This window comes from Parabacteroides distasonis, assembly GCF_004793765.1.
GTDB lineage: Bacteria > Bacteroidota > Bacteroidia > Bacteroidales > Tannerellaceae > Parabacteroides > Parabacteroides distasonis_A.
Genome location: NZ_SRYM01000034.1, coordinates 1 through 43816, shown reverse-complemented (window position 1 = coordinate 43816; position 43816 = coordinate 1). Strand labels below are relative to the sequence as shown.

General features: G+C 46.1%; 44 protein-coding genes and 1 pseudogene. 30 read left to right on the top strand and 15 right to left on the bottom strand.

Going from position 1 to position 43816, the window contains the following annotated elements; all coding sequences use genetic code 11:
- Positions 1-59: 59 nt before the first annotated feature.
- From E5342_RS12075 to E5342_RS12065, 3 genes and pseudogenes are all read right to left on the bottom strand, one after another.
- Positions 60-806: a TIGR02757 family protein gene (locus E5342_RS12075; protein ID WP_005860465.1), complete on the bottom strand. Its 747-nt coding sequence runs from the start codon at positions 804-806 to the stop codon at positions 60-62.
- 1 nt (position 807) lies between these two features.
- Positions 808-1056 (bottom strand): annotated as a pseudogene (locus E5342_RS12070) (DNA alkylation repair protein); the annotation flags it as partial.
- Positions 1056-2015, bottom strand: coding sequence for a 2-hydroxyacid dehydrogenase family protein (locus E5342_RS12065; protein WP_135959460.1), 960 nt, complete (start codon positions 2013-2015; stop codon positions 1056-1058). The gene E5342_RS12065 and the pseudogene E5342_RS12070, both read right to left, overlap by 1 nt.
- Before the next feature lie 84 nt (positions 2016-2099).
- Between E5342_RS12065 and E5342_RS12060 the strand changes: the two genes are divergently transcribed.
- From E5342_RS12060 to E5342_RS12020, 9 genes are all read left to right on the top strand, one after another.
- Positions 2100-3329 carry a nucleoside recognition domain-containing protein gene (locus tag E5342_RS12060; protein WP_121736736.1) on the top strand — a complete coding sequence of 410 codons (1230 nt, stop codon included), beginning with the start codon at positions 2100-2102 and terminating at the stop codon, positions 3327-3329.
- 121 nt (positions 3330-3450) lie between these two features.
- Positions 3451-3900 carry an rRNA maturation RNase YbeY gene (ybeY, locus tag E5342_RS12055; protein WP_121736735.1) on the top strand — a complete coding sequence of 150 codons (450 nt, stop codon included), beginning with the start codon at positions 3451-3453 and terminating at the stop codon, positions 3898-3900.
- 10 nt (positions 3901-3910) lie between these two features.
- Positions 3911-4360 (top strand): DUF6078 family protein, encoded by a 450-nt coding sequence (locus E5342_RS12050; protein ID WP_121736734.1) that lies wholly within the window; start codon positions 3911-3913, stop codon positions 4358-4360.
- A gap of 603 nt (positions 4361-4963) precedes the next feature.
- Positions 4964-5185 (top strand): hypothetical protein, encoded by a 222-nt coding sequence (locus tag E5342_RS12045; RefSeq protein ID WP_121736733.1) that lies wholly within the window; start codon positions 4964-4966, stop codon positions 5183-5185.
- A 139-nt stretch (positions 5186-5324) separates the two neighbouring features.
- Positions 5325-5801 carry a hypothetical protein gene (locus tag E5342_RS12040; RefSeq protein WP_036612097.1) on the top strand — a complete coding sequence of 159 codons (477 nt, stop codon included), beginning with the start codon at positions 5325-5327 and terminating at the stop codon, positions 5799-5801.
- 27 nt (positions 5802-5828) lie between these two features.
- Entirely contained in the window at positions 5829-6290 is a 462-nt protein-coding gene (locus E5342_RS12035; RefSeq protein ID WP_121736732.1) for a lipocalin family protein, read from the top strand.
- A gap of 69 nt (positions 6291-6359) precedes the next feature.
- Positions 6360-6998 carry an outer membrane beta-barrel protein gene (locus tag E5342_RS12030; protein ID WP_236651502.1) on the top strand — a complete coding sequence of 213 codons (639 nt, stop codon included), beginning with the start codon at positions 6360-6362 and terminating at the stop codon, positions 6996-6998.
- Positions 6999-7088: 90 nt separating this feature from the next.
- Positions 7089-7802, top strand: a complete 714-nt coding sequence (locus E5342_RS12025; protein ID WP_121736730.1) for a hypothetical protein — start codon at positions 7089-7091, stop codon at positions 7800-7802.
- 35 nt (positions 7803-7837) lie between these two features.
- Positions 7838-8605: a phosphatase PAP2 family protein gene (locus E5342_RS12020; RefSeq protein ID WP_135959459.1), complete on the top strand. Its 768-nt coding sequence runs from the start codon at positions 7838-7840 to the stop codon at positions 8603-8605.
- A gap of 3 nt (positions 8606-8608) precedes the next feature.
- On the opposite strand, the gene E5342_RS12015 is transcribed toward E5342_RS12020, so the two are convergent.
- Positions 8609-9757, bottom strand: a complete 1149-nt coding sequence (locus E5342_RS12015; RefSeq protein ID WP_121736728.1) for a metallophosphoesterase — start codon at positions 9755-9757, stop codon at positions 8609-8611.
- Positions 9758-9875: 118 nt separating this feature from the next.
- Between E5342_RS12015 and mnmG the strand changes: the two genes are divergently transcribed.
- Genes mnmG through deoC form a run of 6 tightly spaced genes read left to right on the top strand, consistent with a single transcriptional unit; the run spans position 9876 to position 17025 of the window.
- Positions 9876-11753 carry a tRNA uridine-5-carboxymethylaminomethyl(34) synthesis enzyme MnmG gene (gene mnmG, locus E5342_RS12010; RefSeq protein WP_135959458.1) on the top strand — a complete coding sequence of 626 codons (1878 nt, stop codon included), beginning with the start codon at positions 9876-9878 and terminating at the stop codon, positions 11751-11753.
- A gap of 44 nt (positions 11754-11797) precedes the next feature.
- Entirely contained in the window at positions 11798-13435 is a 1638-nt protein-coding gene (ade, locus tag E5342_RS12005; protein WP_135959457.1) for an adenine deaminase, read from the top strand.
- Entirely contained in the window at positions 13432-15267 is a 1836-nt protein-coding gene (gene uvrC / locus E5342_RS12000; RefSeq protein WP_121736725.1) for an excinuclease ABC subunit UvrC, read from the top strand. Before ade ends, uvrC begins: the two co-directional genes overlap by 4 nt.
- A 27-nt stretch (positions 15268-15294) precedes the next feature.
- Positions 15295-15747 carry a D-aminoacyl-tRNA deacylase gene (gene dtd, locus E5342_RS11995; RefSeq protein WP_121736724.1) on the top strand — a complete coding sequence of 151 codons (453 nt, stop codon included), beginning with the start codon at positions 15295-15297 and terminating at the stop codon, positions 15745-15747.
- 2 nt (positions 15748-15749) lie between these two features.
- On the top strand, positions 15750-16082 hold the full coding sequence (locus E5342_RS11990) for a nucleotide pyrophosphohydrolase (RefSeq protein WP_008778912.1): 333 nt from the start codon (positions 15750-15752) through the stop codon (positions 16080-16082).
- 4 nt (positions 16083-16086) lie between these two features.
- A complete protein-coding gene (deoC, locus tag E5342_RS11985; RefSeq protein ID WP_135959456.1) occupies positions 16087-17025 on the top strand; it encodes a deoxyribose-phosphate aldolase in 939 nt (312 codons plus the stop codon).
- 115 nt (positions 17026-17140) lie between these two features.
- On the opposite strand, the gene E5342_RS11980 is transcribed toward deoC, so the two are convergent.
- Together E5342_RS11980 and E5342_RS11975 are read right to left on the bottom strand one after the other, a co-directional pair.
- The gene (locus tag E5342_RS11980; protein ID WP_135959455.1) at positions 17141-17662 is read right to left on the bottom strand and encodes a hypothetical protein; all 522 of its coding nucleotides are present in this window, start codon (positions 17660-17662) and stop codon (positions 17141-17143) included.
- A complete protein-coding gene (locus E5342_RS11975; protein ID WP_135959454.1) occupies positions 17643-18506 on the bottom strand; it encodes a hypothetical protein in 864 nt (287 codons plus the stop codon). Before E5342_RS11975 ends, E5342_RS11980 begins: the two co-directional genes overlap by 20 nt.
- 522 nt (positions 18507-19028) lie before the next feature.
- Here E5342_RS11975 and E5342_RS19755 point away from each other — a divergent pair.
- Together E5342_RS19755 and E5342_RS11970 are read left to right on the top strand one after the other, a co-directional pair.
- A complete protein-coding gene (locus E5342_RS19755) occupies positions 19029-19334 on the top strand; it encodes a hypothetical protein (protein ID WP_236651503.1) in 306 nt (101 codons plus the stop codon).
- Positions 19335-19460: 126 nt separating this feature from the next.
- On the top strand, positions 19461-20627 hold the full coding sequence (locus E5342_RS11970) for a T9SS type A sorting domain-containing protein (protein WP_246867105.1): 1167 nt from the start codon (positions 19461-19463) through the stop codon (positions 20625-20627).
- Positions 20628-20791: 164 nt separating this feature from the next.
- On the opposite strand, the gene E5342_RS11965 is transcribed toward E5342_RS11970, so the two are convergent.
- Positions 20792-21766 carry a polyprenyl synthetase family protein gene (locus E5342_RS11965; protein ID WP_121736750.1) on the bottom strand — a complete coding sequence of 325 codons (975 nt, stop codon included), beginning with the start codon at positions 21764-21766 and terminating at the stop codon, positions 20792-20794.
- 101 nt (positions 21767-21867) lie between these two features.
- Between E5342_RS11965 and polA the strand changes: the two genes are divergently transcribed.
- The 13 genes from polA to E5342_RS11900 all read left to right on the top strand — a co-directional run bounded on the left by polA (position 21868) and on the right by E5342_RS11900 (position 34749).
- On the top strand, positions 21868-24633 hold the full coding sequence (gene polA, locus E5342_RS11960) for a DNA polymerase I (RefSeq protein WP_135959453.1): 2766 nt from the start codon (positions 21868-21870) through the stop codon (positions 24631-24633).
- Between the two features lie 440 nt (positions 24634-25073).
- Positions 25074-25505: a hypothetical protein gene (locus E5342_RS11955; RefSeq protein ID WP_121736720.1), complete on the top strand. Its 432-nt coding sequence runs from the start codon at positions 25074-25076 to the stop codon at positions 25503-25505.
- A 19-nt stretch (positions 25506-25524) separates the two neighbouring features.
- Complete coding sequence (locus E5342_RS19750) at positions 25525-25983, top strand: S1 family peptidase (RefSeq protein WP_236651505.1); 459 nt, start codon at positions 25525-25527, stop codon at positions 25981-25983.
- 212 nt (positions 25984-26195) lie between these two features.
- The gene (locus E5342_RS11945) at positions 26196-27053 is read left to right on the top strand and encodes a T9SS type A sorting domain-containing protein (RefSeq protein WP_246867104.1); all 858 of its coding nucleotides are present in this window, start codon (positions 26196-26198) and stop codon (positions 27051-27053) included.
- Between the two features lie 520 nt (positions 27054-27573).
- Positions 27574-28419 carry a hypothetical protein gene (locus E5342_RS11940; RefSeq protein WP_135959452.1) on the top strand — a complete coding sequence of 282 codons (846 nt, stop codon included), beginning with the start codon at positions 27574-27576 and terminating at the stop codon, positions 28417-28419.
- A 23-nt stretch (positions 28420-28442) separates the two neighbouring features.
- Positions 28443-29048 carry a hypothetical protein gene (locus E5342_RS11935; RefSeq protein ID WP_121736717.1) on the top strand — a complete coding sequence of 202 codons (606 nt, stop codon included), beginning with the start codon at positions 28443-28445 and terminating at the stop codon, positions 29046-29048.
- Positions 29049-29167: 119 nt separating this feature from the next.
- Positions 29168-30271 carry a redox-regulated ATPase YchF gene (ychF, locus tag E5342_RS11930; protein WP_121736716.1) on the top strand — a complete coding sequence of 368 codons (1104 nt, stop codon included), beginning with the start codon at positions 29168-29170 and terminating at the stop codon, positions 30269-30271.
- A gap of 310 nt (positions 30272-30581) precedes the next feature.
- Positions 30582-31493: a TolB family protein gene (locus E5342_RS11925; RefSeq protein WP_135959451.1), complete on the top strand. Its 912-nt coding sequence runs from the start codon at positions 30582-30584 to the stop codon at positions 31491-31493.
- Between the two features lie 53 nt (positions 31494-31546).
- Positions 31547-32791 (top strand): DUF4934 domain-containing protein, encoded by a 1245-nt coding sequence (locus tag E5342_RS11920; protein WP_135959450.1) that lies wholly within the window; start codon positions 31547-31549, stop codon positions 32789-32791.
- Positions 32792-32915: 124 nt separating this feature from the next.
- Entirely contained in the window at positions 32916-33368 is a 453-nt protein-coding gene (locus E5342_RS11915; RefSeq protein ID WP_135959449.1) for a DUF4252 domain-containing protein, read from the top strand.
- Positions 33369-33381: 13 nt separating this feature from the next.
- On the top strand, positions 33382-33888 hold the full coding sequence (locus E5342_RS11910; protein ID WP_135959448.1) for an RNA polymerase sigma factor: 507 nt from the start codon (positions 33382-33384) through the stop codon (positions 33886-33888).
- Complete coding sequence (locus E5342_RS11905; protein ID WP_246867103.1) at positions 33885-34280, top strand: hypothetical protein; 396 nt, start codon at positions 33885-33887, stop codon at positions 34278-34280. Before E5342_RS11910 ends, E5342_RS11905 begins: the two co-directional genes overlap by 4 nt.
- On the top strand, positions 34273-34749 hold the full coding sequence (locus E5342_RS11900; RefSeq protein WP_121736713.1) for a DUF4252 domain-containing protein: 477 nt from the start codon (positions 34273-34275) through the stop codon (positions 34747-34749). The genes E5342_RS11905 and E5342_RS11900 overlap by 8 nt, the downstream gene beginning before the upstream one ends.
- A gap of 117 nt (positions 34750-34866) precedes the next feature.
- Here E5342_RS11900 and mutS read toward each other — a convergent pair whose 3' ends face one another.
- From mutS to E5342_RS11860, 8 genes are all read right to left on the bottom strand, one after another.
- Positions 34867-37452 (bottom strand): DNA mismatch repair protein MutS, encoded by a 2586-nt coding sequence (mutS, locus tag E5342_RS11895; RefSeq protein ID WP_432707221.1) that lies wholly within the window; start codon positions 37450-37452, stop codon positions 34867-34869.
- 85 nt (positions 37453-37537) lie between these two features.
- Positions 37538-38194 (bottom strand): fructose-6-phosphate aldolase, encoded by a 657-nt coding sequence (gene fsa / locus E5342_RS11890; RefSeq protein ID WP_005860406.1) that lies wholly within the window; start codon positions 38192-38194, stop codon positions 37538-37540.
- Positions 38195-38397: 203 nt separating this feature from the next.
- Entirely contained in the window at positions 38398-39549 is a 1152-nt protein-coding gene (locus E5342_RS11885; RefSeq protein WP_009016532.1) for a hypothetical protein, read from the bottom strand.
- Position 39550: 1 nt separating this feature from the next.
- Positions 39551-40828 carry a DNA cytosine methyltransferase gene (locus E5342_RS11880; RefSeq protein ID WP_121737448.1) on the bottom strand — a complete coding sequence of 426 codons (1278 nt, stop codon included), beginning with the start codon at positions 40826-40828 and terminating at the stop codon, positions 39551-39553.
- Between the two features lie 79 nt (positions 40829-40907).
- Positions 40908-41996, bottom strand: coding sequence for a hypothetical protein (locus E5342_RS11875; RefSeq protein WP_121737447.1), 1089 nt, complete (start codon positions 41994-41996; stop codon positions 40908-40910).
- A gap of 336 nt (positions 41997-42332) precedes the next feature.
- The gene (locus tag E5342_RS11870) at positions 42333-42977 is read right to left on the bottom strand and encodes a hypothetical protein (protein ID WP_121737446.1); all 645 of its coding nucleotides are present in this window, start codon (positions 42975-42977) and stop codon (positions 42333-42335) included.
- A gap of 18 nt (positions 42978-42995) precedes the next feature.
- A complete protein-coding gene (locus tag E5342_RS11865) occupies positions 42996-43139 on the bottom strand; it encodes a hypothetical protein (RefSeq protein WP_236651536.1) in 144 nt (47 codons plus the stop codon).
- A gap of 20 nt (positions 43140-43159) precedes the next feature.
- A complete protein-coding gene (locus E5342_RS11860) occupies positions 43160-43531 on the bottom strand; it encodes a DUF3244 domain-containing protein (RefSeq protein WP_135959446.1) in 372 nt (123 codons plus the stop codon).
- Positions 43532-43816 lie beyond the last annotated feature (285 nt).

Genomic DNA, 43816 nt, shown 5'->3' with positions numbered 1-43816 from the left:
CATGAGTATGCTAATTATCGTTAACCGTATTCTGTTTTTATATTATAGTTCATATCTTTTTATTCTTGATTTATATCGTAGCCAAATAAAGCGAAATCCCCCAGACAAGGATCATCGGGGAAGACTTTCGCCAATGCGTCCGTTATCTCACGGGCCGTACGAAGGGTAGCGGTTTTTTGGCCTGTCAAGCCCAAGCGCAAGGAGATCTGGTGCACATGCGTATCCAACGGGATGATTAATTGGCGGGGATGCACGGCTGTTCTCCAGATACCGAGATCGACGATACCATCCGTACGCACCATCCAACGCAAGAACATCGCCAGACGCTTACAAGCGGAAGTCCCGTGCAAGACCGGAATGCCATTGAGATCAGCAAAAAGTTGTTGCAACCGCAAGATAGGATCTTCGCAAGGACCGGCGGCGGCCATAGCGTCTTCCATACAGTCATAGGTATCGTATATATCCTTTAGGCGACAACAAAGGAGATGCAGATCATGATAGGTATAAAAACGGTAAAAGGTATCCCGCCTGCGAACCGGGCGGTTCCGTAGGGGAGCGAAAGAAGTCTCTCCGGTACGGATAAACTCGTAAGGACTTTCGCCCATCAGCCGGTGTAGCTCTTCCGCTTTTTGGAGAATATGCGCCCTGCGACCGTAAGAGATCCACGCCGTCAGGAAAGCCGATATCTCAATATCCCGTTTCTCCGTAAACCGATGGGGGAATCGAACCGGATCATCCTTGATAAACGATTCCGTATTGTACGTTTTCGCCCATTCACGAAGTAAAGAGATGGTCTTTGTATCCATGTTATTTCTTCTTTAGAAAATATTGCCGCTCGGGTTCCGGATAATGCTCGATAGCGTAACGAAGCGCCGTACGAGGAAGACGAGTAGCGTTGCGTTCCAAGAAATCGGTAAGCGTCTGCCGCTCCTTTTTGCCGACCTCACGCAGCATCCACCCAACCGCCTTATGCATCAAATCGTGTTTATGCCCCATCAAACATTCGGATAACTTCAAGGTATCCCAAAAATCATTCCGACGGATAAACGCCGCTGTCATGGCCGGAGTACCCGTGATACGGGACGGTCGCCTTCCAAGAAACCAATCACGTTGTTGCATACCGTGCGAGCCATGATGATACGGGTTTCCATCGTCTGGGTGCCGATATGAGGGGTTAATACCACGTTGTCCATTTCCAATAACTCGGGGAGAGGATAGTCTCCAAACTCGAATACATCCAGACCGGCACCATGAATCGTACCTTCCCGCAAGGCTTTTACCAAGGCATGCTCGTCTACCAACGGACCGCGGGCCGTGTTGATCAAGATAGCGGAAGGTTTCATCTGCTTGAACTCCTCCTCGCCGATGATGTGATAGGTATCGGGAGTATAAGGAGCGTTCAAGGATACGAAATCGGCTTTCGCCAAAAGCTCTTCCTTGGAGACGTAGGTAACATTCAATTTGGTCTCGTCCTCGATGTAAAGTTGACGCCGATTGTGGTAGATCACCTCCATGCCCAAAGCATTCGCCCGCTTCGCCAAGGCCTTGCCGATACGCCCCATACCGATAATCCCCAAGGTCTGTCCGGTTACCGGCATACCGAGATTCTCCAGTACACCAACCTTCATATCCTTACCAAGCGTACGCAGCTTACGATCACATTCCGTGATACGCCGGGCAGTATCCAGCATCAAGCCTAAAGCGATATTAGCGGTAGGGGCCGTGACAGGATCAGGCGTATTCGCCACCGTCAAGCCTTTCTCGAGGGCATAGGCCACATCGATATTATTATAACCTACGGCGTAATTAGCAATCAGCCGCAACTTCGGCGCATGGTCGATCAATTCTTTGTTTACCGGGAAATCGAACATGGAGCAGAGCACGTCGTACTCCGGTATCATCTCGAAAACCTCTTCATACGTAAAATCTCTTCCCTCGGGAAAGGTAACCTCGTACTTACTTTCCAACTCGGCAAATCCCTCGCGGAACATGTCGTATGTCACTAGTATCTTCATCTTGGATCTATTTGTAATTCAAAAAGCAAAAATACAAATCAATTGGCAATTAATTCCTAAATTTGTGACCAATATATATTTATTATGGTACTAAACTATATTTGGATCGCTTTCTTCCTAATCGCTTTCGTCGTGGCCGTAGGTAAACTGGTTATCGGCGGGGATACCACCGTTTTTACCGAGATTATCAATGCTTCTTTCGCTTCGGCTAAGACAGGCTTCGAGATCTCCTTGGGACTTACCGGGATTTTGTCGCTTTGGCTGGGAATTATGAAGATCGGGGAGAAAGGAGGAGTGATCCAAGCGTTCGCACGGCTGGCCGCCCCGGTATTCAGCAAGCTATTCCCGGATATCCCGAAAGACCATCCGGTGACGGGATCGATCTTCATGAACCTTTCGGCGAACTTGCTGGGGCTGGATAACGCCGCCACGCCAATGGGACTGAAGGCTATGCAACAATTGCAGAAGTTGAACCCCAAGAAAGAGTCCGCAAGCAACTCGATGGTCATGTTCCTTTGCATCAACGCCTCGGGACTGACCTTGATCCCAATCACCATCATGATGTACCGAGCACAGATGGGAGCGGCGAATCCGTCGGATATATTCCTACCGATCATGCTGGCTACATTCACGTCCACCTTGGTAGCGATCTTGGCGGTTTGCGTACGACAAAAGATTAATATCTTGCAACGGAACCTCGTGTTGTTTTTCGGAGGATTGGGGTTATTTATCGGAGGATTGGTCTGGTTGTTCAATTCCATGGAGCAGGAGCAGGTTTCCTTGTACTCGACCTTGTTCGCCAATACGCTTCTTTTCACCATCATCTGCGGATTTATCATCAGCGGTACGCGGAAAAAGATCAACGTGTACGACGCTTTTATCGAAGGGGCGAAAGAGGGTTTCCAAACCGCTATAACGATCATTCCTTATCTCGTGGCGATCTTGGTCGGCATCGGTATTTTCCGGGCCTCGGGAGCGATGGATTTCATTATCGAGGGGGTTCGTATGGGAGTAGCGGCGATGGGCTTGAATACGGATTTCGTAGAGGCATTGCCGACGATGCTAATGAAACCGCTGAGCGGAAGCGGGGCTAGGGGCATGATGCTAGACGCGATGAATACCTACGGGGCGGATTCTTTCGTAGGCCGCCTGTCATCCATCGTACAGGGCTCTTGCGATACGACCTTCTATGTAGTCGCTCTTTATTACGGCAGCGTAGGCATCCGTAATACCCGTTATACGGTACAGTGCGCCTTATTAGCGGATCTGGCCGGAGCGATAGCGGCGATAGCGATGGCGTATCTATTCTTTTAACAGCCCGCGTAAATCCATAAAAAACACATTTATACCGGCAAACACGAACCTGTCATTTGTTTTTATCGTACTTTTGCCGCGTAACATAATCACATTTTCAAATTATCAAGAGTAACAATTTATGGCAATAGCATATTACGCCGAGGATATCCAACTCCCGGCAATCAAGAAAAGAGCGGTCAGCGGATGGATCAAGGCGGTGGCCGAGACCTACGGCAAGAAGACAGGCGATATCAGTTATATCTTCTGCTCGGACGAGAAGATTTTGGAGGTAAACCGCCAATACCTCCAACATGATTATTACACGGATATCATCACCTTCGATTATACGGAGGGAAACAAGATCTCGGGCGACCTGTTCATCAGCCTCGATACGGTCCGGACAAATGCGGAGACTTTCCACACGGACTACGACGAGGAGCTACACCGCACCATCATCCACGGCATCCTGCATCTTTGCGGTATCAACGACAAAGGCCCCGGCGAGCGGGAGATCATGGAGGAGAACGAGAACAGGGCGTTAGCGATCTTGCCGGAAGAATGTCGGGCACAAAACATCAATCAACCATAAAAACACAAATATGAAAGCAGAAGACATACCTTACGATTACACGTATTGTTACGCCACGGACGAACAATGTACACAAACCGGCCATTGCTTGCGCAGACATGCAGCCAAGATGAACGAGGAACAACCGGAACCTTACTCCGCCGTCTCTTGCGTCACCCCAACATACGTGGCGAAAGTAACCACTGGAAAACCTTGCAAACATTACCGCTCCGATACACCGTTACGCTATGCCCGGGGTATGAACCACTTATTCGATGACGTACCTCGCTCTCTCTATCCGCAAGTACGACAACGGGTGATGCAAGTGTTCAGTTGCGAACGTATTTTCTATTATGCCCAGAAAGGGGAGTACCTCACATCTCCCGAGGAGCAGAAACGAATCAATGCCATCTTTTCCAAAGCGGGCCTTCCCGATCCATCCTTCGACGAATATGTGACGCAACCTAATTGGAGAGTCTGAGCGATCCCATAACCTACTTTTACTGCAACCCGCCTTGCAGTAGTACTGCACGCCGGTTGCAGTGTCACTGCACGTGGGTTGCAGTAATGCTGCAAGGCTAGTTGCAGTCCTATAAGAACAGTTGTTTTACCAAAGGGAAAGTTACACCGCCTAAACTTTTCCTATAATTTCCCGCATATTTATCCCCCCGGAATCGTTCTTCATTCTTTTTTATTCCTATATTTGTCACAAATTCCTCAGCAGAAAGCCCTAGGGTGGAAGCCGGGGGAAAGGTTTATTTATAAGAAGACGTTTATTGGCGTTTGTCTTTCGTATTTCAAAACTTCGCAACTTTTGACTCCTCGAAATGACTAACAGCAACAAAGACGTCCTCGTGTGGTGTGTCCATACAAACACCGATATGTCCTTTACCAAAAGGGCGTATGGTTTGTTGTACATATCGGCGTGGGCTTTCTGCGTTGCTCGTTCTCGGGGAGTGGGCAATGCGAAGGCCTTGAAGTACGGGACGGGCAAAGGTAAGATTCCCACGCTTTCCTTGTATATAGGCTTCCTTTTTCCAACAATTAACCACCAAAGGGAATCGGGTATCATGAGAAATTAACCATGATCCACATCGGACAGCTGATTGAGCATACGCTCCGCGACCAAGGTCACACGATCACTTGGTTCGCTACGCAATTGTGCTGTACCCGACCGAACGTATATAAGATATTCGACAAAGAAAGCATTGACACTTACTTACTTTGGCGAATTTCTTGCATCTTGCGGCACGATTTCTTCCGAGACCTCTCCGAAGCTGTCAAGACAGATCTGACATCTTACTAACATGGCTAGTGTATCCATATAGGATACAATTATATAAATCATTTGGAATCACCAATTTACCCACTAACTCCTATATTTACCTCTATATTTGTACCGTAAAAACAAATTACAATTAACGATAATATGAGCTTATAAAAAGATGAAAAGACAAATTCTAACCACGGCACTGCTTGCGCTAATATGCACGGGGGCGTATGCTCAAAGAGACAAGGTAAAGATACAAGATACCCAGGCACGCTTGCTAGACGTGACATCCAACGCCTACGTAAAACCGCTAACCGTGGAACTGAAAGTAGATAAAACCAAGGGACGCATCCGGGATGAATGGACTTTGACCAAGGAACAAGCGGAAGGGGAGATGAAAGGAGATATCGTGAATATCCGCAGTTACGCAGTCTATATGTCTTCGCAAAAACATGACGCAGACGTGATCGTTGCCGCCACGTTCAACTTCAGGACAAACGATGAAGGTACGGGATATCTGATTACTGTCGTCGGCTATCCGGCAACCTTCGAGAACTGGAAAACAGCCGATAGCTCCGACTTAGAGTGGATCCGAATGGAAAAGACTCTTACCACCAACGACCGGGAAAAGATCTCGGCCGTAGTGAAATAAATACTGTAATGAAATAAAAGAAGAAGCATGAGAAGAATTTATCTTTTATGGCTGCTAGGCATCATAATGCTTATGCCCATCAGTCTCACGTCTTGTTCCGATGATAACATTGGTTCTTCCAATGACTTGATCGGCACATGGGAAAGTGTGTCTCTTTCCGGTTGGTATAAAGAAAACAAGGAAATTGTCGAACAATGGGAGGACGAACCAGACGATGACTTCAAGATTGTCTTCAACGAAGACGGAACTTTTGAATCGTATGAAAGGTATTATGGCCAGTGGCACGGAGGATTGGAAGGAACATGGACGTACAAAGGAGGTAAGATCTATATGCGTGACTACGAGTACGATGAAGAAGAGGTCGTAACAGTGAAGAAACTGACCTCTTCCCAATTGGTCACCGAGTACCATCATAAACATATGGATATGGAAGAGGGGATCGTCTACGAAGAATATCAGAGCACGGTCTATCGCAAGATCTCGGATTGACCGATCCTGTCTGTAAGCCCATAAACGGCTGGAAAGATAAAGATTACTAACTATAAATTGATTTCAAAGATGAGAAAGAGTTTACTTTTATTTGTAATGACGCTCCTCGTATGTTCCGGCATACAAGCGCAGATCGTATCATCCCGCAGCGTTGGGATTGAATCCACTCCACAACGCCCTTCCGAGACCATGTGGTATTTACGAGGCGGACTGAATATGGCTGGATTCGCCGGTGACGGCACGGAAGGCATGGGGAGAAAAGCGGCTTATAATTTCGCTGTCGGTTTTCAAAAGCCGATCACGAACATCGGCGCTTACTGGGGCATGGATTTCGGATTGGGATCGAGAGGCTGGAAAATAGATGAACTAAAAACCATGACGAACAACCTCCAAGTATCTCCATTCACTTTCGGCTGGAAATATGGGATAACGGATGACTTTTTCATCGACGGCCATATCGGAGGGTTCATCAGCTTTGACTATTTAGGCAAGATGAAATACGATGGCGAGAGCATCAGCATGGGCGACTGGGAAGATGAGTTGGATATAGAATGGAACCGGTTCGACGCAGGCATGAACATCGGATTCGGAATATGGTATGACCGTTTCAACCTTGACTTCACTTTCCAACGTGGATTCGTGGAGGCTGCTACCGATAGCGAGGCTTATACCAGCAATATCATGCTACGTTTAGGCGTTGCATTCTAAAAGTCACCCCAAAAAAGATGTCTATGACTTACCTAACGATAGAAGACAAGTCATAGACGTTTTTGCATGATCTTAAACATTTCAAGATATATGTCACGATTTTTATTCTCAATCACATTCCTATTCCAAATCTCCATGCTGGTAGCTCAGACATTCGTGGAGATCGGGAATACCTATCCGGTAAGTGTGGATGGTAATAAATATGTTGTCAATGGTTTCATCACCTTCGATAAGCTCTCCGATGAGGAGATTTACGCCAACACGTTATTATGGACGGTGGAAAACGTATGTCCGAAACTTCAAGAAGGGATAAACGACCGAAACGATAAAGGCAAGAGCTTTCGCTGCGATTGGATCATCGGGTCGCTGGCCGGCTCCGGATTTGAGAACACGTATTATTGCCGTGTCAATTTCCGTGTAGCGGATCAAAAATTGGTTTACTACATATCGGATGTACTGATCGAATCGCCGGCTTTCGTGATGAAGAAAGTGACCCCTCTCGAAAAGTTGACGCCAGACAAAAAGGCAGCGCATAAACAAACGATGGAAGACTTCACGCAAAGCGAATCGTCTGTGCTAAACAAACTATTCGATTTCATCTCGACCAACCAATTATCCGAGATCACGCATTGGGACGCAATCAGCATCCGTAAGCCCATAAAGGGCATGAACGAGGATGAGTGCAGATTGGCGTTTGGCAAACCTCAATCCATACTAGAAACCAATGGCGAGATACAATGGATGTACAGCAGTTCTTTTTACTTATTTTTCAAGAACGGGCAAGTCCAAACCATCATAAAGTAAACGATATCTTTTTACCCAGTTCATATAGCAAAAAAATGCGAACCAGCGTACTCGGATTGCTTCTTCTCTTAATCCCGAATCTTTTATGGGCAGATGGAAGAGAAGCAACGGATAGTCTTACTTATTCCTGCGAAGACAGGACTACACGATTCAAGATAAAGCAACTTATACTTCCGGCTTCCTTAATAGCGGTTGGATCATGGGGCATAAGCAATGGCTTTCTACGATCTGTCGACAATTCCGTGCGAGACGGCATGACCAACCTCCGGGGAGAACACTACTTCCATGCCGACGATTACATCCAATACCTGCCGGTCATCTCATACGTAGGGTTAGGATTAGTAGGTGTGAAAGCCAAACACTCGTTCAAAGAGCGGCTGATCGTCACAACCACCTCTTATTTGACCATGGGCATATTGGTGAATGGGACAAAGTACTTTGTCGATGAGAAACGACCCGATTCCTCAGCCCAAAACTCTTTCCCCTCGGGACACACCGCCACGGTTTTCATGGGAGCGGAATTGGTACGGTCGGAATATGGGATCGGATATGGAATCGGTGCCTATTTGGTAGCCGGAGGCGTAACTTTTCTACGGCTTTACAACGATCGGCATTGGTTGAACGATGTGGTAGCGGGAGCGGGTTTTGGCATATTGAGCGCACATATCGGTTACTGGCTATTGCCGGTCAACCGAAAATTATTCCGATTAGACAAGAAAAAGAGCGCCACTGTCATTGCGACCTCGCCGTTCTATCAACCGGATAACCATGCGTTCGGAGCGGCCTTGGCCATACGTTTTTAGCAATCAATCGGTGAACAACGGCTCCTGTTTTCCCGAATCATATACGACAAACAGAGAGCCGTCTTTCCCGATCATGACACCACGGCCTCGGCTCTTCTCCTTGTTTTCTTGATTATCGACATTCACGGCAATTACCTTGTAATGGTAGAAAGTCGTGATATCATCGAATATCGTATGCCCTACAAAGATACGGTTCACATTATATTTCTCTAATATTTTCCGCAAATCATCCCGATCTAACGGGTGATACTTATCCGCACTACGTACCATACCCCGATACCAGATCGGTCCATACGTAGCGAACATAAAAGAAAGATCGGAGCCTTTATCTGCATTACGTTCTTTTTTCGTTAAGAAGAGTCCATCGCTCACGATCTCATTCACGGTAGGGATATCGTAATTCCTGTCCAAAAATTCCTTGCTCAACCCGGCATGGACAAACAGGTTATCTCCGACCACTTGTATCGAGTTACGAGTTCTCAACCAGTGTCCCAACTCGCTTTTCTGCCAAAGCTCCGGATAGGTCATTCCTAAAGTATCCGCCAATTGAGTATATTTCTTCTTCACGTATCGCAAATCATTTCCCAAAACCATGGTCTCATGATTTCCGATTAAGAAAGTCACTTTTCCACCGGCATCTTCCGCTTCTCGCTCCAACTTGTAGATCAACCAATAGATAGGGAGTACGTCGACGCCTCGGTCAAAGACATCACCGATTATTACCAATTGGTTAGTCCCGAAAATCCAATTATAGTCCGCATCGATCACTCTTCCCGCCTTTAACAAGGAGGCGAAACAAGACCAGTTCGCATGTGGATCTGAAAGAACAAACGTCTTTTCCGATTGCACATCTTTCCATTCCGGACGGGAAACAGCGTGTATGGTTACCGGAAACAATCTTTCCCCAGCATCGGAAAACACCTCGAAGGAAAAGGAGGTAGGTATACTTTCATAATGCTTATCCAATAACCGGCCTTTCCCATCTACAGATATCGCACGCATACTACCATCATCCGCTTTCAATAGATAGGGACCATCGATCGATAACTTCTCGATCGCTTGACGAGGTTTCTTATCTTTCCCATAAACCGGACTGAAACAAGAGGTCAGTAGAATCAGAAAAACAAGGATACGGCACTGGATAAAATTCATAACAGTTTAAATCTTTAGTTCGTTAAACCTGAAAACAATGTATGTATTTATTATACAAATATAAACGAATTCTTTCACGAACACTCACTATCTTCGCGTAAAATAAAAGGAAATAAAAATGACTTTCAATTACGACGTAATAGTAGTAGGCGCAGGGCATGCCGGCTGTGAAGCCGCCGCTGCGGCGGCGAATCTAGGATCAAAGACGCTTTTGATCACGATGGACATGAACAAGATCGCCCAGATGAGTTGTAACCCGGCAGTCGGGGGAATCGCCAAAGGACAGATCGTACGAGAGATCGATGCGCTAGGTGGATATATGGGAATCGTGACCGACCAGACCGCTATTCAATTCCGTATGTTAAACCGTAGCAAAGGACCGGCCATGTGGAGCCCACGTGCCCAAAGCGACCGTGCCCGTTTTATCGATTGTTGGCGGAGCATACTGGAGAATATGCCGAATCTATCGATCTGGCAGGACATGGTTCAAGAGCTGATTATCGAGCACGGACAAGTCTGCGGTGTCCGTACGGGAATGAATGTCGTATTCCGTGCCGGAGCGGTGGTACTCACGAACGGAACCTTCCTTAACGGCCTGCTTCATATCGGAAGAACCCAAATACGGGGTGGACGTATCGCCGAGCCTGCGGCGACCGGGCTTACCGAGCAACTCATCTCTTTAGGCATCCAAACAGATCGTATGAAAACCGGAACACCGGTTCGTATCGATGGCCGAAGCGTTCACTTCGATGAAATGGAAGAACAACCAGGGGAGAACGATTTCCATAAATTCTCTTACTTAGATACCAGTCACCGTAAATTAAAACAATTGAGTTGCTGGACTACCTTTACGAACAAGGCCTGTCACGATATATTACGGGAAGGTCTCCCCGACTCTCCTCTTTATAATGGACAGATCAAAAGTATCGGTCCCCGTTATTGTCCCAGTATCGAAACGAAAATCGTGACGTTTGCTGACAAGACGCAGCATCAACTATTCCTAGAGCCGGAAGGCGAGACCACGCAGGAATACTACCTAAATGGATTCTCCTCTTCCCTACCCTTGGATATCCAGCTTCGTGCGCTCCAAGCGATCCCCGCTTTCCGTGACGTGCAAATCTATCGTCCCGGATATGCGATTGAATACGATTTCTTCGACCCAACTCAGCTAAGACATAATTTGGAGACCAAACAAATCCGAAATCTTTTTTTCGCCGGACAAATCAACGGGACTACAGGATACGAGGAAGCCGGTGGACAAGGTTTGGTAGCGGGTATCAACGCCCACATCAATTGCCACGGTGGGCAACCTTTTATCCTTGGAAGAGACGAGGCTTATATCGGTGTCCTTATCGACGATTTGGTAACAAAAGGCGTGGACGAGCCTTATCGTATGTTCACCTCTCGTGCGGAGTACCGCATCTTACTGCGCCAAGATGACGCAGATATGCGACTCACCGAGAAATCCTACCAAATGGGATTGGCCAAACAAGACCGCTACGATTTACTGCGAGAGAAAAAAGAGAGCCGTGATGCTATCATCCGTTTTGCGGAGACCTATTCCGTAAAGCCTCAATATATAAACAGCGGCTTGGAGAAACTGGGTACAGCCCCCCTATCCCATGGTTGCAAATTATTCGATGTCGTACTCCGTCCGCAGACAACATTGGAGAACCTAGCGGATCTGGTCCCCGCCCTTCGTGCCGAGCTAGACAAAGTTCCGGCCACCCGAAAGGAAGAGATCATCGAGGCCGCTGAGATACTGATTAAGTATAGCGGCTACATCAAGCGAGAACAAATCATAGCAGACAAGATAAACCGCTTAGAGAATATCCGGATCAAGGGTAAATTCGATTACAACTCGATCCAGTCTTTATCTACGGAAGCCCGCCAGAAATTGACTCGGATAGATCCCGACACGATCGCTCAAGCGAGCCGCATCCCAGGTATTTCCCCTAACGACATCAACATCCTTCTGGTACTACTCGGAAGATAAAACACGAAACGTTCCACGTGAAACACATTAAAGGAGATATTCAAATGAATGAAGCTAAAACACTGGCTATACGAGGAAATCTAGTAGATATAATCAACAGACGCACCTTTGGAGCAGAGATTTCAATTCAAAATGGGCGTATCAAGAAGATAATCCCTACCGGACAAGATGAGGCATCTTACCTCCTCCCCGGCTTTATCGATGCCCATGTCCATATAGAGAGTAGCATGGTAACCCCTGCAGCATTCATTCACGCTGCCGTCCGCCATGGCAGTATCGGTGCCGTGGCAGACCCTCATGAGATAGCGAATGTAATGGGTAGTGAAGGAGTCGAGTATATGCTCGACAACGCAAAAGGGATTCCTTTCTACACATGGCTCGGTGTACCGTCTTGTGTACCGGCCACGACCATGGAAACCTCCGGTGCGATCATAGACGCCGACGAAACCGCCCGTCTGTTGGAACGAGAGGATCTACACTTCTTGGCAGAGATGATGAATTACCCCGGAGTCTTGAATAGCGATCCAGAAGTTATGCGCAAAATAGAATCCGCAAAACAAGCGGATAAACCCATAGACGGACATTATCCCCTAGCGACAGGTTCCAATCTAAAAGCATATATAGAGGCGGGCATTTCCACCGATCATGAAACCATCTCTCTAGAAAAAGGCCGTGAGAAATGCCAGCTCGGAATGCATGTCCTTATCCGGGAAGGAAGTGCGGCGAAGAACTTTGACGCACTTCATCCGCTATTGAAAGAGTATCCAGAACAAATCATGTTCTGTACAGATGATGCGCATCCTTCCTTTTTAAACCAAGGACACATAAATAGGACGGTAAAAAAGTCACTGGATCTAGGATATGACCGATATGATGTATTACGGGCCGCTTCCTACAATCCGGCCATGCACTATAAAATCCCCATAGGTTTCTTACGGGAGGGAGACTCCGCCGATTTTATCCAAGTAAACAATTTAAAGGATCTAACCATACAGGCAACCTATATACAAGGAACCCGTGTATACGATGGAGAGAAATGCACGTTTCCACTCCAAAAGCCTATACATCGCAATAATTTCCACACGAAACCGATCACATTAGAAAAGCTAGCGGTAAAAGCGAAAGGAAAACAGATGCGTGTCATTGTTTGCGAAGACCGCGAATTAATCACGAAAGAAGAACTACATCCCGTACATACATTCGATGGATTTGTGGAATCAGATACGGAACGGGATATTCTGAAACTCGTCATCTTGAATCGTTATCAAACGGCTCCACCCACTATTGCCTTTATAAAAGGAACAGGGCTCAAGCTCGGTGCCATCGCTCAAAGTATCTCCCACGATAGCCATAACATCATCGCTATAGGTGTTACCGATTTCGAGCTTATGCAGGCGATCAATGCGGTCATAAAAGCAAAAGGAGGAATCGCCGTGAGCTGCATGGACGAAGTCACTCTCCTGCCCTTGCCAATAGCGGGATTGATGAATGACGAATCATTGGAAGAGACGAGCCGCCGTTACGAAGAGATTGAGGAAAAGATCAAACGGTTAAAGACCCCGATGGATTCATTACAAATGACACTTTCTTTTATGGGATTGCTGGTGATCCCATCCTTGAAACTTAGCAACAACGGTTTGTTCAATAGCGAGACATTCCAATTTACTTCCTTATTCGTATGATAGCCGATAAAGATGAACATATCAAGACGATCCTATCGGTCATCCCGGCTTCTCCGGGATGCTACCAGTATTTCGATGAAAACGGAACGATTATATACGTCGGCAAGGCGAAAAACCTGAAACGACGGGTTTCCTCTTATTTCAACAAGGTACATGATAGCAATAAGACCCGTGTGTTAGTCAAGCAAATCCGGGATATCAAATATATAGTCGTTGATACGGAAGAAGACGCATTACTACTGGAGAACAACCTCATCAAACAGTATCGTCCCCGCTATAACGTATTATTGAAGGACGACAAAACCTACCCTTCCATCGTGGTAAAGAACGAATACTTTCCCCGGGTTTTCCAAACCCGGAACATTGTTCGAGACGGATCGCAATATTACGGTCCTTATCCCTCTTTGTTCACGGCGAAAGTGATGCTACAGATGCTAAAGGAACTTTACCCTTTACGCACCTGCAAATATCCCCTCACTCCCGAATCCATCGCACAAGGACGCTATAAGGTTTGTCTGGAATACCATATCAAGCGTTGTAAAGGGCCTTGTGAAGGCTTGCAATCACTGGAAGAATACCAGCAAAATATTTCCGAGATCAAAGAGATCTTGCGAGGCAACATCTCGCAAATCAGCAAACACCTCTATGAGGAGATGCAATCGCTCGCTGCCGAGCTCAAGTTCGAGGAAGCACAAAAGATCAAGGAAAAATACGAAGTCATCGAGAACTATCGTTCTAAATCTACGGTCGTAACCCCGATGTTACATAATATAGATGTATTCACGATCATAGAGAATGACCATTCCGCTTATGTGAACTTTATGCATATCGGAAACGGAGCGATCGTACAAGCCTATACATTCGAGTATAAAAAACGACTGGACGAAAGCAAGGAGGAATTGTTAAGCCTAGGCATTATCGAGATGCGGAATCGTTTTAAAAGCACCGCCCGGGAGATTATCGTACCCTTCAAGCTAGACATGCAACTAGAGAATGTCACTTTCACCATTCCCCAAAGAGGGGATAAAAAGAAGCTGCTCGATTTATCCGAGATGAATGTCAAGCAGTTTAAGGTAGACCGCTTAAAGCAAGCGGAAAAGTTGAATCCGGAACAACGGAATACCCGTATCTTGAAAGAGATCCAAGAGGCCTTGCATCTGGAGAAACTGCCCGCTCATATCGAATGCTTCGATAATTCAAACATACAGGGGAGCGACGCAGTAGCGGCTTGCGTGGTATTCAAGATGGGGAAACCATCCAAGCAAGAGTATCGTAAATACAATATAAAAACCGTAGTTGGTCCGGATGATTACGCCTCCATGAAAGAAGTGGTTCGTAGGCGTTACGGGCGGGCAATCGAAGAGCGATCTCCCCTACCCGACTTAATTATAACAGATGGTGGAAAGGGACAAATGGAAGTGGTTCGCTCGGTGGTAGAAGATGAATTAAGCTTGTCCATTCCAATCGCCGGACTAGCGAAAGATGGCAAGCACCGGACCTCTGAATTATTATTCGGGTTCCCACCCGTAACCGTTGGCATGCGTTTGGACAGTCCGCTATTCCATCTGCTTACCCGGATGCAAGACGAGGTACACCGTTTCGCCATCACTTTCCACAAGGATAAGCGGAGTAAAACCCAGACAAAATCCGAATTAGATACCATAAAGGGTATCGGTGAGAAGACAAAAGTATTACTTTTACATCACTTTAAAAGCGTAAAACGAATCAAGGAAGCAAGCTTCGAGGAACTGAAATCCGTGATTGGCGAGGCGAAAGCCAAGACGCTACAAGAGGGACTGGGCGGAAAGCGAACAGAAAGCGAACAGAAATAGAACATAAGCGAACAAAAAGCGAACAAGATGAGAACAGTTACACAACGTGTGCAGCACGCTTCCGTCACGATAGACGGGCAGCTTAAATCCAAGATCGGAAAGGGGCTATTGGTATTAGTCGGTATCGAAGACAAGGATACGCAAGAAGATATTGAATGGTTGGCAAAAAAGATCACCAACCTACGCATATTCGACGATGAAAACGGGGTCATGAATCGCTCGGTTATCGAAGCGGGAGGCGAGATCATGGTTGTCAGCCAATTTACCTTGCACGCCTCTACGAAAAAAGGGAACCGTCCCTCCTACTTAAAAGCGTCTAAACCGGATATCGCCATTCCGATGTATGAGGCTTTTTGCGAAGAGGTAGGGCTTCAACTCGGAAAACCCGTACAAACCGGAACATTTGGAGCGGATATGAAAATTGAACTTTTAAACGACGGGCCGGTTACTATTATGATCGACTCTCAAAATAAAGAATAAGTATGGCAGATATAACCTTACAACAAGCCCAGCAAATGGTAGACGCTTGGATCAAGACCTACGGGGTCCGTTATTTCAACGAGCTTACCAATATGACTATCCTCACCGAGGAAGTGGGCGAGCTGGCACGTATCATGGCACGTACCTACGGCGAGCAGTCTTTCAAGGAAAGTGACAAACACCGGGATTTAGGCGATGAAATGGCAGATGTCTTATGGGTACTGCTTTGCCTCGCCAACCAGACCGGAGTAGACCTTACCGCCGCTTTCGAGAAGAATCTCCAAAAGAAAACAGACCGAGATAAAGAACGACATATAAACAATCAAAAACTATAAGCATATGGCACATCATCACGATTGCGAATGTGGACATGATCATCATCATGAACATGAACACGAATCAAATTCCGTACAGATAGACCGTTATCATGAAGCTTTCAATAAGTTTGAGCCGGCCCTGCCGGATACCCGGACTACCGAGGCTGTAAACGCTCTTTTAGAGAAACATTTCCAAGAGAACTTTACACCGGAAGTATTGAAAACGATTCATGGCTGCATCGACTTGACCTCATTGACCAGTCTAGACACCAAAGAAAGCATCTGGAAGATGGTAGACACGGTAAATGATTTTGAGGGAACTCGTCCGGATGTCCCGAACGTAGCCGCTATCTGCGTCTATCCCCTATTCGTGGAAACGGTTAAGCAGGCACTTACCGCACAAGAGGTCAAGATCGCATCCGTTGCCGGAGGTTTTCCCTCCTCACAGACATTTACGGAAGTCAAGATCGCCGAGACGGCCATGGCAGTCATGCAAGGAGCCGATGAAATCGACATTGTCATGAACCTAGGCTACTTCATGGAAGAGAATTTCGAGGAATTGACGGAGGAATTGCAAGAGATCAAGGAGAGCTGCCGCCACGCCCATCTAAAGGTAATCTTAGAGACCGGAGCTTTAGTCACAGCGGAGAACATCCAAAAGGCATCCATCCTAGCCATGTATTCCGGTGCGGACTTCATCAAGACCTCCACCGGCAAAGGGTATCCGGGAGCGACCTTCGAGGCCGCCTATACCATATGCAAGGCCATCAAGACCTATCATTCCATCACGGGAAATAAAGTAGGCATCAAGATTGCCGGCGGTGTTCGCACGGCCGAGGATGCTGTTCGATATTACACGATCGTCAAGGAAATATTGGGCGACGAATGGCTGAACAAGGATCTGTTCCGCATCGGGGCAAGCAGCCTGGTTGGCGACATCGAGAAGAGATTAAGTGCCTAAACAAACGCTTAAACCAAGTTCGGACACAATACGATCATACCCGATAAAAATGGGATTCCCTTCGGAGGCAGAACCAATCGCTTCCAAAGGGAATCTCGTATTTTAAAGACTATCATCAGAACAGCGAATATGTCAAAGTCAGCACAAAGTTACCTTGCCAACGGGTATAATGGTCTATCACCCCATCCCCTTTATAACAATGGATCAACCGCCCCTCGGCCGCCAAGCGTAGTTGAGGCGAGAAATAATAGTACAGATCCAAAGTAAGTGATGTATTCGTGCTCACATACGATTGAGGCTCTGCCGCCGGATCATCCCATTTAGACTTATCCCATCCTAGCACTTCCTCGATGCCGAGATTAATATTCGTCCGCGAGTTCGGATAATAACCGAAGGCGTAGCGACCGCCCAAACGTGCAGCGTAATCGTCTCGTTTATACTCTAATTCGTTGTACAAATGATCCTTTATTTGCTCATTCCTGCGCGAATAACAGCCAGACAGGTATGCACTGGCCGAGTTTTGCCAATACAAACTCAATGGTTTCTCATAATCGAAGGATATATCGGCCAAAATGGAAGCCTCCTTAAGACGATTCCTGTGGAAGCTTGGATCGGGGCTATCGCTTGCGTCGTACACGAATCCGGGCCTTACCCCCCCCACTGATCTCCGTGCCGGACTTCCGCTTGAAGAGGTCGCCATACATCCAATAGTCGTACAAGGTAGTAAAATAAGAGGCCCCACCGGAAGTCAACGCACCACTGCGAACCAGAAAAGAATCCACCGCCGTAACCTCATCAATCATGCGCAAACGAGCATCGAAGAAACGCTTGTTCTTCACCGTAGATATCAGCCTGGCAAATTCGTCAATCTCCTCATCGGTCAACTTACGGTTCAAGACTTTTCGCTTGGAGAGGTTCTCTAAGATATAGATCGCCTGCCGGGCATCCTCCACCCGCTCGATACGACCCTTTCCCACCCGTAAGGGGATCGATAGAGTCACCTTCTTAAAGGTATTCCTCTCCTCCTCCTCTACTGCGCCGAATATTTTGTCTCCAGCCATGGAAAACGAGGCGGCACCTCCGGTCTCAAAAAACAGTCCCTCGTAATCATCGCCATAGAAACGGCTGCTATTACTATAAAACAACCCGAGCGAATAGTCTCCCCGCTTCTCACCAAAAATAGTCTTATTATAATCGCCGGAAAAAGAAACAGCGGCATTATGCGTACCCCAGAAAGAACGAGCGTTTCGATAGCGATTAAAACTTACCTCAAAGTCTCCGCCAAGGAAGCTGCCAACCCCATCCGTCCCTGTATAATCATTGAAACTCCCCTCCGAATGCAGCGAGAAATCCAGTTCGTTCCTCGTGATGTCGGGCAAGCGGTAAGTGCCAATATCATACACCTTGTACTCCTGCGCCCAAGCGGAAGATACTCCCAAGGCCAGCAAGCCAATTCCTAGATTGATAAATCTTGTTTTCATAACAGATAGGTGTTTGTGTTAATAAATAAAATCGTGCGTAATATAAGGTATTTTTTTATTTTTCAAATTATTTACTTTAGTTTTTCCTTCTCTTTCCTCTATCTTGTTCAAGTCGCACATCTCTTGGTTGACATATGCTGTCATCGCGGCTCTACGTATAATTGTTCGTATCCTCAAGCAATAAACATTCTTTTCGCTATATACAAACCTACTTACCGCTTGATCTATTCTTAAATGATCGCCGTGGGATGTACATCCCACGGCGTGGTCTGTATATTCCATGACGTGATCTTTACAAACCACGACGTGGTTTGTAGAATTATACAGCATGCGAACAAGAATTCATACGCAACCAGACAAGAATTCATATGGGAACGGAGCGTTTTTCACTTAGGGAGAAAAGAAGATACGCTAAAGTAACAAATACTAATTACCAAGAAACTGTTGGGCGACTGATACAAAACTCATATCTTTAGCCGTAATTTAGATTCTTGCAAAAACATACTCTAAAATATTCATTATATGAATCATCTGCGTACTCTATTTACATCGCTTTTGGTCTCCGTCACCTGTTTGTCTGGCTCATTGAAAGCACACGCCCAAATCAATGAAGGAGGTTTACCTCTCAGTTTCAACCTTCCTACTTCCTTAAAGAGTACTCCATCCGTAGTAGAAATCCCCGTAAACTTTAGTGTGGAGGACCTGAAGATCGTGGATGCTTGGCGAGCTAGTCAAGGAGCCCCTTTAGCCGTCGCTAAATTAATACCGACGGAACACGAATCTAGCAATTACACCTACGTGCCAAAGGAGCCATCGCTCTTATCTTAATATTATAGTGATTTCCATATTCCCGATGGTGGCAGATTATTTGTCTATAACGCCGATAAGACCCACGTTCTAGGAGCTTTTACCGGACGGACAAACCCTCCTACCAAAGAATATGCCACCGGATTCGTGGCCGGTGATGACTTAATCCTCGAATACGCAGCCGCCCCTTCCGGGGAAATGCCCCGGCTGAAAATTAGCGGCATCGGATACGGATACAACCATTTATCCGTCGTATCCCCCGGCTCCGACTGGGACTGGAAGGAAGGTTACGAGCCTTCCGGCCCTTGCATGGTCAACATCAATTGCGAGGAAGGAACTCTTTGGCAAAAACAGAAAAAAGGGGTATGCCACATGGTTCAACTGATCGATGGAATGGCCTATATTTGCTCCGGTTCGTTAGTGAACAATACAGCCAAAGACAAGAAGCCCTATATATTGTCTGCCTTTCATTGCTCCCAAACCACAGACGGAAGCGCAACTGCCACAAGTGAGGAACTCAACCAGTGGGTATTCATATTCAATAAGGAACATATCGGTTATAGCAATGATTCTGAAATAGCGGACTACCATTCAACGACGATGGTTGGCTGTACACGAAAAGCGATCACACCGGCCATAGATGGCAAAGGAAATCTCATATCCATGGATGGTGTCAAATGGAAAACCTTACAGGCATCCGATGATCTTGATTTCAACTTTATATTATCCTTCATTGTCTCTTCGGAAGAGGGCGAGTTGCCAGCAGGAAAGCGATCGGCCTCCATCTCGAGCACCATCACGCTAGAACGATCCAGACGCATAGCCTCTGTTCTTCGCTCAGAACTGTCTGTTTCCAATGAGAATAACGTAGGCATACCTCAGGAATTCCCCGAGATAACCGGATACAATGTCTATCGGGATCAAGCGAAACTAGCGGATTTACCATCTTCGCAAACTCAATATACCGATAAAAACGCTATTTCTGACAGTTACCAGTATGCCGTAACCACACAATACAATAAGGAGGAAAGCCGGGCTATCGAAGCTTTCGCCGGAGGTACTGTAGATATCGAGGATGTGGAAGAAAACCCCATAGAGATCTTCCCTATCGTATTCCGTTCACAAATCCACATATCAAATAGTACACGGGTAGACCGATTGGACATTTATTCGGCAAACGGCAAATTGATGAATAGTATTCGCAAGCCCGGCGAGATCGTTGATACGGCTGCTTTACCGCAAGGAATGTATGTATTCTTGCTCTATACGGATAAGGGAGCGCAAACCATACAAGCCATCCGGGACAGCGACTGACATAAAAAACGAGAGGAATCACTCTCACAAGCAATTCCTCCCTAACCAAAACCTTAACTATGAAAAAATTTACGTTTTTCGAATACAAATATACGCCTTATTTTTATACTACCAAACGAAAACGCTTTTTTTTCGAAAAAAATATTTTATCCCCCAAAATGAAATCATTTCGAGCGAGTCATGATATAATCGGCCAGTTGGATCAAGGATGTCTGTGCCTCAGATTCGGGTAATCTCAAAAGAACATCGACCGCTTTATCATGATATTCCTTCATGCGAGCCTCGGCATATTCGATTCCACCATTCGCCTTAGCGAACTCGATCAAGGAATCGACATTCTCCGCCACAAAGTCTTTCCGAAAAATCATATCCAAATAACGGGCGGCCTCCTCTTCCCTACCCTGCCGCAAGGCATATAATAATGGAAGCGTAACCTTACCCTCACGAATGTCATTTCCCGTCGGCTTACCGATATTCGCCTCCTTGAAATAATCAAAGATATCATCCTTGATCTGGAAGCAATACCCCAGATACTCGCCAAACTCACGGCAAAGAGCAATCACCTCCGCAGAGGCGCCCGATGAAATGGCCCCAATCTCCGTGCAAGCGGAAAGCAAGGTAGCCGTCTTCTTCTTGATAACTTGCAGATAACAATTCTCGTCTAAGATACTCTCCTCGGCGGTCTCCAATTGCTTGATCTCACCTTCGGACAAGTCTCTGCCTAAATTAGAGATAATCCCGACAATCCGCAAATCGCCGGTTTGTATGGAACGGATCAAAGCGGTAGAAAGCACATAATCACCTACCAACACGGAAATACGGTTATCGAAGATAGCGTTCAATGAGGGAACGCCACGACGTTGCTTCGTCTCATCGATCACGTCATCGTGAATCAATGTAGCGGTATGCAAAAGCTCCAGCAAAACAGCGGAATTGATCGTGTTATCCGTAACCTGTCCACAGACCTTGGCGGTAAGGAGCACCAATAACGGACGCACATGCTTCCCGGTAGAATTCAGTATAACGTCGATAGCCGATTGTAATCGGGTTGTCTCGCTGCGTAGAGATGCCTCGAAATCCTTATTGAAACGTTCAAATTCAGCGGAAACCGGTTCTTCTATTTTCCTTCTTTCATCCATAATTCCATGCAAAGATTCGCAAAAGTAACAAAAACTATCGAGTAAGCGAGTTTTTTCGTACATTTACCCAGATTTTGTCCCACTAAAACGTGTTAAAAGTAATGAAGTTATTCCTTATAGATGCGTATGCGTTAATTTATCGCTCCTATTACGCCTTCATCAAGAATCCGCGTATCAACTCCAAGGGTGTGAATACCTCCGCCATTTTCGGTTTTATCAACAGCCTGGAGGATGTATTAAAACGTGAGAACCCGACTCATATAGCGGTGGCCTTTGACCCGAAGGGACCGACCTTCCGCCATGAGGCCTTCGAGCAATACAAGGCACAACGGGAAGAGACGCCGGAAGTGATCCGCCAATCCGTCCCTATCATCAAAGAAATCATAGAGGCTTATAATATCCCGATACTGGAAGTACCCCGCTACGAGGCGGACGATGTGATCGGCACCGTATCCAAGCAGGCAGAGAAGGAAGGCTTCGATGTTTTCATGATGACACCGGACAAGGATTACGGGCAGCTGGTATCCGAACATATATTTATGTACCGCCCGAAATTCGGAGGAGACTACGAGATCATGGGCATACCCGAGGTATTAAACAAATATGGTCTTACGAGTACGGAGCAAGTGATCGACTTGCTGGGACTGATGGGCGACGCTTCCGATAATATCCCCGGCTGTTCGGGTGTCGGCGAGAAGACCGCACAAAAGCTATTGACCGAATTCGGAAGCATCGAGAATCTATTAGCGAACACTGATAAGCTGAAAGGCGCACAAAAGAAGAAGGTGGAGGAGAACGCCGAGCAAATCCGTTTCTCCAAATTCTTGGCGACGATCAAGACAGATGTCCCTATCGAGTTCGATGCCGCCCGTTGCGTCCGTGAAAAGCCAAACGAAGAGCGGCTAACTGAGATTTACACAGAATTGGAATTTAGAACATTTATTAACAAACTAAGTTCTGAGCCGGTCAAAGCCGCTCCGAAAGGCCCCGTTCAAGGCGATCTGTTCGCGGTTTTTACGCCCGAGAGTACGGAAGCTTCCAAAAAATCGATTCTCACGGACTTAAAGTCCACCCCTCACAACTATTATTTAACTGATACAGAGGAAAAACAAGCCGATTTAGCCCGCTTTTTATTGGGTCAAGAATTTTTCGCTTTTGACACGGAAACCGATGGCATCGATCCCTTGAAAGCCGGATTGGTCGGAATGTCGTTCGCCGTGAAAGAAAACGAGGCTTGGTATGTTCCTGTTCCCGCCAACTCAGCAGAGGCGGCGAAAGTGGTGGAACGCTTCTCCCCTGCCCTGCAAAATCCGAAATCATTAAAGATCGGGCAAAACATCAAATTCGATATTTTGGTACTCCGTAAATACAACGTGAAGGTAGCCGGCCCTCTGTTCGATACGATGATCGCCCATTACCTGCTGAATCCGGAATTGCGGCACGGAATGGATTACTTAGCGGAGACCTATCTCAAGTACCAAACCGTTCCCATCGAGGAACTGATCGGTCCAAAAGGAAAGAGCCAGCTATCGATGCGAAACGTGCCCGTGGAGCAAATCGCCGAATATGCCGCCGAGGATGCGGACATCACGCTCAAGCTAAAGAATTATTTCGCGCCCGAGTTGAAGAAGGAAGGACTGGAATCCCTCTTCACCACGATCGAGATGCCATTAATATATGTATTAGCGGAAATGGAGGCCACCGGCGTCACGTTGGATACGGTAGCGTTGAAACAATCCTCCGTAGAACTTACCGCCTCCATGAACAAACTGGAGCAGGAGGTTTACGAGCTGGCCGGCACGGAATTCAACATCAACTCCACGAAACAGGTCGGCGAGATCCTTTTCGACCGCTTAAAGCTGGACGAGAAAGCGAAGAAGACCAAAACCGGCGGTTACAGTACCAGCGAGGATGTCTTGGAGAAACTTCGCAACAAGCATCCCATCATCGGCAAACTCCTCGAATACCGCGGACTTAAAAAATTATTAAGTACCTATATCGACGCCCTCCCCGAGTTGATCCATCCGCAGACTGGAAAGATACATACCTCTTTCAATCAAGCGGTGACATCTACCGGTCGCCTCAGCTCTACCAATCCGAACCTGCAAAACATTCCGGTACGGGACGATCTGGGCCGCGAGATCCGTAAGGCGTTTATCCCGGACAACGCGGATTGCCTCTTCTTCTCCGCCGACTACTCCCAGATCGAGCTTCGTATCATGGCCCACCTGAGCGGTGACCCGCATATGATCGAGGCTTTCCAAAGCGGAGCGGATATCCACGCCGCCACAGCCGCCAAGATCTACGGAATCCCAGTAGAGGAAGTAAGCAGCGATATGCGCCGGAAAGCGAAAACCGCCAACTTCGGTATCATCTACGGCATCTCCGTCTTCGGGCTCGCCGAACGTTTGGGCATCCCTCGTTCCGAGTCCAAGGAGTTGATAGACGGTTATTTCAACACCTACCCCCGTATCAAGGAATACATGGAGGAGAGCGTCAAGGTAGCCAAGGAAAAAGAATACGTAGAGACCATTTTCAAGCGCAAGCGTTTCCTGCCGGATATCAACTCACACAACGCTGTCGTACGCGGCTATGCCGAGCGAAACGCAATCAACGCCCCTATCCAAGGAAGCGCCGCCGATATCATCAAACTAGCGATGGTACGCATTTACGAACGCTTTGAGAAAGAGCGATTGAAAAGCAAGATGATCCTCCAAGTACACGATGAGTTAAACTTCAACGTTTACAAAGAGGAAGCCGAGGAGGTAAAGAAAATCGTGCTAGAGGAAATGGAAAACGTCATGAAACTACAAGTCCCCTTGATCGCCGATTGCGGCGAGGGACAGAACTGGCTAGAGGCACATTGACATTCGAAAATAAACCGGGACGCGCTTGCCATTCCGGTTTATTTTCCCTAATATTGTGACGTTATCTCCGCCAAGCACCGGCAAACGACTGCGGCTTTTCTTGTACTTTGCGACAAAAGCGCAACGCTACCCTCTCTGCATCCCCGACTCCAGCGTCACCTACGTAAGCCTGGGATCCGCTAAGATCGAAGAATTGAACTAATACTTAGTATTCACTTTAAATCTCATTGAGTATGGAATAATACAATCTAAAAACACCAAATGCAAGTAAACGACCTTACGAAGTGCTATTCTATTTCCAGCATAGCACATGGAAGCGACAAGAAACTCGATACCGCAATCAAGACATCGCGATATAGCCTCTCAGCTCCCTCGACTATAGCAAGATCCTATAGCCTGGGTACTACGGAATAAAAGAAACCTATCAAATACGTACAATCATGGAAAAAAAGAAAAACCGATGGAGCCTCGCCCTGGCACTGGGCCTCCTCCTCTCCCTCGCCACGGGATGCGGGGATGACGAGAAAGACGAGTGGCAGACTTTCCCCGGGAAATGGGAGGACGCGGAGCATCTGAAAGGCTGGTTACTAGGCATCCTTCCCGAGGAAGCGAACGTCATCGTAACCCAGACGGACTGCGACACGCCCGGCATATTCCTGAGAATCGAGGAAATGCCCACGAGAGAAAACTGGAAAGATTCACTCGTTTATTGCCACAACGACTGGCTTACCCCCTACAAGGATCAACCGGGGAAAAAGCTACGGATCCAAATGCTCTTCTATGTCGATTCCTATCGGCAATCACTTTGCTCAATGCCCGACTCCACGGTTCATTGCGTCTCGCTGAAAGCGGACTTTAAAGAATTGAATTGATAATTAATTTATAAGTGCTATGAAAAGAAATATTTTTATTTTAAGTGTTTTATTCGTTGTATTATCTTGGACAATAAATGCCCAACAACGGATTATTGGAGGTTCTAACGCAAATATATCAGAAGCCCCTTGGCAAGTTCTAATCCAAATAAGTAATGGAGAGTTTGGTGGAGGATCTATCATTGCTCCTAATGTAATTTTAACAGCAGCTCATGTAGTAGAAAAAGCTACAACCTCACAGATCCAAGTTGGAGCAGGTATTTCTAAACGTTCAGAATTAAATGCATCCAGCCGATATGGGGTTTCAAAAGTTATTTGTCATCCTACATTAGATGCTGCATTACTAATATTATCTCGAAATCTACCTATCGGTAATAATATTAAAACAATAGATATCCTTAATTCAAATAAATCCTCTTTATACAATGTAGGAAACACCGTTTTTATAACAGGTTGGGTATTAATGCATCAGGAGTAAATCCAGACCAATTACAAAAAACAAACATCACGATTGTTAATAATTCAGAAGCTCCATATCCTATTGAAAATGGAGAATTTCTTGGCCTTGCAAACGCAAAGCAAGTTTCATCAGGAGATAGTGGTGGACCATGGGCTATTTGGGATTCCTCTTTACAAAAATATATTTTAATAGGATTAACAAAAGCTAGTTCTCCTACCACTTATCATTCTTTGGCTGTAAAAACCTCCTACATCCTCGACTTCCTTCTCCCCCATTACCCGGTCTCCATCACCGGAGGCTCGGACCAAGTATGTACCGCCTCGACATTCTCCGTAAGTTATCCGAACTCCACGGTTACTTGGTCTTGCACGGGTCCTTTGCGAATAACCTCGCAAAGCAATCCCTCCTGTACGGTCTCCTCTACCGGGAACGGAACGGCCGTGCTGAAAGCCACGATCAAGAGTGGGAGCTACACGAAAACCGTGGAGCGGAAGCTCATCAGCGGAGGATATACCTCTTGCACGATCTCTTACGGAAATTCCGTGAACGGGAACAGCGACACGTGGTGTACGAGCCACTCCGGGAACTACTTCTCGATCGAGTCTGATTATGATCTGAACTCCTACGAGGTACGTCTCAAGAAATACCCGGGATTGCAAGTCGTGATGACTACAACCGCATCCAAAGGACAAAATACCTTGAATTATATGCTCTCGCAAGGCTGGTACACGATGGAGGCGCGCTTGCTGGGCTGCAAGAACGGGGATTGGGTAACTACCGGCGAGGTGGAGGCCGTGGATTGCTCCTCCAACTATAGCTTCTCGCTGACCCCGAATCCCGCCACCAACGTGGTGACCCTCACCTTGGACGACGTGAACACGCCGGATCCGCGCGTACCGGCCACCTTCACCGTAGCCGAGGGAGGAAAGTACGAGGTACAGATCTGGTCGGAAACCGCATTGATGAAGAAATACACCTTCGACTGGCCCACGGTAGACATACCCGTATCCGACCTTCGAAGCGGCCGCTACTTCGTCCTTGTCATCGTGAACGGCAAGAAACTCACGCAGCAGCTTATCATCCGATAAGGATCGAGAAGCCGGCTAAAGCTAACATCCCACACCATCCCCCGCAGGGACTAAGACCGACGAAATTTGACAAGCCCCCATAGGAAAGCGGGGGGAGCGAGACAAGACGCCTCCCCCCCGCTTCTCCCGAATCATCCATCCAATAAATTTTCATACCGAGCTTGATTCTCTAATGAAAGATCCACATCTATTCTTTTATCTTCAGGGCATAGTTCTTGTTTATATCGAAAAAATCAAATATATTTGGTACGAGAAAATGTATCGGCAATCTGCCTTGGGTAAGCTTCTTTCTCTAGGTTGGCATCTATCAATGTTCATACTTTTGGAACTACTATTTGCTTATTATCAAAATTAAAGCTATTGCTTATGTTATGAAACAACCGAAAAAATCCTACAAATTCGTTTTTGGTTACTCTTATACCTTATCGCATGCGCTTTGGGGAGTTGCGAATCTGATATGGTGGAGGAAATAGAATATTTGAAATCCTCGGATATCACAATCCACATAGAACCTCGTACGATGTTAAAGACTATATGTAAAGATGCGTTTGTTACCGTAAGTGGTGGAGGCGTTTCTTATAGCGTTTATAAAGGGACTACTTGCCGGACTTGCGCAGAATCAGAGCCTCTAGGTCAAGGCGAATATGAGGCCGGAGGATTCCCACAATATGGAAACGCTACCGATCGTGGCACCGGAGGTATGGGAAAACGTTATTATATTGGAGATCACTGGTATTTTGAGTTTCCTCATCTAAAAGATATATATGCCTCAACATCTAATTTAAATGTAATGGAGAAGTCTTCTCTTGAATACGCCTTGCAAACCATAACCAAAAGGCCTGCGGACTTTAGCAAGGTTTACCAAAAGTTATTGGCAACAAAGAAGCTTATAAAATTTCAGATAAATCCAAAAGCGATATCTAATGCCCAATACAATAAAGACAACATCTCCATTGAGTTTAAAGACTCTTACGCTATAGATGGCGACATGTTAATGGAAGAGTTACTTCACGCCGCTCAGCATCTGGTTTATTATGGTGAGGCAATGGATAATAAATATAAGGATTATGAGTTCGAGGTGAAGTGCTTTTGGGATTGCTCGTATTGGATCGCATATATATATGATGGGTTAGATTATCCAGCACCTATGTATTATGCGACAATAACTGATTCTTCCATTCTTTCTGATTATGAACCTTTTATTGAAAAGATATATCAGGCGGGATTTTTTTCTAGAACTAATCTTGCCACTTATAATTCTATAGCAGATAAATGGAAAGGGTATAATGGAATGCACATTTCCAATTTTACTCCCAAAATGATTTTAGATATATTAGGAAGAGCACGGCCTCCTTTGAAACAGTAAATAACACATAAACAGTAAAGAATATGAAAACAACTATCATCTTTATTCTTCTATCGCTCCTCTTTTCCGGCAACACACAGGGGCAAGGGTTGGACTCAACCGTTCGTGTCGAGACGGAGCATTTCATCATTGACCGCCATTTCGCCGGCGAGTACATGAGGGACTACCTAACCATCAAAAATGGCAATCCGCTTGCGGAATGGAAAACGGGCATGAATAATAGGTATTCCGTTCGGTTTGATGAGCACTTGACGCAAGAGGATTTTATAGGCACATTACGCGAAGAGTTGATCAAGCCCTATCTCGGAGCATTCCTAGACACTCTGCCGGCCAGCGAACTCAAAGAGATGAGAATGGTTATACTTAAATACCAATTTGATATCAATCAAAAACTCATAGGATGCTCTTTGCAGACACCTGGAAGATTGCTTGAACGCTACCCGCAGCTCGAACCCATGCTATACAAATGGGTGGAAGGCACAAAGCAATTCGATTTCACGAAATACAAGCTCAACATCTGGGATAAGGAAAAGTTCGGATACGGCGAACTTATCATCTTAGCCGGATATTATGTCAACTGGCTGAACCGGGAACGAAGAAAGCAGTCCGGCGATGAAAAGATCAGGTAGACATGCCCGTATCCCGGCCTTCAAGGCGAATATAACAAACTTTTTCCGTACTTTTGCGCCCGGGAAGCCGGGATACGGCCTCCCCCTCCTTTGGTCAAACAAATAAAAAACGACATACTATGGCATTACAATGTGGCATCGTAGGCCTCCCCAACGTGGGAAAGTCTACCCTTTTCAATTGCTTATCGAACGCGAAGGCGCAATCGGCCAACTTCCCGTTCTGCACCATCGAACCGAACGTGGGAGTGATCACCGTGCCCGACGAGCGGCTAAATAAATTAGCGGAAATCGAACATCCGCAACGAGTGATCCCCACCACCGTAGAGATCGTGGATATCGCCGGGCTGGTGAAAGGAGCGAGCAAGGGCGAGGGATTGGGCAATAAGTTCTTGGCTAATATCCGTGAGACAGACGCAATCTTACACGTATTGCGTTGCTTCGATGACGATAATATCGTGCACGTGGATGGACGTGTAGACCCGGTCCGTGATAAGGAGATCATTGACTATGAACTACAAATCAAAGATTTGGAAACGATAGACAGCCGTATCGCCAAGGTGCAGAAGCAAGCGCAAACCGGAGGCGACAAGCAAGCCAAGATCGCTTACGAGGTACTTTGTAAATATAAGGAGGCCTTGGAACAAGGGAAAAGCGCACGTACCGTTTCTTTTGACACGAAAGACGAGGAACGTATCGCCCACGACCTGTTCTTGCTGACGAACAAGCCTGTCATGTATGTTTGTAACGTGGATGAGGCCAGCGCCGTAAACGGCAATAAATATGTGGATGCCGTACGTGAGGCGGTCAAAGACGAGGATGCCCAGATACTGGTAGTCGCCGCTAAGATCGAGAGTGAGATCGCTGAGTTCGATACCTATGAGGAGCGCCAGATGTTCCTACAAGAGATCGGATTGGAAGAGTCCGGCGTAAGCCGTTTGATTAAATCGGCTTATAAATTATTGAACCTGCAAACCTTCTTGACCGCCGGACCGGACGAATGCCGCGCGTGGACGTTCCATAAAGGCTGGAAAGCGCCTCAATGCGCCGGTGTGATCCATACCGATTTCGAGAAAGGATTCATCCGCGCCGAGGTGATCAAGTACGAGGATTATATCGCTTATGGCTCCGAGGCTGCCGTTAAAGAGGCCGGAAAGATGAACGTTGAAGGTAAGGAATATGTTGTGCAAGATGGAGATATCATGCATTTCCGCTTCAACGTCTGATCCCCGCCAAAGAAACAGGGATGAACGCATAAGGGAAGGGGGATGTGTCGTAAACTCGACACATCCCCCTTCCTTTGTTAAAGTCTCAATAAATCATCCTGACAATTTGTGCGCAATTGAGCCGGCGATACCATACCCTGCCATCTCCATACCTTTCTCATGAGTCCTTCCTACTACATATTTAAGTAAGTTATACATTTACAAGACGCAGCAAGCCGCTCAAACGTTACATACTGCGAAATAAATAAAGAATTCCGCACGTTTGTCAGGATTAAACCATATATTTGGATTCGTTTAAAACCATATTACCATGAAACACTTATGGATCGCCGCATTAGCAGCCTGTAGCCTGCTCACGGGGTATGCGCAAAAGCAAAAAGTAACCAGCGTGCTGGAAGTGATGGACATTACGACCGGGCAACGCTCCGTCATCAAGGAATTCTCTTTCCTGATCGAGGCTCCGAACTGGACCCCGGACGGCCAATGGCTGGTTTACAACAGCGGAGGAAAACTCTATAAGCTCTCCACCGAATCCCCCAGCGAACCGCAGTTGATCCCTAGCGACTACGCCGCCCGTTGCAACAACGACCACGTGATCTCCACCGACGGTAAGCAAATCGCCATCAGCAACGGGACAAGAGAAGACGGCCGTTCGCGCATCTACATCCTGCCCTTCGAGGGAGGTATCCCTCGGCTGATCACCCCACTCGGACCCAGTTACCTGCACGGATGGAGCCCCGATGGGAAGCAGCTCGCCTATTGCGCCGAGCGGAAAGGCAATTTCGACGTATATGTCATCCCCGCCCTCGGAGGAGAGGAAATCCGCCTCACGACCGCCGAGGGACTGGACGACGGCCCCGAATATTCTCCCTGCGGCCAATACATCTGGTTCAACTCCGTACGCACCGGACTCATGCAGGTATGGCGCATGAGAGCGGACGGTTCCGAGCAGACCCAGATGACCTTCGACGAGACTCGCAACTCTTGGTTCCCGCACGTGTCGCCAAACGGCAAACTCGTTGTCTTCATCACCTATAAGAAAGGCGACCTGGAGCCCGGTCAGCACCTCGCCAACAAACACGTGGAATTGCGCCTCATGCCTGCCGAGGGCGGCGAGCCCAAGACGATCGTAAAGCTATTCGGCGGACAAGGGACGATCAACGTCAACTCCTGGGCCCCCGATAGCAAGCGATTCGCTTTCGTCAGCTACCGGATGGAATGATTTCGTCACCGAGCAACAACAAGACATGTTTCAATAACAAAACATTTTTCAATATGCTACATATCACGTTTTTCTTGATCGGCTTGGCCCTGACGGGAGTTCTCGCTTCCTGCGGCCAGGCCCCGCGAGAGGAAGGGCTCAAAAGAATTGATGTCGGGACGGCATACGCCAGCCAAGCCTCCTTGAAAGCCTCGGACTATTTCCGTAAAGTCCGCTACATCCCCTTGGAGACCACCGAGCAGTCATTGGTAGGAAATAACCCGGAGATTTGGATCGCCGATGATCATCTGATCGTCTCTACCGAACAAGGTTGCCTATCGTTCGATAAGGAAAGCGGGCGTTTCATCAGCTCGATCGGACATAAAGGCAACGACCCACAAGGCTGCCTATCGTTCTCCGGATGGCTGAACGCCGCCGCCCAGACGATCTATTTCCCTGCCGGCAACGGCCGGTCGGTCATCTACGATACCGAGGGAAACTTCGTGGGCGAGCAAAAAGATCTCGACCAAACAGATGGGTTGTTCGGCATCGACTCGTATGATTATTTGGACGCACATATCTTGGTGGAGCACCTGCCCGCCACGGCGACAAAGCCCGACCGGGTGATCCTCTTCCGGGATACGACCCTGATCGCCGCCTTCCCCTCGCACGGCGAGCCGCTCTTCCCCCTGGCGAAAGCCATGGCCGATATCGAGGGTATCAACGTGCAAAACGATAAAGACACCGGGCACAACATTATCTACATCACCTTCAAGGACGGACAACAAAATGGGTTCATCCCCACGGAACAACCCTTTTGGCACGTGAAAGACAGGCTCTTCTTCCGCGAGCAGTTCAACGATACCCTCTACCAAGTAAGCCCGGAAGGATTGAGTCCGGTGAGCTGCCTCGACTTCGGGACGATACGCTGGGACCGGAAAGACCGGTTCAATCCGGAAAAAGACAAGGCCGCCTATCCTTTCGCAATCTACGAGAATGAGCGTCTGCTTTGGCTCCGCTTCGCAGTAAACCTCTATCACCCGGAAGAGCTGAAATTCTACAATGCCGTGTACGACAAGAGCCGTGACGAGGTAAAAGTATCCCCTTTCAAGGAACAGGTGACAGACGACATAAACGGCTTCTTCCCGTTGCAACCGACGTTTATCACCCCTATGGGTGAGTTTGCCCAGCTGGTATCCGCTGCAACTCTCTTGGAATGGTTCGACACCCACGCCGACAACGAGGCATGGCCGGAAGAGATAAAAAACCTCCGCAAATTAACGGAAGAGGACAACCCGGTCGTGATCCTCATGGAATAAATAATAAAAAACAGCCGAAAACGCGTAACAATTCATACCCCTCTCCCGTCTTCCATACGAAAGCCTCTCCCAAGGCGCGCGAACGGAAGGCTACGAGATGTTTAACGAAAAAACAAATACCGCGATGAAACGATTACTTGTCATATTGACAATTGTCCTTATCAGCCAAGCTGGATACGGACAACAAAAGATGGATCAATTATTTAATGCTTTCCGAAGCGAGAGCGATGTTACTTCCGTAAATATCGGAAATATAACGATGAAACTAGCCAGTCTGTTTACCGAGACGATGGGCGTGAACGGCATCGAAGTCTTATCTTTCGATGAATGCGCCCAAGAGGTGAAAGAACGTTTCTCCAACGCCATCCGGAACCTGAAAGACCCGGATTACGAGACAATTGTCTCAGCCAACGAAAACGATAACCGTACGAAAATCCTTGTCAACATCCAGGAAGATATGATCCGGGAGTTGGTCATACTCACCACCGGAAGCGGCAATGCGTTGATCCGTATCAAAGGAAATATCAAGCCGGATGACTTAGACCGGGTGATCAACGAACACAAAGGAAAATACTAAAAGAAGCATAAGGATGGAGACCGCTATATTCAAGCAGCGATTCCTTCCTTTTCACCCCAAACTCTATCGGATCGCTTACGCCTTGGTTGGCGACAAGGCCGATGCGGAAGACATCCTTCAAGAGGCCTATTGCAAACTGTGGAATAAACGGGACGAGCTGGAGGACATCCAGAACCCGGAAGCCTTTTCCATCACATTGGTCAAGCATCTTTGCCTGGATTTCCTACGATCGCCCAAAGCAAGCCGAAAAGAGAACAAGGAGACGCTGGAAACCGTCCGTCTAACAACCAGCTCCTCTCCGGATAAGGAACTGGAAGAAAAGGAAGATATCAGGCAGGTACAGGCACTGATCGAACAACTCCCCGAAAACCAAAAGCAGGTAATCCGCCTGCGAGGAATCGAGGATTGTTCCTTCGAGGATATCGAACAGATCACGGGACTGAGTCCCTCTAATATACGAACATTACTTTCCCGGGCCCGCAAAACGATCCGGGAGAAACTAAAAAGCAAGTTGTCATGATGGATGAGAAAAGAATAGATAAACTGATAAACAAGGCACTCCAAGAGGACTTAGCCTTGCCGGAAGGACTTTCCGAACGACTGGAGCGGCAAATCAATCTCCTGGCCCATGACAAAAAGCTGGCTCGATCCGCACGTCTACATCCTTTCTATTGGATAAGCGGTGTCGCCGCCGCTATCTTCGGTACCCTGTTCCTGTTCTTCACGGAGACCAATCATCCGGCTTCCGCCATGGCCGATACCTTTACCGATCCGGAAGAGGCGGCAGTCGTAGCCCAAAACGCCTTGGCGTTCATGTCCAGGAACTTGAACATAGGCCTCGGGCAAGTCCATGAGACCAGCCAAGAGGTAGAGCGAATAAATAAGATCATACATAAACATTTAAATGATTAATACAATGAGACATAAATATCTATATCTACTATTGCTTCTCTGCTGCGTGAACATCGGTTTCGCCCAGAACAAGCTTTTCGACAAATATGCGGACATGGATGATGTTACTTCCGTGTATATCTCCAAGAAGATGTTCCAAATGATGCCGGTCATGGAAACTGCCGGGCTCAACCTGGCCAACCTGAAGGGAAAGATCGAATCCCTGCAAATACTGACTACCGAGAAAGCAGAATTAAAGAAAAAAATGCGAAGCGAGTTCAATGCCTTGATCGGTAAGGAACACGAGGAACTCATACGGGTGAAAGATGGGAAGACCAAGGCCAACTTCTACGTCAAGCAAAAAGGAGAGCTGATCCAAGAGTTGATCATGATAGCCGACATGGAGAACGGAGGTTTCAGCGTCATGCAATTGTTAGGACGTTTCACGCTCCAAGATGTGCAGGAAATTACCAGTGAGATCAACAAATAATGACAATGCCTATTGTAAGCCTCTTATAATGCCTATTATAAGGAGCTTACGATGGGCATTATAAGAGGTTTACAATAGGCATTGTAAGAAACATAGTATAATTCATTGTACCACAAGTTATTTCCCAGTAATAATCCGCTTAATCTCACTCAGCTTATTTAAGGCTTCCAAGGGAGTAAGATTATTCACGTCCAAGTTCTTGATCTCATCCCGTACTTGGCTCAACACCGGATCATCCAACTGGAAGAAACTCAGCTGATACCCCTCGGCGGCAGAGGCGATCGCATTTACAGGCTTACCCGTAATACCCTCCTGACGATTCTCGGACTCCAACTGCTTCAAGATCTCATTCGAACGCTTCACGATGCTTTTAGGCATACCGGCCATTTTCGCCACGTGGATACCAAAGCTATGCTCGCTTCCTCCCGGTATCAACTTACGCAAAAATATCACCTTATTCCCTACTTCCTTGACCGATACGTTATAGTTCTTGATCCGCTTAAAGGCACGCTCCATCTCGTTCAGCTCGTGGTAATGGGTAGCGAACAGCGTTTTCGCCTTCGCATTCGGGTGCTCATGAATATATTCCACGATCGCCCAAGCGATTGATATGCCATCGTAGGTACTGGTACCCCGCCCTAACTCGTCGAAAAGCACCAAGCTCCGGGAAGTCATATTATTTAATATATCGGAAGCCTCATTCATCTCGACCATAAAAGTAGACTCACCCACCGAGATATTATCCGAGGCGCCTACACGGGTAAATATCTTATCCACGATACCGATATGGGCGCTCTCGGCCGGAACAAAGCAACCGATTTGCGCCATGAGCGTAATCAAGGCTGTCTGACGCAATAAGGCAGACTTACCGGCCATATTCGGACCCGTGATAATGATGATCTGTTGTTTCTCGTCATCCAGATAGACATCATTGGCGATATAAGGTTCTCCCAAGGGCAGTTGTTTCTCGATTACCGGGTGGCGACCTCCCTTTATGTCGATCTTGTCGGAATCACTCACGACCGGACGGATATACTTATTCGCCTCCGCGGCCTTAGCGAAAGATAACAGGCAATCGATACGCCCGATCAAGTTCGCGTTCATCTGGATAGGCGGAATATACTCCGTCAAGGCCAATACCAGCTCATTGAAAAGGCGGGTCTCCAGAGCAAGGATCTTTTCTTCCGCCCCTAATATCTTCTCCTCGTATTCCTTCAACTCCTCGGTAATATAGCGCTCGGCGTTCACCAAGGTCTGTTTACGGATCCAATTCGCCGGGACTTTATCCTTATGGGTATTACGTACCTCTATATAATAGCCGAAGACGTTGTTGAAAGCGATCTTCAAGCTTGGGATACCCGTCAATTCGATCTCGCGCTGCTGTACCTTCAACAAATAATCCTTGCCGGAATAAGCGATGGCACGCAAGTCATCCAATTCCTCGTTGACACCCTTCGCTATAATTCCTCCCTTATTGACCAAAGAAGGGGGATCGTTATTAATCTCTTTCTCAATCCGGTCGCGGATCAAGGCGCAAGCGTTTAATTGCTCCCCGATCCGGCATAAGCTGGGTTCCCCGCTCGCCATACATGCCTCCTTGATCGGCTCGATCGCACGAAGCGCAACCTTTAGCTGAACCACCTCACGAGGAGATACACGGCCGACAGCCACCTTGGAGATAATACGTTCCAAATCGCCGATCTGCTCCAACTGCGTATCCAGCAACTCCTTTGTCTCCGGTTCACGGAAGAAATAATCCACGACCTCTTGGCGTTCTTGGATCGGTTTTACATCCTTTAGCGGGAATAGTATCCACCGGCGAAGCATACGAGAGCCCATCGGCGAGATCGTCTTATCGATCACGTCCAACAAGCTTGTTCCCTCATCGTTCATCGTACCCACCAGTTCCAAGCTGCGTACCGTAAACTTATCCAAGCGGACGTATCGATCCTCCTCGATACGGGATAAAGCGGTGATATGGGAAATATGCGTATGCTGGGTCTGGTCCAGATAATACAGAATCGCCCCGGAAGCGATAATACCTAATTTCAAGTGTTGTACGCCAAAACCCTTCAAGTTCTTCGTCTCGAAATGCTTCAACAGGCGATCCTCGGCAGCCGAGGTCGTAAAGATCCAGTCATCCAGCTCAAAGATAAAGAAACGAGGACCGAAAGCCTCCTCGAAACGCTTCTTGTTTCCCCGTTCGATCAACACTTCCTTCGGGGAAAAATTATTGAGTAATTTGTCGATATAATCGATGGAACCCTCCGCTGTCATGAACTCGCCGGTAGAGATATCCAAGAAAGAAATACCACATACCTCCTTGGCGAAATGGATAGAGGCCAAGAAATTATTCTCTTTATGATTCAGTATATTATCATTGATGGAAACACCGGGAGTCACCAATTCCGTAATACCCCGCTTCACCAGTTTCTTCGTCAACTTAGGGTCTTCCAGCTGGTCGCAAATAGCCACACGCTTTCCGGCCCGCACCAACTTCGGCAGATAAGAATCCAAGGCATGATGTGGAAATCCCGCCATCTCAACATGCTGCCCTACGCCATTCGCACGTTTGGTCTGTACGATACCCAGTATTTCCGCGCCAATCACGGCGTCCTCGCCATACATCTCGTAAAAGTCTCCAACCCGGAATAAAAGGATAGCGTCCGGATGTTTCGCTTTTATATCGAAATACTGCTTCATCAAAGGGGTTTCCACAACTTTTGCCACGATAGTAATCTTTTAAATGCGTTTACGAATTAATCCGCACAAAGGTACTATTTTTTTTCTATCCGTTTACTTTCTTATAATCCGCTAGAAAAGTAGCTAGCCCACTATCCGTTAACGGGTGTTTCAATAAGCCTTTAATGGCGGACAAAGGACAAGTAGCCACATCCGCCCCGGCCTCCACGCATTGGATGATATGCTGGGTGCTACGGATAGAAGCCGCTAAAACTTGGGTATCATAATCATAATAATCATACATTTCCACGATCTTACGTACCAGCTCTATCCCGTCGCTGGCAATATCATCCAAACGCCCGACAAAGGGCGATACATACGTAGCCCCGGCCTTAGCCGCCAATAACGCCTGACCGACAGAGAAAACCAGCGTACAATTCGTACGGATGCCTTTTCTGGTGAAATATTTTATCGCTTTAATCCCCGCTTCGATACAAGGTACTTTAACGACTATATTAGGATGTAAAGCTGCCAACTCCTCCCCTTCTTTTATCATGCCCTCTAAGTCGGTAGCGATTACCTCGGCGCTTACATCCCCGCCCACGATCTCGCAAATTTCCAAATAGTGTTTCCGTTGATTTTCCACCCCCCGGATTCCCTCTTTCGCCATTAAGGACGGATTAGTCGTCACGCCATCCAATACTCCCAATTCATTCGCTTCCCGGATCTGGTCCAGATTCGCCGTGTCAATAAAAAACTTCATAGCTTTAAACTTTAATGTTACGTAGTTGTATAACCCTTCTGATTCGCTATTAGTTCTAAATCAACCGTCTCAATCCCCTACTAATTCCATATACAAGTCGTTAAGCCGTTTGTGGAGATATAAAACAGCGTATTTTTCCGGGATAGGTATGCTTCTTGATACGATCTATGATCTTAGGGAGACGATCGAGAAGAAGATATATTTTATTTTACAGACAAAGTATATTTCCTATCGATCCATTCGGCCAATGAAATACCGCCCAATTCTTCGATAGTCTCTTTCCTTTTATAAGGTTTTAGTTGATGAATACGTTTCCAAATATCATTAAGCCAGACCTCATATCGGTTAGGCAACATAAGTTCTGGACGGAATTCCGATATATCTAAGTCTAAATCATCACTATTAAGAAGATAGTTCTTTATTAAAGTCGCAGATTCTAACAACTCACCAACCACATGCGGTAAAGGAAAAGGCAGAAGTTCATCATTCAGTTTCAATTGTTGGCCCCCTGCGGAAAAAGTGTCCCGCATATGAAAATTAACAACAGACCGGCGCGTACATAACCATAAGGCAGCATTCTCATAATTCCCACTCACTACTTCCGGGAATAAAATAAATATCTCCGCTTTTAGTCTCTTATTCCTTTCCGGATCCGCATATTCTCCATTATCCACCCACAGGCTTATATTCATATCCGTATGCTCCTCCAAACTTTCCTCAGCGGAAGTGCCCAACCACCAAGGCATAGCTTTCTTTTTGGCTTTAATGGCTTTTTCCCTATAATATTTTCGAACGATCTCTATAGAATCCGGAGCATTCCTTAATTGATCATAAGCAACTCCCATCTTACTAAAAATAGTCTGCTCTTTCGTTAATTCCATATTAATCAAATAACGGGGAGAATGGGTAACAGCTATATCGGAAAGACAATCCTCATAAGGACGGCACTTAAACTCCGCCGTCTTACCTCCCAGTTTGCCGAAGAGCATATAGATATTTTCTACATTCTTATCACGTGTAGACTCCACGATGCTACTTCCCGTAGATGTCCAATGATTCTCTTTTGTAGATTTTACCTCAACCCCATAATATTTCTCCGCGATAATATCTGGAAAATATTGGGCGGAAACCAAGCGTATCTCCTCCACACGGAAAGGAGTTCTACCGCAAAGTTCTTTCATCACGTTCACTACTACATTTTCCAGTTCCTTACTCTTACAATCGCAATACGTACCCGGAATAGCAGCTGCTTTTTCATTCAAGTATGATTCCAGCATAAACATAAAATCCGCAAAAGCCTCATCCGCTTTTTGAAGATTTCTATTACGCACAGTAATAATATTCTCCTCTTCCATATTATCTCTTTTTAAAATACAACGGCCATAAAGTCTGTATGCGATTCGCTATATGATACGCTAATACTGGAGGAACCGCGTTACCGATCACCTTATAAGCGCCTGAGGCACTTAACTCAAAACGTGTACTGTTCTTTTTATGGGAGACAAACGTATAATCCGGCGGAAACGTCTGTATCAAAGCACATTCTCGAGGAGTTAAGCGACGTTCTTGTAAACCGGCGTCTAATTCTTCCGTAATAATGCCCCCATGCTCCCGGGATAAACGACGGTATTCTATATTTCCATGATGCTCGGAACGAATCGTCGGGCCAATATTATCCAACGCGATCTCCTTTTGACCTTGACAATGAGCTCCCATATATTTCGCCTGTGAATAATACCGCTGGGACAGATCGTCTGTCCTATCCGGTTCCTCCAATCCTACAAATACATCCCGACAAACCACCGGTGGCAATAGTTTCTTATCTTCCACGGTGCAAGCATGTGTCGGACTCGGATAAGGATCGTAAGCTTTGGGTATCTTCTCCTCTTGAAGCGCTCTTAAAGCCTTAACCTTTAACGCGGACTTACGTATCCCGATAAAAATCACACGCTCTCTAGACTCCGGAACCCCATAATTGCCCGCATGTAAAACTTGAGGATCTAAAACAATATATCCATCCCCAGCCGCATGGGCGAAGTCTCTCTGAATAATACTTTTCACGTCTCCCAGATTCACCAGTCCCTTCACGTTCTCCGCGATAAATATCTTGGGTCTCGTAATATCGATCACCTGCTTCATCCAATAGTAAAGTTTACCCCTCGTCTCTTCCGAGGCCTCATCGTCCTCACGCAATTTCCCGGTATGATCCTTATTCGACTCAAATCCCAAACGTTTACCAGAGACACTGAAATCCTGGCAAGGAAAACCTCCCGTGACGACATCTATATTTTTAGGGAAAACTTTTTTCCCCGCTCGATGCTCTTTCACCAAGTCTACGATACTCTTTGTATTATAAACGTTTTTATCATATCCGAATCGATCCATATATTGAAGCCAAGCGGTTTGTGCCTCTTTCAATATATCATTCGCAAAGACCGTTCGAAAACGATTCTTCTGTAAACGAACCCAGTGTTCATCAATAACCTCTTGAATCCACGTACTTTGAGGAGATATAGACTTACGATGACATATAAAATCCCCCTCGAATCCTAAATCCATGCCCCCACATCCAGAGAACAGGGACAAGACCCGTAAGCTATCCAACGATTCAATATTCTTTCCACCTCTTTTCATTTCAGGTCCTTGCTATATACTATTTTTTATCAAAAGAATCGCAAATCTACAAAAATCACGGGAAAAGCACTAGAATTTATCAGTCTTTGCTCAAAACAATCTTATGCAGGAAATTGTCCTCATAATAATCTACCATATAGATTATCGAATTATCTTCTGTCGCACATCCAGTGTATAGGCCTCTTCCTTTGGGCAACGAATAACGAGCTACCGGATTCCCATCCCAATCGAATTGCTCCAGATACAAGGGATTCGTATCGTCCTTATCATTTTCTGATTCCCGGTAAGTGGCATAAACATACTTATCACTCGCAAAACAACTATAATAACAGATCGGATTATCCGGCGAAGAGGTAGTCCGTAAGGTTTTATCTCCGAATTGACACATCTTTACATGATTGCCGTCAAAGTCGAAGAAAGCGATCCGGTCATGATAGAGAAAAGCGAACGCCTCGCGCTTCCTAAAAAAACTATACCCCAACTGTCCCATATAAAAAAAGCCACTGGCATCTTTCGCAAAATGGAAAGGTACGGTTCCTTTCACCGTAGAATCATTCACGCTTACCCATCCTATTCCCATTCCATTATTTGAACCTAAAGTGACCTGCATCTTACCATCTCCTATATATAAAGGAGCACCGAATAAGACTCTGTTCCCTTGAATTTCATACAGTTGATCATACTCCTCCAACTCAAAAGCAGTAGATAAAGTAAAAAGCTGGTTATTATAGATATTCCATATATAACAAAGTTTATCTGTTTCCTTAGTAGGGATTACACGTATATCCATAAATTCATTTGGCCCTTCACCGAAAGGAGCCAACTGAGCTATCACCTTATAGTCGAGTAAAGAGACCACATGCAAAAGATAGGCTCCTTCTCTCATCTCAAGATGTTTAATAATAAGATAGTCTCCTTTGATAAACAATTCTATCTCCCTGTTCTCTATCATCAAATCAAGCGGAATTTTTTGGATAGAGCGGATCTCTCCTTTGGGGAAATCTGACTTTTTGAGTTGTATTACACTATTTTTAGGAAATTCAGGATACTCTATCCCACCTAGCTGAATGAAACGAGCAACAGGAGAATTATTTGATTTCTCATGTCCACATCCTGTCAATAGTAGAATAGTTACGACAATAGCACTAAAAAAGGCAACAATACGCATATCTCTAACTATTAAAATATTCAACTTTCAATCCGATTTCCCCCGGTTCAAGGCCTGTGACTTGCCCGATTATTCCAGCGTCAATACCTAAAGCTTTTACTTTTTTGGCATTAGCCTTAGTCAAAGATAGTTCTTAATCACGAGAGAGACAATATCGCAAACAAAAAATGCCTCAATAATTCTTGAGAATCTCTATACATTATACAAGCAAAAGCCATGCATAGAATTATTTCTCTACACATGGCTCTTTTCACGTACTCTTTTCTTATAGGCAGTTATTCATCTTTGTTTTGGTTCCAAATAAAACATTATGTGTTTCTATACTTTATTATTCTATCATTTCAAAACAAAAGGAACATATACAGAGAGCATCAAATCCGAAAGATGTCCACGACGGCCATTAGCCGGTCCGTTATTGAAATGCTTCAAGGTATTGAAACAGCCATACTGATAAGAAAGACCGAACTCACAATGCTTGCTTAAACGATATCCCACCTTCGCCATCACGGACAGATCAAACACGGCTTGTGGCTGTACATAAAGCGTAGGGGCGATACCGACACCTAAATGGAATTTCTTGGTAAAACGCCAATTCCAACTAGTGGCTACGGAGATAGGCATGACAAATTCATCAATCGTCTCAGTACCACCTTTGAATATATGTGAACCACCTTCCATACCTTCGTAAAAAAGATAACGAGAAGACTTGACAGTTTCCATCTTTTGAAATCCCATCGTAACATCCAAGTCATAGAAGAATTTCTGTTCCGGAAGGAATCGGAAGCGATAACCGATCATACTATTCAATTTATAATCGTTCCGATAATCCAAATTCGATTTATCCCCCCAAGTAGTCTCCTTCCAACCATCCTGCAAAGGAAATCCAACACCGGCACCTACTAATAACCCATGCTCTACTTGGGCAAAAACAAAAGCTGAAGTAGAAACAAGTAATAAGAATAATAAAATCTTTTTTCTCATAACAATTGTGTCGTGTATTTATATTTGAAAATCTGCTTCACCAACAAAAGCCTTTGTTTGTAATCCTGTCGTTTCAGCAACCTTAATCAATTCCGCATCATTACTACATGACATCATTAATAAAGTACATGCAGATGCTAAAAGCACTGTCTTTTTGTCCATACTTCTAAAATTTGAATTATTTATAAATTAAAAAAACCTTCTGCGTAGTTTTCTGAATCTGATATATAAAGTCCATAAGATCCAGAAATACATCCATCTAATGAGATAATACTAGAAGAAACATCTTGTGTATCCACTATCTCCTCATAAACGATATTTCCATTCGCATCCGCAACAGATACTCGTACCTCTCCTAAATATTCCAAAAACTCCAAAGACAAAACTTTTGAGGTTTCATCGATATCAGCTATTATAGGTACATCTAAATTAATAGACCGCTGTTTTTTATCACCTAGCGTACCTTTTCCATGTAAAGGTACACGACGTGCAAACGATGATACGCAAGTAGAGATAATAAATAAAGCTAGTAACAGCCATTTCAAATTTTTCATATACACTCTCTTTTTTCGTTATCGTTTATGACTGCAAAAATAGAGAGTTCATATGGCATAGAGAGTACAAAACCTTCAAGAACGTATGGACAAGCAAAAAATAGATAATTATCTAATAATCAAATAAGTAAACCAATACATATATGGCCAAAACTCTAAAATTGTATCTAAACAGAGTCTATAACAGACTAAACAGGTTGAATATGGATAAGCGACTCATAGAAATCTTGCTTGCCTTCCCAATGTAACTTTTTCCGTACCCGCAAGCGTGTTTTGTCTACGGAA

Excerpts from the sequence above, each read along its gene's own strand:
- E5342_RS11965 (WP_121736750.1), bottom strand. The coding sequence starts at position 21,766 with ATGGATGAAAGAAGGAAAATAGAAGAACCGGTTTCCGCTGAATTTGAA.
- E5342_RS11900 (WP_121736713.1), top strand. The coding sequence starts at position 34,273 with ATGATTAATACAATGAGACATAAATATCTATATCTACTATTGCTTCTC.
- E5342_RS19755 (WP_236651503.1), top strand. The coding sequence starts at position 19,029 with ATGAATCATCTGCGTACTCTATTTACATCGCTTTTGGTCTCCGTCACC.
- E5342_RS11870 (WP_121737446.1), bottom strand. The coding sequence starts at position 42,977 with ATGAGAAAAAAGATTTTATTATTCTTATTACTTGTTTCTACTTCAGCT.
- mutS (WP_432707221.1), bottom strand. The coding sequence starts at position 37,452 with ATGAAGCAGTATTTCGATATAAAAGCGAAACATCCGGACGCTATCCTT.
- fsa (WP_005860406.1), bottom strand. The coding sequence starts at position 38,194 with ATGAAGTTTTTTATTGACACGGCGAATCTGGACCAGATCCGGGAAGCG.
- polA (WP_135959453.1), top strand. The coding sequence starts at position 21,868 with ATGAAGTTATTCCTTATAGATGCGTATGCGTTAATTTATCGCTCCTAT.
- E5342_RS11975 (WP_135959454.1), bottom strand. The coding sequence starts at position 18,506 with ATGAAAACAAGATTTATCAATCTAGGAATTGGCTTGCTGGCCTTGGGA.
- E5342_RS11910 (WP_135959448.1), top strand. The coding sequence starts at position 33,382 with ATGGAGACCGCTATATTCAAGCAGCGATTCCTTCCTTTTCACCCCAAA.
- mnmG (WP_135959458.1), top strand. The coding sequence starts at position 9,876 with ATGACTTTCAATTACGACGTAATAGTAGTAGGCGCAGGGCATGCCGGC.
- E5342_RS12015 (WP_121736728.1), bottom strand. The coding sequence starts at position 9,757 with ATGAATTTTATCCAGTGCCGTATCCTTGTTTTTCTGATTCTACTGACC.
- E5342_RS12065 (WP_135959460.1), bottom strand. The coding sequence starts at position 2,015 with ATGAAGATACTAGTGACATACGACATGTTCCGCGAGGGATTTGCCGAG.
- E5342_RS12035 (WP_121736732.1), top strand. The coding sequence starts at position 5,829 with ATGAGAAGAATTTATCTTTTATGGCTGCTAGGCATCATAATGCTTATG.
- E5342_RS11905 (WP_246867103.1), top strand. The coding sequence starts at position 33,885 with ATGATGGATGAGAAAAGAATAGATAAACTGATAAACAAGGCACTCCAA.
- E5342_RS12020 (WP_135959459.1), top strand. The coding sequence starts at position 7,838 with ATGCGAACCAGCGTACTCGGATTGCTTCTTCTCTTAATCCCGAATCTT.
- E5342_RS12050 (WP_121736734.1), top strand. The coding sequence starts at position 3,911 with ATGAAAGCAGAAGACATACCTTACGATTACACGTATTGTTACGCCACG.
- E5342_RS11920 (WP_135959450.1), top strand. The coding sequence starts at position 31,547 with ATGCTACATATCACGTTTTTCTTGATCGGCTTGGCCCTGACGGGAGTT.
- E5342_RS11860 (WP_135959446.1), bottom strand. The coding sequence starts at position 43,531 with ATGAAAAATTTGAAATGGCTGTTACTAGCTTTATTTATTATCTCTACT.
- E5342_RS12045 (WP_121736733.1), top strand. The coding sequence starts at position 4,964 with ATGATCCACATCGGACAGCTGATTGAGCATACGCTCCGCGACCAAGGT.
- E5342_RS11940 (WP_135959452.1), top strand. The coding sequence starts at position 27,574 with ATGTTAAAGACTATATGTAAAGATGCGTTTGTTACCGTAAGTGGTGGA.
- E5342_RS12040 (WP_036612097.1), top strand. The coding sequence starts at position 5,325 with ATGAAAAGACAAATTCTAACCACGGCACTGCTTGCGCTAATATGCACG.
- E5342_RS11915 (WP_135959449.1), top strand. The coding sequence starts at position 32,916 with ATGAAACGATTACTTGTCATATTGACAATTGTCCTTATCAGCCAAGCT.
- deoC (WP_135959456.1), top strand. The coding sequence starts at position 16,087 with ATGGCACATCATCACGATTGCGAATGTGGACATGATCATCATCATGAA.
- E5342_RS11865 (WP_236651536.1), bottom strand. The coding sequence starts at position 43,139 with ATGGACAAAAAGACAGTGCTTTTAGCATCTGCATGTACTTTATTAATG.
- uvrC (WP_121736725.1), top strand. The coding sequence starts at position 13,432 with ATGATAGCCGATAAAGATGAACATATCAAGACGATCCTATCGGTCATC.
- E5342_RS11875 (WP_121737447.1), bottom strand. The coding sequence starts at position 41,996 with ATGCGTATTGTTGCCTTTTTTAGTGCTATTGTCGTAACTATTCTACTA.
- E5342_RS11880 (WP_121737448.1), bottom strand. The coding sequence starts at position 40,828 with ATGAAAAGAGGTGGAAAGAATATTGAATCGTTGGATAGCTTACGGGTC.
- E5342_RS12075 (WP_005860465.1), bottom strand. The coding sequence starts at position 806 with ATGGATACAAAGACCATCTCTTTACTTCGTGAATGGGCGAAAACGTAC.
- ade (WP_135959457.1), top strand. The coding sequence starts at position 11,798 with ATGAATGAAGCTAAAACACTGGCTATACGAGGAAATCTAGTAGATATA.
- E5342_RS12060 (WP_121736736.1), top strand. The coding sequence starts at position 2,100 with ATGGTACTAAACTATATTTGGATCGCTTTCTTCCTAATCGCTTTCGTC.
- E5342_RS11935 (WP_121736717.1), top strand. The coding sequence starts at position 28,443 with ATGAAAACAACTATCATCTTTATTCTTCTATCGCTCCTCTTTTCCGGC.
- E5342_RS12025 (WP_121736730.1), top strand. The coding sequence starts at position 7,089 with ATGTCACGATTTTTATTCTCAATCACATTCCTATTCCAAATCTCCATG.
- dtd (WP_121736724.1), top strand. The coding sequence starts at position 15,295 with ATGAGAACAGTTACACAACGTGTGCAGCACGCTTCCGTCACGATAGAC.
- E5342_RS11990 (WP_008778912.1), top strand. The coding sequence starts at position 15,750 with ATGGCAGATATAACCTTACAACAAGCCCAGCAAATGGTAGACGCTTGG.
- ybeY (WP_121736735.1), top strand. The coding sequence starts at position 3,451 with ATGGCAATAGCATATTACGCCGAGGATATCCAACTCCCGGCAATCAAG.
- E5342_RS19750 (WP_236651505.1), top strand. The coding sequence starts at position 25,525 with ATGAAAAGAAATATTTTTATTTTAAGTGTTTTATTCGTTGTATTATCT.
- E5342_RS11955 (WP_121736720.1), top strand. The coding sequence starts at position 25,074 with ATGGAAAAAAAGAAAAACCGATGGAGCCTCGCCCTGGCACTGGGCCTC.
- E5342_RS11925 (WP_135959451.1), top strand. The coding sequence starts at position 30,582 with ATGAAACACTTATGGATCGCCGCATTAGCAGCCTGTAGCCTGCTCACG.
- ychF (WP_121736716.1), top strand. The coding sequence starts at position 29,168 with ATGGCATTACAATGTGGCATCGTAGGCCTCCCCAACGTGGGAAAGTCT.
- E5342_RS12030 (WP_236651502.1), top strand. The coding sequence starts at position 6,360 with ATGAGAAAGAGTTTACTTTTATTTGTAATGACGCTCCTCGTATGTTCC.
- E5342_RS11885 (WP_009016532.1), bottom strand. The coding sequence starts at position 39,549 with ATGGAAGAGGAGAATATTATTACTGTGCGTAATAGAAATCTTCAAAAA.